General features: G+C 45.6%; 55 protein-coding genes (1 of these 55 only partly in view). 30 read left to right on the forward strand and 25 right to left on the reverse strand.

What is annotated here, in order from left to right:
• Both NXS09_RS04810 and trmA read left to right on the forward strand, forming a co-directional pair.
• Positions 1 to 204: the 3' portion of a molybdopterin molybdotransferase MoeA gene (locus NXS09_RS04810; RefSeq protein ID WP_259291429.1), read on the forward strand. It extends 990 nt beyond the left edge of the window; the window shows 204 of its 1194 coding nt (coding positions 991–1194); its start codon lies off the left edge, out of view; its stop codon occupies positions 202 to 204.
• 164 nt (positions 205 to 368) lie between these two features.
• On the forward strand, positions 369 to 1460 hold the full coding sequence (gene trmA / locus NXS09_RS04815; RefSeq protein WP_259291430.1) for a tRNA (uridine(54)-C5)-methyltransferase TrmA: 1092 nt from the start codon (positions 369 to 371) through the stop codon (positions 1458 to 1460).
• An 87-nt stretch (positions 1461 to 1547) separates the two neighbouring features.
• Here trmA and NXS09_RS04820 read toward each other — a convergent pair whose 3' ends face one another.
• Entirely contained in the window at positions 1548 to 5381 is a 3834-nt protein-coding gene (locus tag NXS09_RS04820; protein WP_259291431.1) for a DUF3683 domain-containing protein, read from the reverse strand.
• A 420-nt stretch (positions 5382 to 5801) separates the two neighbouring features.
• Between NXS09_RS04820 and NXS09_RS04825 the strand changes: the two genes are divergently transcribed.
• From NXS09_RS04825 to NXS09_RS04875, 11 genes are all read left to right on the forward strand, one after another.
• Positions 5802 to 6512 (forward strand): uroporphyrinogen-III synthase, encoded by a 711-nt coding sequence (locus tag NXS09_RS04825; protein WP_259291432.1) that lies wholly within the window; start codon positions 5802 to 5804, stop codon positions 6510 to 6512.
• Between the two features lie 290 nt (positions 6513 to 6802).
• Positions 6803 to 8158: a uroporphyrinogen-III C-methyltransferase gene (locus NXS09_RS04830; RefSeq protein ID WP_259291640.1), complete on the forward strand. Its 1356-nt coding sequence runs from the start codon at positions 6803 to 6805 to the stop codon at positions 8156 to 8158.
• Positions 8155 to 9381 carry a heme biosynthesis HemY N-terminal domain-containing protein gene (locus NXS09_RS04835; protein WP_259291433.1) on the forward strand — a complete coding sequence of 409 codons (1227 nt, stop codon included), beginning with the start codon at positions 8155 to 8157 and terminating at the stop codon, positions 9379 to 9381. The genes NXS09_RS04830 and NXS09_RS04835 overlap by 4 nt, the downstream gene beginning before the upstream one ends.
• A gap of 92 nt (positions 9382 to 9473) precedes the next feature.
• On the forward strand, positions 9474 to 10541 hold the full coding sequence (gene hemE / locus NXS09_RS04840) for a uroporphyrinogen decarboxylase (RefSeq protein ID WP_259291434.1): 1068 nt from the start codon (positions 9474 to 9476) through the stop codon (positions 10539 to 10541).
• 207 nt (positions 10542 to 10748) lie between these two features.
• Entirely contained in the window at positions 10749 to 11753 is a 1005-nt protein-coding gene (ilvE, locus tag NXS09_RS04845; protein WP_259291435.1) for a branched-chain-amino-acid transaminase, read from the forward strand.
• A gap of 295 nt (positions 11754 to 12048) precedes the next feature.
• Complete coding sequence (gene cls / locus NXS09_RS04850) at positions 12049 to 13530, forward strand: cardiolipin synthase (RefSeq protein ID WP_434803007.1); 1482 nt, start codon at positions 12049 to 12051, stop codon at positions 13528 to 13530.
• 472 nt (positions 13531 to 14002) lie between these two features.
• Positions 14003 to 16282 (forward strand): class 1a ribonucleoside-diphosphate reductase subunit alpha, encoded by a 2280-nt coding sequence (nrdA, locus tag NXS09_RS04855; RefSeq protein WP_259291436.1) that lies wholly within the window; start codon positions 14003 to 14005, stop codon positions 16280 to 16282.
• A 35-nt stretch (positions 16283 to 16317) separates the two neighbouring features.
• A complete protein-coding gene (locus tag NXS09_RS04860; RefSeq protein ID WP_259291437.1) occupies positions 16318 to 17238 on the forward strand; it encodes an Abi family protein in 921 nt (306 codons plus the stop codon).
• Between the two features lie 240 nt (positions 17239 to 17478).
• On the forward strand, positions 17479 to 18612 hold the full coding sequence (gene nrdB / locus NXS09_RS04865) for a class Ia ribonucleoside-diphosphate reductase subunit beta (RefSeq protein ID WP_259291642.1): 1134 nt from the start codon (positions 17479 to 17481) through the stop codon (positions 18610 to 18612).
• Positions 18613 to 18804: 192 nt separating this feature from the next.
• On the forward strand, positions 18805 to 19116 hold the full coding sequence (yfaE, locus tag NXS09_RS04870) for a class I ribonucleotide reductase maintenance protein YfaE (RefSeq protein ID WP_259291438.1): 312 nt from the start codon (positions 18805 to 18807) through the stop codon (positions 19114 to 19116).
• 229 nt (positions 19117 to 19345) lie between these two features.
• Entirely contained in the window at positions 19346 to 20650 is a 1305-nt protein-coding gene (locus NXS09_RS04875) for an alpha/beta hydrolase family protein (RefSeq protein ID WP_259291439.1), read from the forward strand.
• A gap of 304 nt (positions 20651 to 20954) precedes the next feature.
• Here NXS09_RS04875 and NXS09_RS04880 read toward each other — a convergent pair whose 3' ends face one another.
• Complete coding sequence (locus NXS09_RS04880; protein ID WP_259291440.1) at positions 20955 to 21587, reverse strand: 7-carboxy-7-deazaguanine synthase QueE; 633 nt, start codon at positions 21585 to 21587, stop codon at positions 20955 to 20957.
• 293 nt (positions 21588 to 21880) lie between these two features.
• On the opposite strand from NXS09_RS04880, the gene NXS09_RS04885 reads away from it, so the two are divergent.
• The 3 genes from NXS09_RS04885 to NXS09_RS04895 all read left to right on the forward strand — a co-directional run bounded on the left by NXS09_RS04885 (position 21881) and on the right by NXS09_RS04895 (position 24714).
• Entirely contained in the window at positions 21881 to 22882 is a 1002-nt protein-coding gene (locus NXS09_RS04885; RefSeq protein ID WP_259291441.1) for an ABC transporter substrate-binding protein, read from the forward strand.
• Between the two features lie 135 nt (positions 22883 to 23017).
• Entirely contained in the window at positions 23018 to 23923 is a 906-nt protein-coding gene (locus tag NXS09_RS04890) for an ABC transporter permease (protein WP_259291442.1), read from the forward strand.
• On the forward strand, positions 23920 to 24714 hold the full coding sequence (locus tag NXS09_RS04895) for an ABC transporter ATP-binding protein (RefSeq protein ID WP_259291443.1): 795 nt from the start codon (positions 23920 to 23922) through the stop codon (positions 24712 to 24714). Before NXS09_RS04890 ends, NXS09_RS04895 begins: the two co-directional genes overlap by 4 nt.
• 120 nt (positions 24715 to 24834) lie before the next feature.
• Here the strand turns inward: NXS09_RS04895 and NXS09_RS04900 are convergent, their stop codons facing one another.
• Both NXS09_RS04900 and NXS09_RS04905 read right to left on the reverse strand, forming a co-directional pair.
• Positions 24835 to 26283 carry a calcium-binding protein gene (locus tag NXS09_RS04900; RefSeq protein WP_259291444.1) on the reverse strand — a complete coding sequence of 483 codons (1449 nt, stop codon included), beginning with the start codon at positions 26281 to 26283 and terminating at the stop codon, positions 24835 to 24837.
• A gap of 556 nt (positions 26284 to 26839) precedes the next feature.
• Positions 26840 to 27646 carry an outer membrane protein assembly factor BamD gene (locus NXS09_RS04905; protein ID WP_259291445.1) on the reverse strand — a complete coding sequence of 269 codons (807 nt, stop codon included), beginning with the start codon at positions 27644 to 27646 and terminating at the stop codon, positions 26840 to 26842.
• On the opposite strand from NXS09_RS04905, the gene rluD reads away from it, so the two are divergent.
• Positions 27645 to 28760, forward strand: a complete 1116-nt coding sequence (gene rluD / locus NXS09_RS04910; protein WP_259291446.1) for a 23S rRNA pseudouridine(1911/1915/1917) synthase RluD — start codon at positions 27645 to 27647, stop codon at positions 28758 to 28760. The two genes, NXS09_RS04905 and rluD, sit on opposite strands and share 2 nt — an antisense overlap.
• Before the next feature lie 23 nt (positions 28761 to 28783).
• Here rluD and crcB read toward each other — a convergent pair whose 3' ends face one another.
• Positions 28784 to 29161 carry a fluoride efflux transporter CrcB gene (gene crcB / locus NXS09_RS04915; RefSeq protein WP_259291447.1) on the reverse strand — a complete coding sequence of 126 codons (378 nt, stop codon included), beginning with the start codon at positions 29159 to 29161 and terminating at the stop codon, positions 28784 to 28786.
• A 56-nt stretch (positions 29162 to 29217) separates the two neighbouring features.
• Positions 29218 to 29706: a 5-(carboxyamino)imidazole ribonucleotide mutase gene (gene purE / locus NXS09_RS04920; RefSeq protein ID WP_259291448.1), complete on the reverse strand. Its 489-nt coding sequence runs from the start codon at positions 29704 to 29706 to the stop codon at positions 29218 to 29220.
• Between the two features lie 67 nt (positions 29707 to 29773).
• Between purE and NXS09_RS04925 the strand changes: the two genes are divergently transcribed.
• A complete protein-coding gene (locus tag NXS09_RS04925; protein WP_259291449.1) occupies positions 29774 to 29956 on the forward strand; it encodes a hypothetical protein in 183 nt (60 codons plus the stop codon).
• On the opposite strand, the gene NXS09_RS04930 is transcribed toward NXS09_RS04925, so the two are convergent.
• The 4 genes from NXS09_RS04930 to NXS09_RS04945 all read right to left on the reverse strand — a co-directional run bounded on the left by NXS09_RS04930 (position 29939) and on the right by NXS09_RS04945 (position 32647).
• Positions 29939 to 30637, reverse strand: a complete 699-nt coding sequence (locus NXS09_RS04930) for a tetratricopeptide repeat protein (protein WP_259291450.1) — start codon at positions 30635 to 30637, stop codon at positions 29939 to 29941. The two genes, NXS09_RS04925 and NXS09_RS04930, sit on opposite strands and share 18 nt — an antisense overlap.
• 14 nt (positions 30638 to 30651) lie before the next feature.
• Positions 30652 to 31320, reverse strand: a complete 669-nt coding sequence (locus NXS09_RS04935; protein ID WP_259291451.1) for a class I SAM-dependent methyltransferase — start codon at positions 31318 to 31320, stop codon at positions 30652 to 30654.
• 27 nt (positions 31321 to 31347) lie between these two features.
• Positions 31348 to 31533, reverse strand: coding sequence for a DUF3460 family protein (locus NXS09_RS04940; RefSeq protein ID WP_259291452.1), 186 nt, complete (start codon positions 31531 to 31533; stop codon positions 31348 to 31350).
• A gap of 124 nt (positions 31534 to 31657) precedes the next feature.
• Positions 31658 to 32647, reverse strand: coding sequence for an asparaginase (locus NXS09_RS04945; RefSeq protein WP_259291453.1), 990 nt, complete (start codon positions 32645 to 32647; stop codon positions 31658 to 31660).
• A gap of 1103 nt (positions 32648 to 33750) precedes the next feature.
• Between NXS09_RS04945 and NXS09_RS04950 the strand changes: the two genes are divergently transcribed.
• The 3 genes from NXS09_RS04950 (at position 33751) to NXS09_RS04960 (ending at position 35526) form a co-directional block, all read left to right on the forward strand.
• Positions 33751 to 34140 carry a hypothetical protein gene (locus NXS09_RS04950; protein WP_259291454.1) on the forward strand — a complete coding sequence of 130 codons (390 nt, stop codon included), beginning with the start codon at positions 33751 to 33753 and terminating at the stop codon, positions 34138 to 34140.
• A gap of 95 nt (positions 34141 to 34235) precedes the next feature.
• Complete coding sequence (locus NXS09_RS04955) at positions 34236 to 34592, forward strand: hypothetical protein (RefSeq protein ID WP_259291455.1); 357 nt, start codon at positions 34236 to 34238, stop codon at positions 34590 to 34592.
• Positions 34593 to 34632: 40 nt separating this feature from the next.
• A complete protein-coding gene (locus NXS09_RS04960; RefSeq protein ID WP_259291456.1) occupies positions 34633 to 35526 on the forward strand; it encodes a hypothetical protein in 894 nt (297 codons plus the stop codon).
• A 229-nt stretch (positions 35527 to 35755) separates the two neighbouring features.
• Here the strand turns inward: NXS09_RS04960 and NXS09_RS04965 are convergent, their stop codons facing one another.
• A complete protein-coding gene (locus tag NXS09_RS04965; RefSeq protein ID WP_259291457.1) occupies positions 35756 to 36001 on the reverse strand; it encodes a DUF2789 domain-containing protein in 246 nt (81 codons plus the stop codon).
• Positions 36002 to 36598: 597 nt separating this feature from the next.
• Between NXS09_RS04965 and NXS09_RS04970 the strand changes: the two genes are divergently transcribed.
• Together NXS09_RS04970 and NXS09_RS04975 are read left to right on the forward strand one after the other, a co-directional pair.
• Entirely contained in the window at positions 36599 to 37123 is a 525-nt protein-coding gene (locus NXS09_RS04970) for a hypothetical protein (RefSeq protein ID WP_259291458.1), read from the forward strand.
• Positions 37124 to 37188: 65 nt separating this feature from the next.
• On the forward strand, positions 37189 to 38376 hold the full coding sequence (locus NXS09_RS04975; protein WP_259291459.1) for an acetylornithine/succinyldiaminopimelate transaminase: 1188 nt from the start codon (positions 37189 to 37191) through the stop codon (positions 38374 to 38376).
• A 57-nt stretch (positions 38377 to 38433) separates the two neighbouring features.
• Here the strand turns inward: NXS09_RS04975 and metW are convergent, their stop codons facing one another.
• Together metW and metX are read right to left on the reverse strand one after the other, a co-directional pair.
• Positions 38434 to 39018 (reverse strand): methionine biosynthesis protein MetW, encoded by a 585-nt coding sequence (gene metW, locus NXS09_RS04980; protein ID WP_259291460.1) that lies wholly within the window; start codon positions 39016 to 39018, stop codon positions 38434 to 38436.
• Complete coding sequence (gene metX, locus NXS09_RS04985) at positions 39015 to 40157, reverse strand: homoserine O-succinyltransferase MetX (protein ID WP_259291461.1); 1143 nt, start codon at positions 40155 to 40157, stop codon at positions 39015 to 39017. The genes metW and metX overlap by 4 nt, the downstream gene beginning before the upstream one ends.
• Positions 40158 to 40324: 167 nt before the next feature.
• On the opposite strand from metX, the gene NXS09_RS04990 reads away from it, so the two are divergent.
• On the forward strand, positions 40325 to 40501 hold the full coding sequence (locus NXS09_RS04990; protein ID WP_434803011.1) for a protein MIGRI: 177 nt from the start codon (positions 40325 to 40327) through the stop codon (positions 40499 to 40501).
• Between the two features lie 50 nt (positions 40502 to 40551).
• Here NXS09_RS04990 and NXS09_RS04995 read toward each other — a convergent pair whose 3' ends face one another.
• On the reverse strand, positions 40552 to 40926 hold the full coding sequence (locus NXS09_RS04995) for a winged helix-turn-helix transcriptional regulator (protein WP_259291463.1): 375 nt from the start codon (positions 40924 to 40926) through the stop codon (positions 40552 to 40554).
• 183 nt (positions 40927 to 41109) lie between these two features.
• Between NXS09_RS04995 and NXS09_RS05000 the strand changes: the two genes are divergently transcribed.
• Positions 41110 to 41343 (forward strand): DUF896 domain-containing protein, encoded by a 234-nt coding sequence (locus NXS09_RS05000; protein WP_151051670.1) that lies wholly within the window; start codon positions 41110 to 41112, stop codon positions 41341 to 41343.
• Positions 41344 to 41604: 261 nt separating this feature from the next.
• Here NXS09_RS05000 and NXS09_RS05005 read toward each other — a convergent pair whose 3' ends face one another.
• Positions 41605 to 41952, reverse strand: coding sequence for a hypothetical protein (locus tag NXS09_RS05005; protein WP_259291464.1), 348 nt, complete (start codon positions 41950 to 41952; stop codon positions 41605 to 41607).
• Between the two features lie 301 nt (positions 41953 to 42253).
• Here NXS09_RS05005 and NXS09_RS05010 point away from each other — a divergent pair, with 301 nt between their 5' ends.
• Positions 42254 to 43552, forward strand: coding sequence for a hypothetical protein (locus NXS09_RS05010; protein WP_259291465.1), 1299 nt, complete (start codon positions 42254 to 42256; stop codon positions 43550 to 43552).
• Between the two features lie 69 nt (positions 43553 to 43621).
• On the opposite strand, the gene coaBC is transcribed toward NXS09_RS05010, so the two are convergent.
• The gene (gene coaBC / locus NXS09_RS05015; RefSeq protein ID WP_259291466.1) at positions 43622 to 44806 is read right to left on the reverse strand and encodes a bifunctional phosphopantothenoylcysteine decarboxylase/phosphopantothenate--cysteine ligase CoaBC; all 1185 of its coding nucleotides are present in this window, start codon (positions 44804 to 44806) and stop codon (positions 43622 to 43624) included.
• A gap of 105 nt (positions 44807 to 44911) precedes the next feature.
• Entirely contained in the window at positions 44912 to 45655 is a 744-nt protein-coding gene (gene rph, locus NXS09_RS05020; protein ID WP_259291467.1) for a ribonuclease PH, read from the reverse strand.
• A 100-nt stretch (positions 45656 to 45755) separates the two neighbouring features.
• On the opposite strand from rph, the gene NXS09_RS05025 reads away from it, so the two are divergent.
• A complete protein-coding gene (locus NXS09_RS05025; protein ID WP_259291468.1) occupies positions 45756 to 46631 on the forward strand; it encodes a YicC/YloC family endoribonuclease in 876 nt (291 codons plus the stop codon).
• A 155-nt stretch (positions 46632 to 46786) separates the two neighbouring features.
• Here NXS09_RS05025 and NXS09_RS05030 read toward each other — a convergent pair whose 3' ends face one another.
• The 3 genes from NXS09_RS05030 to gmk all read right to left on the reverse strand — a co-directional run bounded on the left by NXS09_RS05030 (position 46787) and on the right by gmk (position 49878).
• Complete coding sequence (locus tag NXS09_RS05030; protein WP_259291469.1) at positions 46787 to 48940, reverse strand: RelA/SpoT family protein; 2154 nt, start codon at positions 48938 to 48940, stop codon at positions 46787 to 46789.
• A 17-nt stretch (positions 48941 to 48957) separates the two neighbouring features.
• Positions 48958 to 49164 (reverse strand): DNA-directed RNA polymerase subunit omega, encoded by a 207-nt coding sequence (rpoZ, locus tag NXS09_RS05035; RefSeq protein ID WP_151051662.1) that lies wholly within the window; start codon positions 49162 to 49164, stop codon positions 48958 to 48960.
• A gap of 96 nt (positions 49165 to 49260) precedes the next feature.
• Complete coding sequence (gmk, locus tag NXS09_RS05040; protein WP_259291470.1) at positions 49261 to 49878, reverse strand: guanylate kinase; 618 nt, start codon at positions 49876 to 49878, stop codon at positions 49261 to 49263.
• A gap of 126 nt (positions 49879 to 50004) precedes the next feature.
• Between gmk and NXS09_RS05045 the strand changes: the two genes are divergently transcribed.
• Both NXS09_RS05045 and NXS09_RS05050 read left to right on the forward strand, forming a co-directional pair.
• A complete protein-coding gene (locus NXS09_RS05045) occupies positions 50005 to 50580 on the forward strand; it encodes an adenine phosphoribosyltransferase (protein ID WP_259291471.1) in 576 nt (191 codons plus the stop codon).
• Positions 50581 to 50731: 151 nt separating this feature from the next.
• Complete coding sequence (locus NXS09_RS05050; protein WP_259291472.1) at positions 50732 to 52360, forward strand: ABC-F family ATPase; 1629 nt, start codon at positions 50732 to 50734, stop codon at positions 52358 to 52360.
• A 100-nt stretch (positions 52361 to 52460) separates the two neighbouring features.
• Here the strand turns inward: NXS09_RS05050 and NXS09_RS05055 are convergent, their stop codons facing one another.
• From NXS09_RS05055 to NXS09_RS05065, 3 genes are all read right to left on the reverse strand, one after another.
• Entirely contained in the window at positions 52461 to 52874 is a 414-nt protein-coding gene (locus NXS09_RS05055) for an organic hydroperoxide resistance protein (RefSeq protein ID WP_259291473.1), read from the reverse strand.
• 295 nt (positions 52875 to 53169) lie between these two features.
• Entirely contained in the window at positions 53170 to 54318 is a 1149-nt protein-coding gene (locus NXS09_RS05060) for an FAD-dependent monooxygenase (RefSeq protein ID WP_259291474.1), read from the reverse strand.
• Between the two features lie 105 nt (positions 54319 to 54423).
• Positions 54424 to 55266, reverse strand: a complete 843-nt coding sequence (locus NXS09_RS05065) for a 23S rRNA (adenine(2030)-N(6))-methyltransferase RlmJ (RefSeq protein WP_259291475.1) — start codon at positions 55264 to 55266, stop codon at positions 54424 to 54426.
• A 161-nt stretch (positions 55267 to 55427) separates the two neighbouring features.
• Here NXS09_RS05065 and NXS09_RS05070 point away from each other — a divergent pair, with 161 nt between their 5' ends.
• Positions 55428 to 55988 (forward strand): pseudouridine synthase, encoded by a 561-nt coding sequence (locus NXS09_RS05070; protein WP_259291476.1) that lies wholly within the window; start codon positions 55428 to 55430, stop codon positions 55986 to 55988.
• A 28-nt stretch (positions 55989 to 56016) separates the two neighbouring features.
• On the opposite strand, the gene NXS09_RS05075 is transcribed toward NXS09_RS05070, so the two are convergent.
• Positions 56017 to 56643 carry a LysE/ArgO family amino acid transporter gene (locus NXS09_RS05075; protein ID WP_259291477.1) on the reverse strand — a complete coding sequence of 209 codons (627 nt, stop codon included), beginning with the start codon at positions 56641 to 56643 and terminating at the stop codon, positions 56017 to 56019.
• Between the two features lie 109 nt (positions 56644 to 56752).
• Positions 56753 to 57670, reverse strand: a complete 918-nt coding sequence (hemF, locus tag NXS09_RS05080) for an oxygen-dependent coproporphyrinogen oxidase (protein ID WP_259291478.1) — start codon at positions 57668 to 57670, stop codon at positions 56753 to 56755.
• Position 57671 lies beyond the last annotated feature (1 nt).

The raw sequence follows: 57671 nt of genomic DNA on the forward strand, positions 1-57671 counted from the left end.
TCTACCCGCAAGGCCATCAAACGGCGCGAATTCTTGCGCGTAGCAACCGCCATCAATGAAAACGGCAGATTGTCGGCACAATTATTGCCGAATCAGGGCTCCGCCATGTTGGCGACTTGTGTGGCGGCAGATGCCTTATGCGAAGTGCCCGCCGGCACGGTGATTCAAGAGGGGGATGCAGTGAAGCTGTATCTGTTGGCGTAACCCTATTGATGGGGGTGAAGCAGCATTAAGGCCGTCTGAAAAAACAGCCTTGATTGATATCTGAAACGGCTATCTGTCGTATCAAATCGTTTTATAGTGAAACATATCGGCGGCAGCCTGTATAATCTGCCGCTGATTCTTTTTAATTTCAGTTAATTTCCATTATGACTTTATCCGCATACCGGCAGCAGTTAAACGAAAAAGCCGAATATCTGCACATGCTTTTTTCACCGTTAAATATCCCCGAATTGGAAATATTCGAATCCCCCGAAAAGCATTACCGCATGCGTGCTGAGTTTCGTGTTTGGCATGAGGGCGAAGAGATGTTTTATGCCATGTTTGAACGGGGCAAAAAAGCCGGTGGCGGGGCTTTGGTGCGCTGCGACCAATTCGAGCCGGCTTGTACGGCGATTAACGATTTGATGCCGAAGCTGATGGCGGCTGCCGATGTGGTGCCGGTTTTGAAAAACCGTTGGTTTCAGGTGGAATTTCTTGCTACGCTTAGCGGGGAAATGTTGGTGACCATGATTTATCATAAGAAATTGGATGAAGCATGGCGGCAGGAAGCGGAAAAATTGCAAAATGCTTTGGGCATTGCCATTATCGGCCGCAGCAAAGGGCAAAAAATCGTTTTGAAGCAGGATTATGTAACCGAAATGCTGGAGGTGGACGGGAAAAATTTCCGCTACCGCCAATATGAGGGCGGCTTCACTCAGCCTAATGCCGAAATCTGCCGAAAAATGTTGGCATGGGCCTGCTCGGTAGCTGCACCGTTAAACGGCGATATGCTCGAACTGTATTGCGGTAACGGCAATTTCACACTACCTTTAGCGCGTTGTTTCGATAAAGTGCTGGCAACCGAAGTATCGAAAACCTCCGTGCAGGCGGCATTGTGGAATATCGAAGCCAACGGCAGCGATAATGTAAACATCGCCAGATTATCGGCCGAAGAGTTCACCGAAGCCTATGGCGGCGTGAGAACATTCCGCCGCTTGCAGGAACAGGGCATTGTGTTGGCCGACTATCGTTTTTCTACCATTTTTGTTGATCCGCCGCGCGCGGGGATTGATGATGAAACGCTGAAATTGGTGCGGCAGTTTGACAATGTGATTTATATTTCATGTAATCCCGAAACTTTGCGCAGCAATTTGGATGTTTTATCGGAAACCCATCATATACGCCGCATGGCATTGTTTGACCAATTTCCGTTTACCCATCACATTGAAAGCGGTGTGTGGCTGGAAAAGAAAGCCTAAATCTGCTTCATACTTTGATTTGAATAATGATTAAAAACAGGCCGTCTGAAAAGGTTTCAGACGGCCTGTTGTGATATTAAATCATTGTTATAACAATACTTTTTCAATACCGCCGTTATTGGCTTTTTCCACAAACTCGTTTTGCCAGTTGTCGCCGAGAATATGCTTGGCCATTTCAACCACGATATAGTCGGCAGGCAGGCTGTTGTCGTCGGTATAACGGCTCAAGCCTTGTAAACAGGCGGGGCAGGAAGTGAGCATTTTCACCGGTTCGCCTTGCGGCAATTGTTGCAGGTTTTTTTCAATTTCTTCCTGTTTGCGGAATTTCACCTGTGTGGCAATATCCGGCCGTTTCACGGCAAACATACCGGATTCGCCGCAACAACGGTCGCTCAATACCACTTCTTTACCCATCAGTTCGCCCGCCATTTTGGTGGGGTTCATGGTTTTGATGGGGCTGTGGCAGGGGTCGTGGTAAAGATATTGCTGTCCGGTAATGCCGTCGAGTTTAATGTCTTTTTCCAATAAAAACTCGTGAATGTCGATAATGCGGCAGCCGGGGAAAATATCTTCAAAACGGTATTTGGCCAGTTGGTCGTAGCATGTGCCGCAGCTGACGACCACGGTTTTAATATCAAGGTAGTTTAAGGTGTTGGCCAAGCGGTGGAAGAGGACGCGGTTTTCCGTTGTCATCTGTTCGGCTTTGTCTTTATTACCGCCCGCATCCTGCGGATAGCCGCAGCAGAGATAGCCCGGTGGCAAAACGGTTTGTACGCCTGCATGCCAGAGCATGGCCTGCGTGGCCAAGCCGACTTGGCTGAACAGCCGTTCCGAACCGCAACCGGGGAAATAGAAAACGGCTTCGCTGTCTTCGTTTAGTTGCGGATTGCGAATAATCGGCACGGTTTTGTTGTCTTCGATATTCAACAGGGCGCGGGCGGTACGGATAGGCACATCGCGCGGCAGCGGGCGGTTGATAAAGTGCACCACTTGCTCTTTGATGGGTGAACCGCCGGTAGTTGCTTTCGGTGCCTTTTTCTGGCGGCCGGCGCCGATATGCGCTTTTTTACCCCAGCTATAAGCCAGATTTTGAATTTTAAAGCCGGCTTGTACCACGCCTTTGCGCAATATATTGATGGTGCGCGGGTCGGTGGCGTTAAGCAATGCCATGCCGGCGGATACGGCGGGGTTGAATTTGCGTTTGCCGGTTTTGCGCAGATAGTTGCGGATGGCAACGGTAACATCGCCGAAGTCGATATTGACCGGGCAGGGCTTCACGCAGCGGTGGCAGACGGTGCAATGGTCGCCGACATCGTTGAGCTCGTCGAAATGGCGCAGCGATACCCCGCGGCGGGTTTGTTCTTCGTATAAAAACGCTTCCGTTAGCAGGCCGACGCCGAGGATTTTATTGCGCGGGCTATACAATAGATTGGCGCGCGGAACGTGGGTGCTGCACACGGGTTTACATTTACCGCAGCGTAAGCAGTCTTTTACCGATTCGGCAATGGTACCTAAATCGGACTGTTCCATAATCAGCGATTCCACACCGAGCAGCTCGAACGACGGCGTATAGGCATAGCTGAGGTCGAAACCTTTCATCAGTTTATGGCGGTTGAAACGGCCTTCGGGATCGACTTTGGCTTTGTATGCCCAGAAGGGCTGCATTTCTTCGTCGGTTAGAAATTCCAGTTTGGTAATGCCGATGCCGTGTTCGCCGGAAATTACGCCGTTGAGGCCGCGGGCGATTTTCATAATACGCGCCACTGCTTTATGGGCGGTTTGCAGCATGTCGTAATCGTCGGAGTTCACCGGAATATTGGTGTGGACGTTACCGTCGCCGGCGTGCATGTGCAGGGCGACGAATACGCGGCCGCGGACGACTTTGGCATGGATTTTGGCCAAATCTTCCATGATTTTGATGTCGCTTTTGCCGCTGAAAATTTCGGCAAGCGGTTTCATTACGTCGGCTTTAATCGATACGCGCAAACGGAAATCACGGAAAGCAATAAAGCTGCTTTCATCATCTTTCGCTTCCGGCGCGGTATGGATGGCCGAACCGTAGCGTTGTTTGTAAACGCCCAATGGTTCGTCGAGATTGGCCAACAGCCATTCCCAACGCTCTTTAACGGCTTGTACATGCGCCAGGCCATGATTGCCGCGCTCGCCCAAGATTTCTTGGCCGGGCAGATCGGTATCCATTCTGTCTACGGGCAGTTTGCCTTGCAGGTATTGGATTAGGGCGTCACACAAGGCCAGTTTGTTTTTAATTGATAATTCGATATTGATGCGTTCGATGCCGTCTGAATATTCGCCTAAGCGTTCGAGCGGAATCACCACGTCTTCATTGATTTTAAAGGCGTTGGTGTGTTTGGCGATGGCGGCGGTACGGCTGCGGTCGAGCCAGAAGGTTTTACGCGCTTCGGGGGTGACGGCGATAAAGCCTTCGCCGTCGCGCGCCTGCGCCAGTTTCACAATACGTTCCGCCGCTTCGCTAACAGCTTGTTCGTCATCGCTGACAATATCGGAAATCAAGACCATTTTGGGGCGGCCTTTGCCGGCGGCTTTGGTGGCATAGCCGACGGCACGCACATAACGCCAGTCGAGGTGTTCCAAACCGGCCAGTCTTACGCTGTCGTGGCCGAGCAGATAATCGCGGATTTCGACAATAGACGGGGTGGCATTGGCGACGGTACCGAAAAATTCCAAGCACACGGTGCGGGTGTATTTCGGCATGGTGTGCAAAACAAACGCCACGCTGGTAATGATGCCGTCGGTACCTTCTTTTTGTACACCCGGCAGGCCGCTGAGGAATTTGTCGGTAACGTCTTTACCCAAGCCGACTTTGCGGAATTTATGGCCGGGAATTTCGAGGCGTTCGGTTTTAACGATATTGCGGCCGTCTGAATCGAGTGTGTGCACATCGAATATGGCGGTTTCTTCATCGTGGATTTTGCCGAAATTATGGCGTACCCGTTCGATTTTTAACCATTCGCCTTGCGGGTTTACCATTTTCCAGTAGGCCAGATTGTCTAAGGCGGTGCCCCACAATACGGCTTTTTTACCGCCGGCATTCATGGCGACATTACCGCCCACGCATGAGGCATCGGCGGAAGTCGGGTCGACCGCAAAAACCAGTTTGCTGGCGGTAGCGGTTTCTTCCACACGCCGTGTAACCACGCCGGCGCCGCAATGGATAATCGGATGTTCGCCTTCCAAACCGGGCAGGGTAACGTATTGAACGCCTTTGTGCTTATCCAGTTTTTCAGTGTTGATCACCGCGCTCATGGCATCGAGTGGAACGGCGCCGCCGGTATAGCCGGTACCGCCGCCGCGCGGGATAATGGTGAGTTCGAGTTCGATAAGGGCGCGAACCAACGGCGCCACTTCGTCTTCGCTGTCGGGATTGATCACCACAAAAGGATATTCGACGCGCCAGTCGGTAGCATCGGTCACATGGGTTACCCGTGCCAAACCGTCAAACATAATATTGTGTTTTTTGGTGATTTTGCTGAGGCGGCTTAAAATCTGGCTGCGTTTATTGCGGGTATGCTCGAAGTTTTGGTCGAAATCGGTAACAGCCTTCTCGGCGGCTTGCACGAGTCGGGCGACTTGTTCGTTATCGTCGCGGCGTTTTTGGATTTCATTGAGGCGGTGGCGCATTTCTTTCACCAACGCGGCCTGACGGTGGGGATGATCAAGCAGGTCGTCTATCAGATAGGGGTTGCGCATTACTACCCAAATATCGCCCAATACTTCAAACAACATGCGTGCCGAACGGCCTGTTTTGCGTTGCCCGCGTAAGTCCTGCAATACATCCCACGTTTCCGAACCCAATAGGCGGATCACGATTTCACGGTCAGAATAAGAAGTATAGTTATAGGGTATTTCGCGTATGCGTTGCGGCGTGGTGGCAGTGGTCATGGGCGGTTCCGTATAATATTTTTTTAATTTTGTTATGTTGAAGCAATTTCTATTAATTATCAGACTTTTTCAAATGTTCGAACATAAGGATGAATAAAGGGCTAATTTAATGTAATTTCGATTGTTTTTCAATGGGAAATATCATTAAAAGGCATGTGGATATTTCAATATAACCACTATTTTTGTCAACAATCCGTGTGTTTTTTTGTTAACAATCCGTATCATAATACAATGAATCGTGTTATTGGAAACAGGATGTAATCATGAAAAAATTTCAGGATGATTATGATAGATTTTTATGCTTCTCACCCCGTGCCGAATTTTTGTAAGATAAAGGCCGTCTGAAACGGTTGTTTGGCAATAACCAAAGTTTTATAGTAGAAACCGAACCATATTATAAAGAAAGGCCGTCTTAAACTTATGCCCGTTATCTTGATTATGCGTCCGCAAGCCCGTATTGCCGCCGATGCGGCCGAGTGTGAGGCGGCCGGCTGGCAGGCCGTTCCGTTTAGTTTGACGCGTATAGAACCGGAAGAGCAGGCGCTGCACCAATTAAATGAGCGTTTTCAAAAAGCAGACGCAGTTTTTTGGGTGAGTCCGAGTGCCATCGAAATCGCGGCACCTTATATTGAATTTGTTTCAGACGGCCCTGTTCAATTGACCGTCGGCGAGGCCAGCAAACAGGCGTTGGCGGCTTTTTATCGGGGTGAGGTTATTTGTCCGGCAGCAGGAAACGACAGTGAAGCTTTATTGGCTTTAGATATCTGGCAGAAGTTACCACCTGCTGCGAAAGTATTGATTATCTGCGGTCATGGCGGGCGTGATTTTTTAAAAAAGGGGTTGCTGAAACGCGGGTTTGAAGTAGAAACAGCCGAAGTGTATTTCAGACGGCCGATAAGCCCCGATTGGGCGTTGTTCAAAGCAGTCAAACCGCAGGCCGCCTATATTACATCGACAGAAGCCGTGCGTATTTTATTTGACTGCGTGCCCGAGGGAATAGCCGAATCGTTAAGAACCTTGCTATACTTCACCCATCACCCGCGTATTGCCGAGGTTTTGCGTAATGCAGGGGTACATAATATCAAGATGGTGCAACGGTTGGATAAAGAAGTGTTAATGCACTGTATGTAAAAGAAGAATCGAAAAATGAGACGGAGTGAAGCATGAGCGAAAACAAAGCGAATCCCCCCGAAGAAACACCAGATACATCTCAAAGCAGTCAGGATTCATCGAAACAGATGCTGGTTGTTTCTCAAGACGGAACGGTTAGGCCGTCTGAAACCACCGATAGCCAATCCGGTGAAAAAAACAGCTTGAAAAATAATAATGCTAACGCCGACAAGGGCAAAAACAGTTCGCCCGAAGAGAAAACAGGCTTTGCCGCCGCCGCCCCGAATAATCCGGAACCGACAGGAAATCTTATGCCCGAATCAAAAAATCCCCAATCTCTCGTTACCCCCGCCGCCCCCGTTGTGATCAAACAATCGTCCGGCAGGGCCATTTCGGTTGTTGCTTTGGTGATATCCCTCATCGCACTCGGTGCGGGCGGGTTTGTGTTTGTACAAGGTCAGAATCTGTTGAAATCGCAAGAGCTGGATTTCAATAATAAGATAGATAAAGCCGCATTGGGTGAGTCGCAAAATGCTTCGTTGCTGCAAGAAAACCTCACCAAACAGGCGCAAACGCAAGCCGCTTTAGACCAATTGGCCGCCGCACAAAAACAAAATGCCGAAGGCCTTGCTGCAGCCAATCGCGGGTATCAGGAATTATTAAAAGGCCGCGCCGACTGGTTGGTGGATGAAGTTGAAACCATGTTGAATCTGGCCGAGCAACAATTGATACTCACCGGAAACGTACCGGTTGCCATTAATGTGCTGGAAAATATCGAAACCCGCTTGAGCCGTTTCAACCAACCCGAACTGCTGCCGATCAAACAAGCGGTAAGTAATGATTTGGGTGCTTTGAAAAACCGTGAATATATTGATGTTTCCGGTGTGGCCTTGCGTTTGGACCGTTTGGAAACCACTTTGTCCGGCCTGCCGTTAATGGTAGACGGTACGTTGCAACCGGGCAATACCGCCGCCGCACCTGCCACCGCGCCGGCAGCCAATCTGCCTTGGTGGCAGGATGCATGGCAGAAAACGCTGGCAACATTAAAAGGCATGGTGGAAGTGCGTCGTTTGGAAAACAACGATGCCATGCTGATTGCCCCCGATCAAGTGTATTTTATGCGTGAAAACCTACGCCTGCGTCTGCTTGATGCCCGCACGGCTTTATTGAAAAACAATGGCGAAGTTTATCTCAACGATTTAAATATGATTGAAACGGCCGCCAAACAGTATTTCGATACCGAGTCGCCTGCCACACAATCTTGGCTGCAAGAATTGGCGGCATTGAAAGCATTGGATTTACAGGCTGTTTCCGATGATGTTTTGAAAAACAGCCTGAATGCCGTGCGCCATTATCAGGATAGCGTCCGCCCGAACCGTACCGTTGCTCTGCCCGAAGCTGCTTCCGAGCCGGTAACTTCGGCATCCGACTCGGCGGCATCTGCCCCATCTGCCGCTTCCGCAGCTTCCGCACCGGCGGCGCAAGCTTCCGCACCTAACGGCGCACCCGCTACCGCATCCGAACCGACACCCGTAGCACCGACTTCGCCTTCAACCTTGAGGCCGAAAACCGAAGAAGAATCGAATGCTGCCAAGCCGACAACCGTACCCCGTGAAAGCAAACCGGCTTCTTCTCCTGCTGCAACAGTGAAAGGGGAACGTGCATGAAAGCTTTGATTTGGATTATTATTTTATTCGCTGCCGCAGTCGGATTGGCGATGGCTGCCGGCACTTATAGCGGCAATGTGTATGTGGTTGCCGAACAAATGATGTTGCGCATCAACCTGCATGCTTTTGTTGTCGGTTTAATTGTATTGGTGGTGGTGCTGTATTTATTGGTACGTCTGATTGCCGGCATCTTGAATATTCCCGGCCGTATGCAACGTTTCGGTACCGCCCGCAAAGGCCGTAAAGCCACTCATGCTTTGAATAGTGCCGGTTTGGCTTTCTTTGAAGGCAAATTTCAAAAAGCCGAGCAGGAAGCGGCCAAAGTATTGGCCAATAAAGAAGCCGGTGATAACCGTACTTTGGCATTGATGTTGGGTGCGCATGCCGCCGATCAAATGGATGATATCGAACTGCGCGACCGTTATTTAAAAGATATCGAATCATTGCCGGCCAAGCAGCAGCTTTCCCGCCATTTATTGTTGGCAGAATCTGCACTTAGCCGACGCGATTATCCGGTTGCGGAAAACCATCTTAATGCCGCTGCGCAGATTAATGCCAGCCTTACCCGTTTGGTGCGCCTGCAATTGCGTTATGCTTTTGATAAAGGCAATGCCCTTGAGGTTTTGGATAAATCTAACAAATTGGTAAAAGCCGGTGCGATTAACGATTATGAAGCCCAACAATATCAAAACTGGGCTTATCGCCGCCTATTGGATTTGGCTTCCGATCAAAGCGGTTTGAAAACCTGCCTGAAAAAGATTCCCGATAACTTGAAAACAGGTGAATTGTGTGTGGCCATTGCCAAAAAATACGAGCGTTTGGGCTTGTATAGTCAGGCGGTCAAATGGGTGGCCAATTATTATCCGAAAACCCACCAAATCGAATTATTGCAACCTTTTGTTGAAAGTGTGCGCTTTCTGAGTGATCGGGAACAACGTAAAGCCATTGATATGGCAGACGGCTGGTTGAAAATAAATCCGGAAGATCCGCGCCTGTTGATGCACTTGGGGCAGTTGGCCTACGATAAACAGCTATGGGGCAAAGCCCAAGGCTATTTGGAAGCCAGCATTGCGTTACACCCCGAAATATCGGCACGCTTGGCATTGGCAAAAGTGTTTGACGAATCCGGCCAGCCGGATAAAGCCGAAGTGCAGCGTAAGCTGGTGTTGGAAAACGTGGTTGAAGATGATGAAGATTTAGTGCCCTTATTGGAAAACAAATAATCCCAACATCGGTAAACTTTAACCGGACAGGCCGTCTGAAACTGTTTCAGACGGCCTTATATTGATAAACGGACCGAAACCGAAAGCTTAAAATGAATTCACTACAAAATGATACTTTTTTGCGGGCATTATTAAAACAACCTGTCGAATACACACCCATCTGGATGATGCGGCAGGCAGGCCGTTATCTGCCCGAATATAAAGCAACCCGTGCCCAAGCCGGCAGCTTTTTGGAATTATGTAAAAACACGGATTTGGCCACCGAAGTGACCATACAGCCGCTGGATCGTTTTGATTTGGATGCGGCGATTTTATTTTCCGATATTCTGACTGTACCTGATGCGATGGGTTTGGGTTTGTATTTTTCGGAAGGCGAAGGCCCTAAATTCGAGCGTGCGCTACAACATGAGGCGGACATTGCCAAATTGGTCGTGCCCGATATGGCAGAATTGCAATATGTTTTCGATGCTGTTTCTTCTATTCGCCGCGCTTTAAACGGAAGGGTGCCGCTTATCGGCTTTTCAGGCAGCCCGTTTACCTTGGCCTGCTATATGGTGGAAGGCAGTAGCAGTAAAGAGTTTCGCACCATTAAGGGCATGATGTATTCACGCCCCGATTTGCTGCATAAGATTTTAGATACCAATGCGCAGGCGGTAACCGCTTATTTAAATGCCCAAATCGAAGCCGGTGCCCAAGCGGTACAGATTTTTGATACTTGGGGCGGCGTGTTGAGTGATGCGGCTTTTGAAGCATTCAGCCTACGCTATATGAAACAGATTACAGACGGCCTCAAGCGCGAACACGAGGGCCGCCGTGTGCCGGTTATCCTGTTTACCAAAGGCGGCGGTTTATGGCTGGAAAAAATGGCGCAAACCGGTGCGGATGCATTGGGTTTGGATTGGTCGTGCAATATTGGCGAAGCACGCCGTAGGGTGGGGGATAAAGTGGCCTTGCAAGGTAATTTTGATCCGTTTGCCTTATTCGGTACGCCGGAAAGTATACGCAGTGAGGCAGCGCGGATTTTAGCGGCTTATGGTGAGGGTAGCGGGCATGTGTTTAATTTGGGGCACGGCATTAATCAACATACCGATCCGGAACATGCCAAATTATTGGTAGATACCGTACACGAATTATCGCGCCAATATCATTCCGCCCAATAAAATACGTTTATTATGTTCTCTTTATGAAGAAATAATATATTTGGTTTTTTAAGATGAAGGCCGTCTGAAAAATATTCAGACGGCCTTTAGATTTTTAAACATCATATTATGATTCGGTTTATTTTGTTTGTTTGATAGAGAAATGCTTGCAAACTTTGCAGGCAGGGAGTATTTTGATATTTTTTTATTCATCTTGGGATTGTTATTATGGGAAGAGAAGCTCCAGCCGTTTTCGGCAGTGTTTTTCATAAAGATATGCCGGTATTGGTTTTTGAAAATGGCGCATGGCAGAATGTGCGTTGGCAGGATACCAAAGCAATTGAGTTAAGCCCCGGATCACATGCCTTGCATTATGGTAGCGAGTGTTTTGAGGGATTGAAAGCGTTCCGCCAGAAAGACGACAGCATTGTATTGTTCCGCCCTGATGCGAATATTGCCCGTATGCAGCAAAGTGCCCGTTTATTGAATTTGCCTGTTCCGGATGCCGAAGCTTTTCATCGTGCATTGGTTGAGCTGGTGGCGCGTGCGGCCGATGATATTCCCGATGCGCCCGGCTCTTTGTATGTACGCCCGACACTTGTCGGTACCGATCCGGTTATCGGCAAAGCAGGTGTGGGGTCTGATTCTGCCATACTGTATATTTTGGCTTCCCCCGTCGGCGATTATTTTAAAGCCGGTGCGCCGATGAAATTATTGGTGGAAACCGAACATATGCGTTGTGCGCCGCATATGGGCCGTGTGAAATGCGGTGGTAACTATGCTTCCGCCCTGCCTTGGACAGTTAAAGCGCGCAATGATTATGGTGCGCATCAGGTATTGTTCTGCCCGAACGGCGATGTTCAGGAAACCGGTGCTTCCAATTTCGCGCTGATTAACGGTAATGAGATTATTACCAAACCGTTAACCGATGAATTCTTACACGGTGTTACCCGTGATTCGATGTTGAAAATGGCTGCCGATATGGGTTATCAGATTAGTGAACGCAATTTCACGGTTGACGAATTGCGTGATGCGGTTGAAAACAACGGTGCCGAAGCGATTCTTACCGGTACGGCAGCTGTGATTTCTTCGGTAACGGCTTTTGTGATTGACGGGCAGGAAATTGAAGTAAAAAACCAAGAAAAAGGCCTTGCCTTGCGCAAAGCCATTACTGATATCCAATATGGTTTAACTGAAGACCGCTACGGTTGGTTGGTAAAAATTGATGCGTGATTACTGTTTTTGATATTGGGTTATTTGTATAGGCCGTCTGAAAGATTGTTTCAGACGGCCTTTGATTTTTGTAATATTTAATGTGTTTTAAAACGTGTGATTTGGTTGTGAAACCTGATAATTTTACTTTTTTTATTATACAAACGCTGATTTCAGGTACACTTACCGTTAAGCTTTAGAGTATTTCAGATGGCTTAATATCGTATTTTAAAAGTTTGTGTTTTGTTGATGTTGATGCTTTTAAAAATCGGCCGATTGTTTTCGATACTTTTCACCACCTATAAAAATGATGAATATGGATATTCCTTGGGCTCAGCTTTTGATTTACCTGCATACGGCCGTAGTATTGGCTTGTGCGGTGCGGGTATTGTACAAACAACGTAACACAGGGTCGGCTTTTGCCTGGCTGATTGTTTTGTTTGCGTTTCCACTATTGGGCGTGGTGGCTTATCTGATATTGGGCGAGCCGCGCTTAGGCAGTGCCCGCGCCAAACGCTCGGATGAAATGAACCGCTTTTATAGTGACTTTGCAGACCAATATCTGAGTGATATGGGCTGGGATGGTGCCGATAGAATTTCCACGCATTATCTCGGTATCGCCAAAGTGGCTACGGATTCCGTGGGCTTGGATGTCACCAAAAATAATCATATGAACCTGCTGGCTACAACCGATGAAATTGTGTCGGCCATGCTGGCGGATATTGAAGCCGCCCGAAAATCATGTTTGCTGGCGTTTTATATTATTGACCCGCAAGGCAGAATCAAAGAAGTTTTGAATGCCGTTATCCGTGCCGCCAAGCGGGGGGTGGATTGTATTATTTTGGCCGATGCGGTTGGCAGCCATGCTTTTTTTAAAAGCGAATGGGTTGATTTGTTGCGTACCGAAGGCGTGGAAGTACACATCGCGCTGCCGGTGGGCCCGCTGAGAACGCTATTTACCCGCAGTGATTTGAGAAATCACCGTAAGTTATTGCTTATTGATGAGAAAATAGGCTATACCGGCAGCTATAACTTGGTTGATCCCAAGTTTTTCAAACAAAATTCAGGGGTGGGGCAGTGGGTGGATGTGATGATGCGCTGTACCGGCCCGATGGTTTTGGAAATGGCGGCCGTATTCTATGCCGATGTGGCAGTTGAAAACGATGAAAATCTCACCGAAGTACAACAATATCTCAAACGTTATATTAAAGATATTCAAGAAATTGTGCCGGAGTCGTCGCAAACGCAAGATATTGTGGCGCAAGTGATTCCGTCTGCTCCCAGCCAGACCGAGCGTATTATTTACGAAACCATTATCAGCGCTATTCATGCGGCTACGCAAAAACTGGTGATTACCTCGCCTTATTTTGTGCCCGACGAACCTTTATTAATGGCCTTAACAACAGCGGCCAAGCGCGGGGTGGATGTGACGCTGATATTGCCGGCCAAAGTCGATTCGTTGATGGTACGCTATGCATCTCAGGCTTATTATCCGGTTTTATTGCGTGCGGGCGTAAAAATCGCCTTGTTTGAAGGCGGGTTGCTGCATGCCAAAACCATGACGGTGGATGACGGCTATACGCTGTTCGGCACGGTGAATATGGATATGCGCAGCTTTTTCTTAAACTTGGAAATCAGTTTGGCAATTTATGATCAGAAAATGACTGCCGAAGTGAGCGCATTACAACAACAATATCTTGCCCAATGCCGTTATGTCAGCATTAAAAAATGGCAGAAACGCTCGAAGTGGTGGGGGCTGGTGGAAAATACCGTACGCTTGATGAGCCCGTTGTTATAAGTAGCGATTTAAAATGTCGTTATGAATTTGGCTTAGAAAAAGCAAATAAATGGATTTATCGAAGGCCGTCTGAAGTTATTCAGACGGCCTTCGATACGAATGGGTAAGACTGTATCATATACATCTTTATTTAACATAAATTTACATTTTAAAAGGTCGGATAATTTTTGATAGCAGGCCGCGTGTGACACTGCATTGGCGACAGTTTATTTTATGTCGCTCTTTTTGACGATTAGCGGCTTTGCTATTTATGCAAAGTCTTGTTTTATGTCTGCAAACTTTTTCCCTGATAATTTAAAGCAACCAAAGATAAACGTATGGCTTCTTTGTTTGGGCGGTTACCGGATGAAAAAGATTACTTTTTAGCGGTTTTGTCAAGACTGGAAGCGCGATAAAAAATACAGTATATTGTGTTCCGTTGGTCGGGGTACTACCGTATCTTGTGTTTTATGAAATTTTTGGGAAGAAATAGATGAACGCTTCAAGCAACCTACAAGTCACCAAACGCGACGGCCGTTTGGAACCGATAAATCTTGATAAAATCCACCGGGTCATCACTTGGGCAGCGGAAGGTTTGGACAATGTTTCCGTTTCTCAAGTCGAATTAAAATCACACATTCAATTCTATAACGGCATCCGTACCGAAGATATTCATGAAACCATTATTAAAGCGGCCGCCGATTTAATTTCCCAAGATACACCCGACTACCAATATCTGGCCGCCCGTTTGGCTATTTTCCATTTGCGCAAAATTGCATATGGCGAATTTGAACCGCCGCACCTGTTTGACCATGTTTCCAAACTCACCGAATCAGGCAAATACGACAGCCATATTCTGTCTGATTACAACCGCGAAGAATTCGACGAATTAAACGATTATATCGACCACAATCGCGATATGACGTTTTCTTATGCCGCCGTTAAACAATTAGAAGGCAAATATCTGGTTCAAAACCGTGTTACCCATCAGATTTATGAAACCCCGCAGTTTCTATATATTTTGGTGGCCATGTGTCTGTTTGCCAAATATCCCAAAGAAACCCGTCTGAGCTATGTAAAACGCTTCTACGATGCCGTTTCCACTTTCAAAATTTCATTGCCCACCCCGATTATGAGCGGCGTGCGTACACCGACCCGCCAATTCTCAAGCTGCGTGCTGATTGAGTGTGATGATAGTTTGGATTCTATCAACGCCACTACCAGCGCCATTGTGAAATATGTTTCCCAACGTGCCGGTATCGGTATCAATGCCGGCCGTATCCGCGGGCTGGGTAGTGAAATCCGTGGCGGCGAAGCCCAACATACGGGCTGTATTCCCTTTTTCAAAATGTTTCAGGCGGCCGTTAAGTCTTGTTCGCAAGGCGGTGTACGCGGTGGTGCGGCCACACTGTTTTATCCGCTTTGGCATATCGAAGTAGAAAGCCTGTTGGTATTGAAAAACAACCGCGGCGTAGAAGAAAACCGTGTCCGCCATTTGGATTACGGCGTGCAAATCAACCGCCTGCTGTATACCCGTTTGATTAAAGGCGGCAATATTTCCTTATTCTCACCGCATGAAGTGCCCGGCCTATATGATGCGTTTTTTGCCGACCAAGACGAATTTGAGCGTTTGTATACCCAATACGAGCAAGACCCGAATATCCGCAAACGCAGCGTACCGGCAACAGAATTATTTTCCCTGCTGATGCAAGAGCGTGCCGGTACCGGGCGTATTTATATTCAGAATGTCGACCATTCCAATACGCATAGCCCGTTCGACCCCAAAGTCGCCCCTGTCCGCCAATCCAACCTATGCTTGGAAATCGCACTGCCGACCAAACCGTTAAACGATATTAACGATGAAAACGGCGAAATCGCGTTATGTACCTTATCGGCCTTTAACTTGGGTGCATTGGAAAGTTTGGACGAATTGGAAGGCTTGGCCGATTTGGCCGTCCGCGCACTGGATGCCTTATTGGATTATCAGGATTATCCGGTAAAAGCCGCCAAAATTGCCACGATGAACCGCCGCACACTCGGCATCGGGGTGATCAATTATGCCTACTATCTGGCTAAAAACGGCGTGAAATACAGCGATGATTCCGCGATTCCTTTAACCCATCGCACGTTTGAAGCCATTCAGTATTACTTATTGAAAGCATCGGTGGAACTAGCCAAAGAATTCGGTGCCTGCCGGTTATTTAACGAAACCACGTATTCACAAGGCAAACTGCCGATTGATACCTATAAAAAAGATTTGGATACGATTTGTAAAGAGCCGTTGCATCTGGATTGGGAAAGCCTGCGTGCCGATATTGTGAAATACGGCCTGCGCAATTCCACTTTAACCGCCCTGATGCCGTCTGAAACCAGCTCGCAGATTGCCAATGCGACCAACGGCATCGAACCCCCGCGCGGCCTGGTATCGGTTAAAGCATCTAAAGACGGTATTTTGAGACAGGTGGTACCCGAATTCGAACGCCTGAAAGATCAATACGAATTATTGTGGCAGATGCCTTCTAACGACGGCTATTTGAAATTGGTCGGCATTATGCAGAAATTTGTCGATCAGGCCATTTCCGCAAATACCAGCTACGACCCGCAACGTTTTGAGGGCGGCAAAGTACCGATGAAACAGCTTTTAAAAGATTTGCTCACCGCTTATAAATTTGGTTTGAAAACCCTGTATTACCACAATACCCGCGACGGTGCGGATGATACCCAAGCCGATTTCCAAGATGATAACTGCGCCGGTGGGGCTTGTAAGATTTGATGCCTAGCAAACCTACTTCAAAAGGAAAGTGGATTATGCCAAGTAATCAAACCAAAGCCCTTAAGAATTGGAAAACTTATGAGGAGCAGTTGGATATTTTAAAAAGTAGGGGCTTGCAGATTGGAGATGAGAAAAAAGCTTTAGGGTATTTAAGAACCATTGGATATTATCGTTTAAGTGGTTACCTTTATCCATTCCGCCAAATTGATCCGAAAAATTCTAAACGCAGATTAGATGATTTTATCGTTGATAGCCATTTCGAAGATGTTAAGAGCTTATATATGTTCGATAAGAAATTACGGCAATTAGCATTGGATGCTTTGGAAAGAATCGAAATTGCATTGAGGGTCAATATAGCATACACATTGGGGCAATATTCCCCGCTGGCTCATCGAGATCAACAGTATTTTAATTCCGGTTCCAATTGTTTGGCATGGGTTGAAAAATACAATAGATTAATTGAGCGCGAAAGCAAAAATAGCTTCGTTAAACATCATCTAGATCATTATGGAGATCTTCCCATTTGGGTTGCATGTGAAATATGGGATTTTGGTACGATGTCGATGCTTTACAAAGGAATGAAGATTGGCGATAAGAATAAGATTGCCAATATGTACCGACTACAAGATGGTAAACATCTTCAAACGCATTTGCATGCTTTTAACCTTATCCGTAATGTATCCGCGCATCACAGTCGTTTATGGAATAGGGATATTACGATTAAAGCCAGTTTGAAAGGTTTGCGTGATCCTGAATGGCAATCGTTACCTGTAAATCGAGTATTTGTCTATTTTTGTTTGATGAAGCGGATGCTTGATATTATCTGCCCGAATTCAAGTTGGGGGCATCGCTTTTTAGAGGTATTAGGGGAGTTTCCACAGGTTGAAAACCAAGCGGTAACGTTAGAGCAAATGGGAATGACCATTAAACCAAAAGAATGGTTGCTATGGCAATAAAAAAAAGAAAGCCCCCAACCTTGTTGTTCCAACCACATGGGTTGGCAAAGTTGGGGGAGTTGTTGGCATAGAATTATACTGAAGTATCAGACCAAGGCAAGCGGTTTTACATATGTAACCGTTTATGCCACATAAGTTGCACAATACAATTTAAGTTATGGCAATTTATTTTATATTTCAATTTAAAATATAACTAATTAATTTATTTAGAGAACTACCATGTCCTGCGAACACTTAGTCATGTCCTACAGCACATTCAGCAAAGCCAAAAACAATGCGCTGACCGAACCGATGTTTTTCGGTCAGCCGGTGAATGTGGCGCGTTATGATCAGCAAAAATATGAGATTTTTGAAAAGCTGATTGAAAAACAATTGTCGTTTTTCTGGCGGCCGGAAGAGGTTGATGTTTCACGCGACCGTGTCGACTACCAAAACCTGCCCGACCATGAAAAACATATTTTCATCAGTAATCTGAAATACCAAACTTTGCTGGATTCGATTCAAGGGCGTAGCCCGAATGTGGCATTGTTGCCGTTGGTGTCGATTCCCGAATTGGAAACTTGGATTGAAACGTGGTCTTTTTCCGAAACCATCCATTCGCGCAGTTATACCCATATTATCCGCAATATTGTGAATAATCCTTCGATAGTGTTTGATGACATTGTCGAAAATGAACATATTGCCGCGCGGACGGAAGATATTGCCTGCTATTACGATGATTTAATCGAATATACCCAATACTATAATTTATTGGGCGAGGGTAAACATCAGGTTGGCAATAAAACCGTGGTGGTCGACAAACGCGAGTTGAAAAAGAAACTTTATTTGTGCCTGATGTGCGTGAATGTATTGGAAGCGATTCGTTTCTATGTTTCTTTTGCCTGTTCGTTTGCTTTTGCCGAACGCGAATTAATGGAAGGCAATGCCAAAATTATCAAACTGATTGCCCGCGACGAAGCCTTGCATCTAACAGGTACCCAACACATGTTGAATCTCATGCGCAGCGGTGCGGATGATCCGGAAATGGCGGAAATCGCTGCCGAATTGGAGCAGGAATGTTTCGATTTGTTTAAAAAAGCGGCCATGCAGGAAAAAGAATGGGCGGCTTATCTGTTTAAAGACGGTTCGATGATCGGACTGAATAAAGAGATTCTCGGCCAATATGTCGAATATATCACCAATCTGCGCATGATTGCCGTTGGTTTGCAGCCTGCTTTCGATGGCGCCAGCCAAAATCCGATTCCGTGGATTAATGCTTGGTTGTCATCCGATAATGTTCAGGTGGCACCGCAGGAAGTGGAAATCAGTTCTTATCTTATCGGCCAAATTGATGCGGAAGTCAGCGCCGATGATTTGGGTGATTTTGAATTGTAAACATGCGGGATTGAGTGTATAAAACAGGCCGTCTGAAATTATGAATACCCGTTTCAGACGGCCTATTTATTTCTGATTTTTTAACCATAATGATTTTGGCTGAATAGGCCGTCTGAAAGTTATTGGGCTAATAATTAGCAAAAGCAAAATAGTTGAAAGATTTGCCGTGTAAAGCGGTATGGGAAACCGGTTATGCCTTTGATTACAACCCGTCATAAAACTTTTGAACTCCAAGAGGGCGAAACGCTTTTGGAGGGGTTGGAGCGTACCGGGCATGAGGTGGAATACCAATGCCGCAGCGGTTATTGCGGCTCATGCAGGGTGAAACTGTTATCGGGCAAGGTTTCGTATCAAGAATTTCCTTTGGCGTTTATCGGCCCGAATGAAATTCTGCCGTGTTGCTGTACGGTTATCGAACCCATTGAAATCGATAGTGCTATGCGTATGACAGAGCCTGATTTGTTTGATGTGGATTTATTTGATGAACCGATAGAGAACGGATAAATCCACGCTATTCCGATTAATCCATTCTTAATTCAAAATTTATTCAATGCCTGCCTATTTATGTGTTTGTACACTTAATTGCCAATTATTGTCTTTTTCTCAATACATTATGCTTATTGCCATCCCAAAGTATTAATGAATGTTGAGTATATTTTTTATATGAAGGAAAATAATCTTTTTTTAAATATTAAAAAAATCAATCAAAATGTAAATCAAGAAGGAAAATTTTATGGCTGAAAAGAAAAAAGGGATTAATAGCAAAAGAAAAATAATTTTACTGGGGATTTCAGTAATTTTATTGATAGCTATCTCTATAGTATATAGTTTAATAGGATACAAGTTCTTTATGAGAGGAGCGTTTATTGCAGAAACAAATAAAAATATTGCAGAGCGTGGGCATCTAATAAGTGAAACTCATGTTACAACATTGACAAAAGATCAAGTTAATGACTTTTTACCCGAACAGAATAAATTAGAAGGCAATATATCAGATGTTCCTAAATATGATATTGATCTATATAAGATAGTTTATACTTCCGATTACAATGGCAAGGTTGTAAATCTTTCAGGCATGATTATGATTCCAAAGCGTGCAGACAAAATTACACAACTACAATATCACCATGGTTCACTTTATCCATATCCTGCGGAGTCTGGTTGGGGAAGTGAAGATGCTCCCTCTCTTTATGATGGAAAGGCTCCTCATGCACCTAAGTCAAATTATGAAACAAGAATGTACGGAAATATGTTGGCATCTAATGGTTATCTAGTTAGTATGCCTGATTATGCTGGCTATGGAATAGCCTCAAATTTAGAACATCCATATAGCGTAAATCCTGAATTAGCTAAAGAATCTGTAGACATGATCTTGGCAACTCGTGAATTTGCAAAGAAACATAGCATAGATTTAAATGAAAAAGTAGGCTTATACGGATGGTCAGAAGGTGGTGCTGTTTCTACGGCAACACAAAAACTTATCGAAAGTAAATATAACGACAAAATAAAAGTACTGGCCAATGCGGAAATGTCTGGCCCACTCCGGGTGGCTGATACTTTCAAATACGCATTAATATTTATGCCTTTACTTAGCGAAGAAATGAATACTGAAAGTCTGGATTATTTAGCTTGGGTTTATTATGCATACAATAAGTTTAGCAATCATCCTGTAGCAAATGAATTGATTTTCGATATTCCTGTAAAAAATGATTTAGACGTACTTAATAAACGAAAGACAAATATCACAAAAGAAGTGTTTAAGAACTTAGATAAAGAAACCTATCAGCATATGCTAAATCAAGCTTTAAAAAGTGATTTAGTAGTAGGTTGGAAACCTAAGGCTCCTATTTTTGTACATCATGGTGATAATGATGAATTAGTACCATATGATAATAATGCAGAAGTTGCTGTAAATACTTACAATAAGAATGGTGGCAAAGCCACTTTAGTAAAATATCCAGGTCATACACATATATCACTAGGTGCACTTTATATTAAAAATATAATAGATGAATTTAATAGCTTAGAAAGTAAATAAAGTATTTAAACCAACATAGATTAGTCTATGTTGGTTTTTTTCTAGACAATGGCTCAGATTCTGGTGTTTCAAGGTATGAGTAGACAAAAACCATGATTTTAATGTAATCAAAGGAAACCCATAAACACGGCGACGTTTCTAATATTTGTTGGTATGGCAGGCTTTAGTGTATTTTTCAAATGGCCTAAAATATATCGCTTAGACTAAGCCAGATAATCGGCATCACACTAAGAGTAGGTAAGATTACATTTGTTTAAACGGATAAATCCAAGCTATTCCGATTAATTCGTTCTTAATTCAAAATTTATTCAATGCCTGCCCATTTATGTGTTTGTACGCTTAATTGCCAATGCACCGGCGCATGAGGGCGGCTGTTTAAAATACCTATTTGGCGGATGGTGTCATGAATGTTCATGACACCATTTTCTTCGCAGGGTGAAAGATAATAATGCTTGGCGGTAATTTTATTTTCCATTTGTTCGCAAAATGCCAAGATATCGCCATCGACGACAATACGCACTTCATCGGCTTTTTCAATACATTGTTTCTGATATTTGTCGGCATAGCGAGCTTTGGGGCTGGTGGCGACAAAATCAATTTGCAACGGGGCAGGGTTTAAGCCGTTGGTTTCCATGCAGAGTTTATAGCCTTCGGCTTTCAGTGCATTCAGTAGGGTATGAAGATGGGGCTGTATGGTTGGTTCGCCGCCGGTAATAATAATATTGCGGGCGGTATATTGTTTCAGACGGCCTAAGATATCGTTCAGGCTCATCATGGTAAAGGTCAGATAATCGGTATCGCACCAAGGGCAGGCAAGGTTGCATTTGCCCAAGCGGATAAAAATCGCGGGCATGCCGGTGTTATAGCCTTCGCCTTGCAGGCTTTCAAAAATTTCAACAATGCGGTATTGGGGATTTTGGGGGAAGATTTCGGTCATGGTGTGTGGTGTGAAATAATAATAGGACAGCCGTATTTGGCGGCGAATAGGGTGGTGGTTAAGATAACCACTTTTTTTGTAATATTATAATTGATTTAAATTTTAATTATAAAAATAAATTTAAATAAGATTTTAAAAACCAGTTTTGATGCGAAAACTAGAATTTTATACTGATATTGATAGGGCGTAACAACACAATCTTCTAGCCGGAACAATGATTTTTTAAACAAATTAAAATAATATTGCACAATTGCTGTATTTTAACATGCTTATTTTTTAAGAAGGAACGATTCATGAAACACCCCAACACTGCCAAATATGTTTTAGGAACCATTGCTGCTCTGCTTCTCGCCGCTTGTTCGCCGTCGGAAACCCAATCGGAAAACACTGCTGCGGCAGAAGGTAGCAAACGGGTGGCGATTACTGCGATTGTCGAGCATCCGGCTTTGGATTCGGTGCGTGAAGGGGTGATTGAAGAATTAAAAGAGAAAGGTTTTGAAGAAGGTAAAAACCTGACGGTTGACTTTCAAAGTGCGCAAGGCAGTACTGCTAATGCGGCTCAGATTGCCAAAAAGTTTGCCGGCGATAATCCCGATGTGATTGTGGCCATTGCTACGCCGAGTGCCCAATCTGTTGTGGCGACCACTAAAACCATTCCGGTGGTTTATGCGGCGGTAACCGATCCGGTAGAGGCTAAATTGGTGCCGAATATGGATGCATCGAATACCAATGTGACCGGCGTTTCCGATGAATTGCCGCTTGCGCCGCAAATTGAACTCATGAAAAAAATTGTGCCGACGGTGAAAAACGTGGGTTATGTTTACAGCCCCGGCGAAGTGAATTCGACTATTGTATTGGAGCAGCTGAAATCGCAACTGGAGCCGCAAGGCATTAATCTGGTGGCTGCGCCTGCACAACGTTCCTCCGATGTGTTAACAGCCGCCCGCAGCTTAAACGGTAAAGTAGATTTGATTTATACTTCATTGGATAACAATGTTGTATCTTCATATGAATCCATGGCGAAAGCCGCCAGTGAAATGAAAATTCCTCTGATTGCATCTGATACCGATTCGGTAAAACGCGGTGCCGTCGCCGCTTTGGGGGTGAATTATCACGATTTGGGTAAGAAAACAGGCGAGCTGGCCGTGCAAATTTTAAACGGTACGAAAGCCGGTGAAATTCCGTCTGCCCGTATGGAAAATTTGGATTTGTTGCTCAGTAAGAAAAATGCTGCCGCACAAGGCATCGTGCTTCCAGACGCATTGGTGGCGGAAGCCAAAGAAGTTTTTGAATAAACAAACTTTTCTGAATAAACAGCATTGGCCGGCCTTCGGGTTGGCTGATTGCTTTTCAACCGCTTGGCTTTGATTTTTCAGACGGCCTTTGGTTGTAATCTCTATTTCAATAAAATCAATAAATAGAAAGCTAGTATGAGCTTAATTGCTTTTTTCGGCGGCATTGAAGCAGGCCTGATTTATGCGCTGGTAGCGCTAGGCGTGTTGATTTCTTTCCGCATTCTCGATTTTCCCGATTTAACGGCCGACGGCAGTTTCCCTTTAGGTGCCGTGGTGTTTGCCGTATGTGTGGGTTCGGGTATGAACCCTTGGCTGGCCTGTTTGGCCGGTGCGGCAGCCGGTGCGTGTGCGGGCGTGGTAACGGCATGGCTGAATGTTTCGCTTAAAATTTTGCCGCTCTTGGCCAGTATTTTGGTGATGGTGGCCTTGTATTCGGTGAACCTGCGTATTACCGGCGGTACACCCAATCTACCTCTCATTAACGCGCCGAGCGTGTTTTCTTCTTTTGTGGCAGATGATTACAGCAATCAATTTTGGGTACAGCCCTTGATTATTGCCGGTTTTGTGGTTGTTGCAAAATTATTGTTAGACTGGTTTTTCAATACCAAAACCGGTTTGGCGATGCGTGCAACCGGTGTGAATGCGCGTATGGCCAAATCTCAGGGCGTGGCAACCTCTAAGATGATTGTGTTGGGCATGGCGATTTCAAACGGCCTGATTGCTTTGGGCGGGGCATTATTTGCCCAAACAACGGGCGGAGCCGATTTGGCCAGCGGTATCGGTACTATTGTGATCGGTTTGGCGGCGGTGATTATCGGTGAAAACCTTTTAAGCAGTAAGCGCATTGTTTTCATTACTTTATCGGCCATTATCGGCGCGATTGTCTACCGCTTGCTGATTTCGTTTGCATTGGGCAATGCGTTTTTACAAAGTATCGGCGTGCGACCAACCGATTTAAATCTGATTACTGCCATATTGGTTGTGATTGCTTTGCGTTTGCCAATCATAAAACGTGCTTTAAAGAGGAAACAAACATCATGATGCGCGCAGATAATTTAAAGGTAACATTTAATGCGGGCACGCCGATTGAAAATCCCGCCATGCGCGGTATGAGCCTGCATATTCGTGATGGTGAGTTCGTGACGGTTATCGGGAGTAACGGGGCGGGGAAATCCACATTTCTCAATGCTATCAGCGGCGATTTGATAGTGGATAGCGGTAGTGTTCATATCGATGGGAAAGACGTCACCAAATTACCTGCGCATAAACGTGCCCATCTGGTTGCCCGTGTATTCCAAGATCCGTTGGCCGGAACCTGCGAAGCGCTCAGTATTGAAGAGAATATGGCGCTGGCTTATTCGCGCGGTCGCAAACGGGGTTTGGGCTTTGCATTAAATAAAGATAATCGGGAATTATTCCGCGAAAAGCTTTCGGTTTTGAAACTTGGTTTGGAAAACCGTTTATCAGACCGTATCGGTTTGCTTTCAGGCGGCCAACGGCAGGCAGTCAGCTTATTAATGGCCAGTTTGCAGCCCAGCAAAATCCTACTGCTTGATGAACATACGGCAGCACTCGACCCGAAAACTGCGGCTTTTGTTTTGGAACTGACTGATCAAATCATTCAAGAAAACAAGCTAACCGCTATGATGGTGACGCATTCCATGCGCCAAGCGCTTGATCATGGCAGCCGTACCGTTATGCTGCATCAGGGTAAAGTGGTGTTGGATGTATCCGGTGAACAACGCGCCGGTATGGATGTACCCGATTTACTCAATTTATTTGAGCAAACCCGCGGCGAAAAAGTTACCGATGATGCTTTGTTGTTGGATTGATATATTTTTGTTGTTTAAATAAAAGTGTTTAATAGTGTTATCGGTGTATCCGCCCTATAATATAAACAAGCCGTCTGAAAGTTTCAGACGGCTTGTTTTTAAACCCTGGCAATCAAGTGATTATAAAATACCTTGTGTTTGGGTTTGTTGCTGGATTTGATCTTGTGCCGTCGCTGCATAGGCCGTGCTGTCCACACCGTAGCTACCGATGGCTTTATCGATAGCAGCGCTGTCCCAAGTGGTGTCGCTTTCGGTAAACACAAACTCTTCGATGCGGTAGGCACTGTCTTTAAACCAATTGGCTACGGTGATGCTGTCTTCATCGTTGGCATGGATTTGCAAATCGGTGCCGACACGCGAGAAAGTCAGATCGCTGGCTTTAATGCCTTCGCCGAATTGCAACACATCGGTATTGCTTGTGTCTTGATCATAGTCGCAAATCGTATCGTTGCCATAGCAAAGATCAAAGACATAAGTATCGCAACCGGTGCCGCCGTCCAGATAATCATCGCCTTCACCACCGTCTAAGGTATCGTTACCACCTTTGCCGTACAGCGTATCATCGCCATCCAAACCTTGCAGACAGTTGTCACCGCCATTGCCGGTAATAACGTTGTCAAGGCTGTTGCCTGTACCGTCAAGGTTGTTTAGACCCATCAGAATCAGGTTTTCAACGTTATCGGTCAGGGTGTAGTCGATTTCCGTGCGTACGGTATCAATGCCTTCGCCGGCTTTTTCAATCACCTGATCGCCGGGTTGTTGAACATAATAAATATCATTGCCATCGTTGCCGGCCATAATATCATCACCAAAGCCGCCATTCAGATAGTCATTGCCTTGGCCGCCATACAGTTTATCGTCACCATCTTGTCCGTATAAGGTGTCACCACGGTTATCGCCATAAATAATGTCGTTACCATCGCCGCCATATATAACATCAGGGCCGTCTTCCGCATGGATAACATCATTGTTTTCCGTACCGTATAAGGTGTCTTTTTTATCCGTACCGTGAAGGATGCCTTCTTCATCAGCATGACCTCTGGTTATATTGCCCGGGTTGAGGTCTTTGCTGCCAAAATGGTTGTCGGGGTTTTGATCCGAATCTTTGCAATCATTGCAGTCTTGATCTTCATCGTCCTTAGGGTCGGGCTTAGGATCTGGTTTGGGATCGGGTTTAGGATCGGGTTTAGGATCGGGTTTAGGATCGGGTTTAGGATCGGGTTTAGGATCGGGTTTAGGATCGGGTTTAGGATCGGGCTTAGGATCGGGTTTAGGATCGGGTTTAGGATCGGGTTTAGGATCGGGCTTAGGATCGGGCTTAGGATCCGGTTGAGGATCCGGTTTCGGATAAGGTTTTGCGGGTGGGCAGTCCGGAACAAAAACCTTCACCCCGCAATAGATAACCCATGTACCCTTTCCTCCATGATGGCTATTGGATGAGTGGCCACCCCAACCATAATGGTTGTGGTGGTGGCCATGATGATTGCCGTAGCCATAATGACCATAGCCGCCATAACCACCTTTGCCATAACTATGTGATTGACTATGAGAATAATAACCGTAAGTCATAATTTGACACTCCCAAAAGTAAGATTTATTGTGAAATACCATGCCATCGTAATTAACTATTATTCATAAAATGAAAATAGCATAAGTACCTGATGGAATTGGTGTTTTTATTCTAATTTATATCAATTCAAGAGTGATTGTTTTTATTTAAGTGGGATTATTTTAAGCCAAATGGCAATGTGATAATATATGTGAATATTACATTTAGATGATAATGATTTTGAAAAATAACAATAAACAGAATGAAAAAATATGACTTCTAAAAGCAATATTTGATGATGAAAGAAGATGACAGGAGGAAAGATTAAATTCAGAAACATTATAAAAATATGATAGAGATATTAAAAAAGGATTAGCCATTTCATCATAACCATAAGTATTTTAGGCCGTCTGAAATCTTTCAGATGGCCTAAAATATATGAGATAACAGATTATTTATATTCATAAACCCATTTCAAAAGTTATTTAATGGTGAGCCTTATGTAAATAAAAAAACACTGAATTTGCATATAAATTCAGTGTTTGTAGATTTCATTATTTCATAGCCTTTGGATGTTTATTTCCAATAACGCCACCATGGGATACTAGTGTTTTCCCATTTATTTTGCAGATAGGGGCTATTAGGGAAGTTTTGTGCCAAAATCCGGCGGGTATCATCAGCCAACTGAGGTTTATTCAGTTTGCGATAAGAAGCTTCCATAATCGCCAGTGATTCTTCAACAAAGCGGGTATTCTGATAACGCTCGACAATTTTTTGAGCGCGGTTGGCGGCTGCCAGATAAGCACCGCGGTTCATATAGTATCGTGCAATGGCTATTTCATTACCACCCAAAGCATCTACCAGTTTGGTCATGCGTTCGGTTGCATCCGGTGTGTATCGGCTGTTTGGGTAAAGCTCGATTAATTGTGAGAATGCCTGATAGGCATCACGGTTGGCCTTCGGATCGCGATCCGACCAATCTTGAGAAGCCAATTTGTTTAAGAAAGACTGATCTTCATTAAATAAAATCAAACCCTTAAGATATAAGGCATAATCCATATTGGGGTGTTGCGGATGGATACGTTGGAAACGCTGAACGGCAGCGAGTGCTTTTTCCGGCTCGTCGTCTTTATAATAGGCGTAGGCAGTATCAAGTTGGGCTTGTTGGGCATAGCGACCGTTAGGGAAGCGGGATTCCAAAATTTCGTATAACTTGATGGCTCGCGTATAATTGTTACTGTTGAGCTCGTCGTGCGCCTCGGCATACAGTCTTTCAACTGTCCAATCCTGAGTGATTTGCGCGTCTTTATCAATTGTGCCATTGGTGCCGGCGCAGCCGGCCAATGCCAAACCTAATGAGATTACTAAAAGAATTTTTTTCATGCAGAATATTTCCTTTGACAACGAAACCGATTATAACGATGATTTGCCATTTGCGGCAGCCCCAAATGCAGAAACTTGCATTAATTTAACTGTTCCCCTCGATTTGGCGGGTATGCGCTTGGATGCGGCACTGGCCAAATTGCTGCCCGATTATTCGCGCAGCCGTTTAACCGCTTGGATAAAAGAAGGCGCGGTTACGGTAAATGAAAAAACCGCCCAACCGAAAGATAAACTGATAGGCGGTGAATATCTTGCGGTAACGGTGCGTCCGAGTGAAGAAAATTTAGCGTTCACGCCGGAAGCTATGGATTTGGATATCGTTTATGAAGACGATACCGTTATTGTTTTAAACAAACCCGCCGGTTTGGTGGTTCATCCGGCTGCCGGCAATTGGACCGGCACCTTGCTCAACGGCCTATTGGCTCATGCCCCCGAATTAAGCCAGATTCCGCGTGCCGGTATTGTGCATCGTTTGGATAAAGACACCAGCGGTTTAATGGTGGTGGCTAAAACATTACCCGCACAAAATTCTTTGGTGCAACAACTTCAAGAGCGTACGGTTAAACGTATTTATCGTGCGGTTGCCGACGGAATTGTGCCTTTCGACGGTAAAATCGAAACCCTAATCGGCCGTGATCCGCACAACCGCCTGAAAATGGCGGTGGTTAAATTCGGCGGCAAACCGGCGATTACCCATGTGAAAGTGCTGGAACGTTATGCGGCACACAGCTATATCGAATGTACTTTGGAAACTGGGCGTACCCATCAAATCCGTGTTCACATGCGCGAAGCCAATCATCCTTTGGCCGGCGATCCGGTTTACGGAAATCCGCGCCATCCTTGTGCGGATAATATCAAAGAAGCCGTCCGTAATTTAAACCGGCAGGCACTTCATGCTTATCGTTTGAGTTTTATTCATCCGGTTACTCAAGAAACCGTATCATTTGAAGCACCTATTCCGGCCGATATGTATCACTTGTTATCGTTATTGCGCCTTGAAGCCGGTTTGGACTCTTCTTTAAGCCATGAAGACGAATGGCATGAGAAAAATCAACATGACGACGACTGGGACGATGATGATTACGATGTGGAAGTGATTTATGTACGCAATTAGTACAGCGTTGTGTTTAACCTTTCTTAACGGAATAGTTGAACGGTTTCTATGCCGAGAAACGTTAAAAACAATGAACCGAACAGGTGTAGTGAGGCGGTAGCCACTGCCGCCGCCCAGCGTTGTTCCTGCAACATGCCGATAATTTCTAAAGAAAAACCGGAAAAGGTAGTTAGGCTGCCGAGAAATCCGGTAATCAACAGCAGGCGCCAATTCGGGCCGAAATGCGGAAAAGATTCCAGCAGTGAGGCTATCAGCCCGATAAGGTAAGCCCCCGTCCAGTTTGCTACCAAAGTACCGAGTGCCAACCATGCCGATGTGCCGGCAAACCATACGCTGAAAGCATGCCGGAATAGGGCGCCGAATGCGGCACCGACAATAATGGCGAAAAAGTTGGCAGGCATGAATCTATCCTTAAATTGAGGCCGTCTGAAAACGACAGACATTCGACCGATATGGTTTATTCAATTTCAGGCAAATCCATAGCCAGTACGACTTGTTCCTGCTTGAGTCGGAATTCTACTAATTTTCTGGCCAATTCATGGTTTTCATTGGCCAACATGGAAATGGCAAATAAAGCGGCATTGGCAGCTCCGGCTTCGCCGATGGCAAAAGTGGCCACGGGTACGCCTTTGGGCATTTGAACAATGGAAAGCAAAGAATCTTCACCGCTCAGATATTTACTGGGAACGGGTACACCCAATACCGGAACGGTGGTTTTAGCTGCAACCATGCCGGGCAGATGGGCGGCACCGCCCGCACCGGCAATAATGGCTTTTAAGCCGCGCTCGTGGGCGGTTTCGGCATATTCAAACATCAGATTCGGCGTACGGTGGGCGGAAACGACACGGGTTTCAAAAGCCACACCGAATTCTTTTAAAAATTGTGCGGCATGGCGCATCACCGGCCAATCGCTGTTGCTGCCCATAATAATGCCTACTTGTATCATATGTTTTCTTTCTTCCCTGAATTAATAAATGGTTTGATAAGCATGGTAATGGAAATGAGCGGGAATTATGCCGCACTCTTTTCCAATATTCTCTACTTATTCTGAAACTTTTCTAACCATAATGGCTTTAAACGGATTTTGCCATATTTTAAGCGGTATGGTTATCTTTATGTTTTCAGACGGCCTTCATATGAATAACAGGCCGTCTGAAAATAACTTACTTGCCGCAGCGTTAACGCCGTTTTTGTAATCGGGCATATGCGCGTTTTGCCGCAGGGCTGTCGGGATAGCTGTGAATCAGTTTGCGCCAAGTGTCGCGGGCGATGTCTTGCTGTTGCATTTGGTATTGGCAGGAACCGACGCTGAATAGGGCTTCGGCGGCTTGATTGGTACTGCGGAAGCGGACGGCGAAGCGGCGGCCGATATTAATCACCGATTCGCAATTTCCCAAACGTTGATGGCTTTGCATTAACAGATACATACTGTTACGGTCGTTATCGCTACCGCTGCCGCCGCTGTCGGCGCCCTTGAGGAGTTCGGCGGCAGCGGCATAATTACCACTACGGTATTTTTTTAAAGCTTCGCTATATGTATTACTGCTTGGTGGTGCGGACTCTTCGGATGCGCTAGGGCTGTTTGCCGTCATATCGGAAGCGGCGGCAAGAGGTTGTGGCGAACGGGTACTGCGGCTGGATACCGGCCGCCGCTCAAGTTGGCGGATGCGGGTTTCCAGTGTTTCGATATGTTGTTCCAAGCGGGTGATTTCAACGCCTAATTGATGGATTTGCGACTGCATATCCGGTTCCGGATAAGGGATGGCGTTATCGGCCGACACATCTTCAATAGGACGCGGTGCCGTATCGGGTGTGATATTGGCACAGGCATTTAAGATTAATATACCGGTAAGCAGGGCGGGAATACGGATATTCATGATTGTCCTCGCAGTTATTTTTTTAACAGGAGTGTCAGGCCGTCGCCTAAGGGTAGGGTAATCGGAATGATTCGGTTATCATTCGGCAGATTGCGGTTAAACGTTTGTAAAACAGCATGGGCGGGCGGGCTGTCTGAACCTAAAGGCTGCATAACACGGCCGCCAAGTAAAATATTGTCGATAGCGATAATACCGCCGCTGCGTACCAATTGTAGGCAGCGTTCGTAATATTGCGGTGTGGGTGGTTTGTCGGCATCTATAAGTGCGATGTCGTAGGTTTCCGATTGTCCGTTACGGATTAAGTCGTCTAATGTAAGTAGGGCAGGTTGTAGATGTAGGGTGATTTTATCTGCCACACCTGCCGCCTGCCATGTTTCGCGTGCAATATCGGTAAAGGTAACATTAATATCGCAGGCGGTTACGGTACCGTGCGGTGGCAAAGCCAATGCCATAGCGGTGCTGCTATATCCGGTAAATACGCCGATTTCAAGATAGCGCTCGGCACGGATAAGACGTGCCAGCCATGTCAACATTGCCGCCTGTGCCGGTGCGATGGCCATTTTGCCCAAGCGATGGTTTGCCGTGCGGTTGCGCAGTGCGTGTAGCACCGGATGTTCGGGTTCGCCGATATTATTGAGATATTCGGCTAACTGTGGCGGAATGTTGTGTTTATGGGTTGCCATGGCTTAAAAATAGGCCGTCTGAAATAATCAGTCGGGTTGGTAGGCATAAGGCTTCTTAGGCAGCTTGGCAGCCTGATAACCTGCTTCTTCTTCGGGATTGAGTTCGACATCCCATAAAATACCTCGGTTTTTTAAGCGTTGTTTGGCTTCTTCGGGGTGTTTCTCTAAATAATCTTCGAGAAATTGAGTGGCATCGGATTTGTAGTCGTACATGATTGTGTCCTTATTTTTCTTTAGGGTATGGAATACTTCTTTATATTATATAGCAAAAAAACCGAATGATTCTATGAAATAATGCGGTTTTGCCGTTGTTAGTAATATGACATGGCAGAATGTTTTAAAACGGTTGTAAGGCGGCAATCTCGGTTTGTAGTTGTTGGGGTGTCCAGTGATTGCTAACGGCCAGTATCAAAAGGGCGGTGGCGGTTTCCAGATTCATTCTGCCGCCATTCACTGCACCCGCTTGCAACAATGCATTGCTTTGGGCATAAACCCGTGCGGCATTGCCTTTGCCGACCTGACTGATATTTAGTACCGGCCGGCCTGATGCGGTAAATTGTTGCACGGCCTGTATCAATTCGGGATATGACGGCGTGTTGCCGTGGCCATAGCTTTGCAGAATGGCGGCATCGGCCTGATTAGGGTTTAGGCCGTCTGAAAATAGTTGTTTGGAAAGGCCGGGAATAAAGGTGTAGCAAGCAATGCGGACATTCGGGTTCAGTTTGAGCGCTAAACCCTGTTGTTGTTTTTCAGACGGCCTGTGGCGGATATGCTGCCAGCCGTTTTCTGGCAACCAACTGCCGGAAATGCCGAAATGGGGGTTATTAAATCCTTCGGGGTCTTCGGTGCTGATTTTGCTACTGCCGACGGCAGGGAACAATTTGCCGTTAAAGGCAATGGAGACTTGTGGTAAAGCGAGATTTAGGGCGGCGACGGCGGTAGCCAGATTAAAAGGCGCATCGCTATCGGGTGCGCCGTAAGGTTGTTGTGCGCCGGTTAGTACGATGGGTTTTTCCAAACTACGCAGAGTCAGGGCTAAAATATTGGCTGTGTAGGCAAGGGTGTCGGTGCCGTGCAAAATCAAAATGCCGTCATAGTTCGGTATATTTTTTTGCAATAATGCCAACCAACTCTGCCAGTTTTCGGGCGTAACGGCGGAAGAGTCAATCAGCGGATCGCAAACGTGCCAGTCGAACGAGAGGCCGTCTGAATGGTTGGCTAGAATTTTACGGGTAATGGCCGTATCGGGAATCAACCCGTGGCCGCTTTCAATCATACCGATTGTTCCGCCTGTATAGAGGACAAAAATTTTCTTCTGTTTATTCATGAAGGGTTCTGCAAAATGAGTTAAATCAATGATGTCTGATTATGGATGTGTTAGGCCGGATAATCAGAAAGGCATGATAATGTATTTTATCCGCTTGAATAAAGGGTTGCTGATGTTTCAGACGGCCTAAGATTGGGTTGCTTATATTGTGGCATAATTTAATTAGGGAAAAGGGTTCTCAAACACGTTGCCGGTCGCTTAGATTTTGTGTACGGGGCGGCTTTTAATTCGTTAGGTTGGTTGATCATCGTATTACTTATTCCCAATAAGTAAGCCGTTGCGTGAGGAGGTGGTAGGCTGGGCTGCCATTATTGTCTTGATTATGGATAAATAAAAAGCCGACTGAAACATCAGCCGGTTTTTTTATTCTATTTTCATTATATCAAAATGAATAAAATTGCTATTTTATAACCAATATTGAATTTGTTTTAACATAAAATTAAATTTATTTTGATTTTGTGTTTTTTTGTTTCAGGAACTTTGTAAAGTTTATTTCTTATAGTCTTATATTCGTTGTTTAAAAATACTTTTTTATAAAAACATATATATATCATATTGTTATTTATTTATTTTATTAAAATGGTTTATTGATTTTTAATTAAATATTAATTAGTTTATTAAAATAAATGCATAATAAATTGAATTTTTTATTCAAAATGAATATAAATTTATAAAAAAATAATTAAAATAAGTTAAATTATGTATTTTAAAAAAATTATAAAAAATAATTTATACATTCGGAATAGTTGATATGCATAAATTTCAATGTAATAATTGAATAACATAATTGATTTGAATATACATATTTTAAATTTTATATAATTATTCATATGTAAATATAAATTTACATATGAATAAGTTCCTGTTGAAATATTTTCCATGATGATGGATTATTTTTTATCGGTAGCTATAATCAATTTGGATTTACAGAAAAGCATTGTAATTTAAATGAATATTGCTTATTCATTTTTATAGGCAGTTGCTTTTTGTAGATTCATGAAATAATTGTGGATTTTTTATCTTTTTGAATTTTGTCTAAGTTTGGATTTTTTAAAATCTATTTTCTTAAGGCATATTTCAATTTCTTTTTAAGGAATATATTTATGAAAAAAATTGCTACTGCTGCATTGGTATTGGCCGGTTTGGGTTTGACTACTTCTGCTTTCGCTGCCGGTTCGTTCAGACAAGGCGTTGCTGTTAACAGCGACACTAAATTGAGCATTGTTGAAGGTGCTAAAAATACTCAAGGTTTGAACGTAGTAAACGGTTCTGCTGTTAAAGTTAAAGATGCAGTACAAGAAGTTGTCAGCAACAAAGATTTGGAACTGAAACTGTCTCACGCTTCTTACAACACTCAAGGTGCCAACGTAGTAATCGGTAACAAAAATACCGACACTATCCGCCAAGCTGCCTACTTCAACAAAGTTGATTTGTCTATCGAAAAAGGCGGTTACAACACTCAAGGCGTTAACATCGTTAACCTGAACAAATAATCATTATTGATTAATATCGGCGGCGGCAGTTTCGATATTTCGGCTGCTGCTCCGATTTCTAATATTATTTATGGTATGAAAGACAGGGGCTTGTGATGAAAAAAATTTCCGGATTAAGCACTTTGTTATCTTTATTGGTTGTCGCATTTCCATTGGTTGCGCAGGCCGAACACCCGGGTTTCCCGGAAATACCTTATACCCATACGATAACCACACCTGCAACGATGATCTATTCGGCACGGGTAAAAACGCAAGAGCCGAGAACGGATGGTTATTATGTTACTGATCCGTACGGTGAGTCTTTTTATGTTGATAATCTCGTAAAACCGAAATGTGTGTTTTATGGTAATTATATCAATATTGATGATAGTGGTAATTTGATAGGTTCTGAAAAAATAAATATTACGACAAAGGCCTATATTGACCAAGTGAATATTAAAGGTTGTTTTTAGTTTTGAATATAAGGCCAAACAAATTTCTTAGGGAACAATAATGATGAAATTTTCTGCTTTAAAGGTATTGGGTTTGACTATGTTGCTTAGCGGATGCGCTTCAAGTACCGTAGATTATGTGTCTACCCGGGCGACACCCGGTTATACCCAATCTTCTTTAGACCAAGCTTTAGACTGTGTCGGACAGGCACTTGAGCGATTTTCACCTGATTCCCCAAGGGTTTCTTTATTCATTGTTTCCAATGTTGCCGATGGAACGGTTCGACAACAAGCTTTATACAGCCCTTTGTCGGATTCCGGTGTATTCCATCTGCGTACGCGTATTCATGCGCTTTTCCCTTCCACATTGGCTAGGGTAATTAAAGAAGAGCCGTTAATTTTGCAGGCAGTAAACGGACCGATAGGGATTAATGCATTCGGTTTGGTTAACACCGATTATCTTCAAGCCTATCAACAAGGTAACTTGGCATCTATCAACTTTGGCCGTAAACAGGCAGGATTACCAGCCGCTTCTTATCTACAATTGGTACCGATAGAAGCGGCATTTACCCGCAATGATCAGGATGATTTTTTCACCGGGGGGCAAGGTTTTAATGCTTCTCAAAGTAGGGCGCGGATTAGAGGTAACCTGGATTATGGAACCAGTAATTCATCCAAGGTTATCAGCTTGGCAGTGAATGTATCCGATCCTTCTACGAATACCATTGCCTATGCAACTTCTTTTGATTTGAAATATTCCGCCAGCCGTAAGCAATTCAGTTTACAGTTAACGGGTACGGAACCGGGTGTCGGTTATTCGTTTTCTTCAGGTGAGATAGAGAGTGTACAAAGTGCCCAGCAAGTATTGCTTGATGCGGCCAGCTTGTGGATTGCCGATTTGTCTTATCCTGAGTTGCAATTAAATAAAACCTGTTACCGTAGTCAGATTTCTTAAAGCAATTTTTAAAAATTAAATATATAAATACATAAAAAAGCGGATAAAATATCCGCTTTTTTATGTATTTGAATCTGATCTATGCTTTAAATAACTGAGATAACCTATTTCAGGCATATAGAAAAGCAATGTCAGATACACGATGAAACCAAAACGTAGTCAGCTTGTGAAATATTGAATGAAAAATATTCTTTATTTCTTTATTAAAACTCGGTTAATTATTTATCTATTAAGAAATATCGGGATCATGTAATAAAGCGTTTAATTCATCGATAACTTCGATCCAAACGGCATCACGCTCCCATTCTTCCCGTAAAAATGCACGTTGTTTATCCGTCCAAAATTTTGCATCAATCAATCTTTCGGAATTATCAAGTTTGTGCTCTTTGATAAACTTTTCGATAGATGCTTCATCATTCGCAAGCCCTAATTGGCTAAATAAATCTGCTATATTGTAATCTGGTTGGCCTAGCATATTAAAAACTCCTTTTGATAAGTTGTATATGATAAGTATTTAAATATATATCATATGGCTAAAATTAAAAATAGAAACAAATTTGCCAATGAAATATATTTTTCAAGTGTTTTAGTATAAACCCCTATATTAAAAGTTGCCTTGCCAGAGGTGTGTTATTGGAAACAATATAGCCAATTTTAGCTTCTAATGTAAAGTTGTTTTTCTATATCATGGCTATTTTTAATTGTTTTATTCTATGGATAATATGGTTTTTGTATATAAAACAAATTTATATTGCATTTGAATAAATATCGGATATATCTGAAATCAAATCGTATTCCAAACAGTTTTTTGAATGGTATTTATCTTTTCTTTTGTAATAATTTAACTTAAAATGAGTAAATAAAAAGTTTCGGACAATGCTTTTATAATATGATTATTTTGGCATTATTTTGCGAATATTCTTAATATATTATTAAATATTTTAGGCCGTCTGAAAAAATCAATCGGTATTTTTATGAAAAATAGCATGTGACAGAAGCAGGCTGTTTGATGATATCTAAAAGTTAATAAATTGAATGCTTGGTTCAAAAAATAAAAAAGGAGGCTTGCCTTATGACTTTAGCTGCAAATCGGTTAAAAATGCGTAGTCATTTCGGTATTTGTTTATTTTTGGCTGTGTTTACGGTTTATGTTCATGCGGATGGGCAAGGGCGCCAAAACAATGAACCGATGGATAATGCGGCTTCGCAAGTGAATAACCAGTTTGAAAAAAAATCTGATGATCCTAATCGTCTTGTGCAGCCCTCGAAGCAGCCCGCATCTGTGAATAAAATATCAAGATATGATAAAAATGCTTCGATACAGGTGAAAGCAAAGCCGGCCGCACCGAATCCTGCGGTAGCCAAAGATAAAGCCAAAGCTTCCGAGCGTGCTTTCAGAAACAAAGTGCAGGAAAATCCGCCTTTTAAAGATCTGGATAAGCTGAGTGCCGACGAGCGTGAAAAAGTATTGAAAAAATCCCTGCCGATGATAGGGCAATATGGCAATATCGATTCTACCGGATTGGGCAGTTATCCACGTTTGGAGGGGGAGGTTTATCGTTCTGACAAGCCTATCATTTATTATATTGAGCAATAAAGCAGGTTTTTTTAACCTTATTGGAAAAGGCCGTCTGAAACCGAATAGATAAAGGACAACCAACCATGCAAAACCACATCACGCCGAATTTTGTGTTTTCCCCAATGATTCCCGATCATGCCAAGGGTAGCCGTGTTTGGGATAGAGAAGGGCGGGAGTATATCGATTTAGCGGGCGGTATTGCCGTGAATGCGTTGGGGCATTGCCATCCTGCATTAGTCGAAGCCCTAACCGAACAAGCCGGAAAGCTTTGGCATGTTTCCAATATCTATACCACCGAGCCTGCTCAAACATTGGCGGCCAAGCTGGCCGAACATACTTTTGCCGATAAAGTTTTCTTTTGTAACTCAGGGGCGGAGGCCAATGAAGCGGCTTTAAAATTGGCGCGAAAATATGCCCGTGATCATTTCGGCGAAGATAAAAACGAAATCATTGCTTGTGTGAACGCTTTTCACGGGCGTACCTTATTTACCGTATCGGTAGGCGGGCAAGCTAAATACAGCCGCGATTTTGCACCGCTGCCGCCCGCGATTACCCATGTTCCGTTTAATGATGCCGAGGCATTGGCAGCGGCTATCTCTGAAAAAACCTGTGCGGTGATTATCGAGCCGATACAAGGCGAAAGCGGTGTGTTACCGGCGGATAGTGCGTTTTTAGAGGCGGCACGCCGTTTGTGCGATCAACATCAGGCGCTGTTGATTTTTGATGAAGTCCAAACCGGTATGGGGCGGACGGCCAAACTGTTTGCATACGAACACTACGAGGTAACGCCCGATATTCTGACCAGCGCGAAAGCTTTAGGCGGCGGATTCCCTATCGGTGCTATGCTGACAACCGATAAAATCGCCCCCAGTTTCGGCCCGGGAACACACGGTACCACTTTCGGCGGCAATCCTTTGGCTTGTGCCGTCGCTAACCGTGCATTCGATATAATTAACAGCCCGGAAACCTTGCAACATGCCGAACAACAGGGGCGTAAATTGCAAGCAGCTTTAACGGCATTGGGTGAAGAAACCGGCGTTTTCCAAGAAGTGCGCGGTATGGGCTTGCTTATCGGTTGTGTGTTGGCCGAACCCTATCGGGATAAGGCAGGCGAATTGATTCAGACGGCCTTAAATCATGGTTTGATGATTTTGGTGGCCGGAAGCAATGTGATTCGGTTTGCCCCCAGTTTGCTGATTGATGATGAAGACTTGAATGAAGGCATGAAGCGGCTACGCGAAGCGTTATTAAGCTGGCGTACGCAAGCATAAACTTAAAGGCCGTCTGAAAACATTTCAGACGGCCTTTTTAATCATGATTTCAATGGTTTATCCGACACGGTAGAAAGCCAAGCTGCCTAAGATATTCGGCAGTAGGTTGACCTGCTTGCCTGCCGTCATCACGGTGCGTTCCAAAACGCGGATTTGGTTTTTTTCACACAAGCGGTCGAAATCTTGCAGGGTACACCAGTGGATATTGGGGGTGTTATACCACTGATAAGGCATGCGTTCGGATACGGGCATATGGCCGAGTAGGGCGATTTGCAAACGGTTGCGCCAATAACCGAAATTGGGAAACGAAACAATGGCCTGTTTGGCAACGCGGGTGAGATCGCGCAGAATGGTTTCGGTGTTTTGCATAGCCTGTATGGTTTGGCTTAATACCAAAATATCGAAGCTATTATCGTCGAAATCTTGCAAGCCTTGTTCCAAATCGGCCTGAATCACGTTAACACCGCGTTCCATAGCGGCAATCACGCCGTCGGTATCGATTTCCACGCCGTAGCCGCTGCAATTTTTGCGGCTGATTAATGCGGAAAGCAGTTCGCCATCGCCGCAGCCTAAGTCTAAAACACGGCTGCCGGATGGAATCCAATCGTAAATCAGTTGTAAGTCATCGCGCAATTGAGTCATTGGCTGCATTCCTTCGCTACATTATTCATATAGGCGCGTACGGCACGGATATAAGGCTCGTCGGTCATGAGAAAAGCATCGTGGCCGTGGGTGGATTCCACTTCGATATATTGAACGTATTTTCCGGCTCGAACCAAATGTTTCACTAGGGCGCGCGAGCGGGCGGGGGCAAAGCGCCAGTCGGTGCTGAAGCTGGCAATAAAGAATTTTGCCTGTACGGTTTTTAAGGCGGCGTTCAAATCATTGTTAAACTCGGCGGCGGGGGCGAAATAGTCTAAAGCTTTGGTCATGCGCAAATAAGTATTGGCATCAAAGCGGTTGGCAAATTTATCGCCCTGATAACGCAGGTAGGATTCTACTTCAAATTCGACGTCATAGCCGTATTGATAGCCTTCGCTCTGCATGCTTCTACCGAATTTTCTGCTCAAACCCTGTTCGGCCAGATAAGTGATGTGGCCCATCATGCGGGCAATGCGTAGCCCGCGATGGGGAATGGTTTGATAGCGGCGGTAGTGCCCGTCGTGGAAATCGGGGTCGGTAATAATGGCTTGGCGGGCGACATCGTTGAATGCGATGTTTTGCGCCGATAAACGGGTGGATGATGCGATAACCAGCGCATGCCGTACGCGGTCGGGGAAATCAATAGTCCATTGCAAAGCCTGCATGCCGCCCAAGCTGCCGCCGACAACAGCCGCCCATTGGCGGATGCCGAAATAGTCGGCCAATAGTGTTTGGCTTTTTACCCAGTCTTTCACGGTAACAATCGGAAAATCGGCGCCGTATTCTTCACCGGTTTCGGGGTTATGGCTTAACGGCCCGGTACTGCCGTGGCAGCCGCCGAGATTATTGAGGCCGACCACGAAAAAACGTTCGGTATCAATCGGTTTGCCGGGGCCGACCATATTGTCCCACCAGCCGGGGTATTTGTCGTCGGGCGAGTGTCTGCCGGCAACGTGGTGATTGCCGGATAGGGCGTGGCAGATTAAAACGGCATTGGATTTTTCTTGATTGAGTGTGCCATAGGTTTCAACCATTAAATCAAAACGCGGCAATGTTTGCCCGTTTTGCAACGCAAACGGTTGCTCAAACGGGATTTTTTGCGGGCTTACAATCCATGTGTCGGTAGTGTGTGTTGTCATTTCTATGGGCGGAAATGTCGGAAAAAAGTTATTATAGCGGCTTGGCCGAAGCTTGTGCTAACCGTTTTCAAGCGGCTGCGGCTATTTTTTTAATAAAATATATTGGCGCGTGAAGTTCGGTATCGGCTTGATGTGGATGATGGGTTTCAGACGGCCGGAGGGCTGATATTATGGGCCGTATTATACGGATTGTTTTTTTTCTTGCTTTAATCGGCTTGATTGCTCACCGCTTGTTTAGCCGTTCTCAGAAACGGGCTTTGCATGAAGTGATTCAAATCAGCGCATGGGTGTGTGTGGCCGCTGCGGTGTTGGCGATATTGTGGCATTGGTTTATCGGGTTTTGAGTTTTTAAAATCAATAAGGCCGTCTGAAACATTTTTTCAGACGGCTTTGTTTATTCATGTTCGGATTCCGGTTGTGTGTTGGCCAATCTATGTTGCATGCATTCGGCAGCATATTCTTCCCCCCATTTATACATGGTTCGGATAACGGGCATGAGGGTGAGGCCGAGTTTGGTGAGCGAATATTCTACTTTAGGCGGTACTTGCGGATAGACTTCTCGATGCACAATACCGTCTTTTTCCAATTCGCGCAGTTGTAAGGTCAGCATCCTTTGGGTGATGGCGGGCATTAGGCGTTGTAGTTCGTTAAAACGGCGGGTTTCAACACTGAGTTGGTAGAGAATCAATACTTTCCATTTGCCGCCGATAATATCCAGTGTGGAAACAACGGGGCCGCAGGGGTCGCCCGGAGGGGTGGTGGTTTTCATCGTTATGCTTCTTTCTGTTTAATTAACAGTATAAAAAATGTATGTACTTGCTAAAAAGTTAGTATTAAGTATAATACACATAAGCAAACAAAAGTATAGTAAATGTAATAAAAGAACTATTAAATATTTGATAAGGCCGTCTGAAATTTTTATCGGGCATACACACCAAGAAAGGAGCGCACTATGCGTATTGCAGAATTAGACCGTATTAACGAACTGGCTCGGAAAGCCAAAACTTCAGGTTTGAGCGAGGCCGAATTATCTGAGCGTGCGGCTTTGCGCCAAGCTTATATCGGCAAAGTGTGCGGACAATTAACCAATATTTTATCGGTGGTAACCGTTGTCGATGTGGAAGGCAATGATGTAACGCCTGATAAATTGCGTCAGGCACAGGCTGCCGGTATGCAGGTGCATTAAATACCCGTCTGATTTACTATGCCTAAGGTCAATATTTTTCATAAACAGTAAGTTTGGCGGGGTGTACCAATCCGAGTAGAATAAAAGCATGTATGCCGGTTGTGCGTTTTATAAACCGGCATACATGCTTTTTAATTTTTGTATAGAAATAAGGTTTTAAATATACTTTTCTAACACTTTGGTTTCTACTATGTCTTTTTATTCTAATTAAACATAAGAAGGAATCTCTAGAAATCTCACTTATAATAGATTTGATAACGACTAGCTATATTGATCAATGATTTCGTTAGCAATCCTCAGAATTTCATTAGAATATCTTTTATCATAAAGTTGAACTGTATTACTTTTACAAAATCGAATTAATGCTGATTTTGTTTCATCGTTCATCATATACTCTGTAAAATCATAACGTGATCTACTGTATAATTTCATTAATGCTATTTTAGCTAAAATGCTTGTTGGCCCTTTTGCTTTAATTAATGAATTTAATCTTTGCGTATCAAAGGTATTCATTTTTAACCACGTTTCAGACATTATTTCTTGTGATTTTTCTTCTGCTGCACTGATTAAACTTTTTCCAACACTAGATAAAATATCAAAGAATCCCATTTTATTTTATTCTCCTTGATTTATAATCATGATCTGGAATAGTAGAAAAAATATGAAGTAAATATGTATCGGGGAGTTATTATAGCGGCTTGGTTGAAGCTTGTGTTGGTTATTTTATAAAATATATTTATGAGTGAAGTCTTGCCTAGCATCTGTTTGATATGAATAATAGGTTTTAGATATTTTTAGGCAGTAAGTTTGGCGGGGTGTACCAATCCGAGTAGAATAAAAGCATGTATGCCGGTTGTGCGTTTTATAAACCGGCATACATGCTTTTTAATTTTTGATAGGAGTTGTGCAGATGAATACAGTAAGTAATTATCAGGAATTATTGGCCGCCGTAATGCGTGGTGATAACGAGATTGTCATCAGCCGTAATATTCGGGCGTTGGGCTCGATTATGTTGGCTCCTGATATGGTATTGCGCGGAAAAGCACAGGAAAACGGCGAGTTGCCGACGGTTACTTTTTCCAATAGCGACGGTGTAGCAGTCACTAAAAACAACCGCATTGCCGACTTAAATATTCAAACCGATGTGAAACATCGTGCTGTTTATAATGTCTTGCAAGAAAAAGATTTAGGCAAATTCGATTTTAATAACCTGACTTTGGTCGGCCAGTTTTCTTTTATTACCCGTGCGGGCACGCAATCTGCAAAACTGAATATTAATAACTTGGATATTGTGGCCTGCGATGCGCGTCATCATCCAGAACAGCCGCAAAAATACGGCGTCAACGTATATCAGGGCGCGTTAACGGTATATAACTTCAACAGCCAAAAAGACAGTCGAATTGATTTAACCATCGATAATATCCGCATCGGTCGCGAACATGCGCCGGTATTGGGTTCGGGCTTGTTTGTTTCCGGTTTCGGTGATGAAGGCGGTCAAGTGGTGGCAGACCGCATTACCACGCAAGCCGTTTATTCAGACGGCCGCCTGCCTTTCGGCGTGCCGGATATTATTACCGCTGCGGTATTTATTGTTTATGGTGCCAAAGTGAAAGAGCTGGTTCACCATGAAAATATCGTCACATACGGCGTAAACGATATGGTCTTGGATACTTGGGGTCATGTTGATAATTGGCTGTCGGAAAAAAATGTTTTGTCATACGGCCCAAGCGGTATCGGCTTTGTCAACTTCGGCACGGTCGGCAATTTTGTGGTGAAAGGCGAAGTGGCGACCTATGGCATGGGCGCACGCGGCTATAACCAATACGACGGCACGGTCGATAATATTGAATTCGGTAGCATTTCCACTTATGGCGACGGTTCTATCGGCATTCAATTGAGCCGTAAAATCGGTAAATTAACCGTACACGGTGATGTCAAAACCTATGGCAGCGAAGGTGATTCATTGGTGAAAGGCGTGGTTCTGCGTTTAAAACCGTTGGCTTTGTCGATTCAGAATGGTGGCGAAGCCGAACAAATCACTATCGGCGGTAATTTGGAAACCTTGGGCGACGGCGTGAGCGCGTTGGACGTGAAAAAAGGCGGTAAAATTCAAGCCATGCAGGTTGGCGGCGAGATTGTGGCCAAAGGCAAGGGTAGCCAACGGTTAGCGATTGAAGAAGGTGCCGAAGTACCGGCAAATATTAAATAAATATTTGATTAATAATATTTAATTATCGGAAAAAGGCGGATGAATATCCGCCTTTTTTATTTTATTTTTTTACCGAGCCAATAAAACGGATAAACGTTCAACAATCGCCGCCGCCGCCTGATTTTTATCGGTTTCGGGGAACTCGGTTTCGCCTTGTTCGTCAATAATGGTAATCCGGTTAACGGGTTTGCCCATGGCCAATGCCACATCGTTGGCCACCAGCATCGGAATGCCTTTTTTCAGCCGCTTGGCGCGGGCATGTTCCAATACTTTTTCACTTTCGGCAGCAAAACCGACGCAAAAAGGCGCGTGTTCAAGTTTGGCGACCGAAGCGAGTATATCGGGGTTTTCCGTAAGCTCGATAACGGGCGGCGTGCCGGAGCCGTCTTTTTTCAATTTTTGGCTGCTGCTGTTTTTCACTTTATAGTCCGCGACTGCGGCAACCGAAATAAACACATCTTTCCCCGCAATCTCGGCCATGACGGCGCGGTACATTTCCTCGGCGCTCACGGCTTGGGTGGTTGACGCCAAACCTGTCGGCAACGTGGTTTGAATCTGTCCGTAAATCAAGGAAACTTCGGCACCGGCGGCACGGCAGGCACGGGCAAGCGCCATGCCCATTTGGCCGCTGGAAATATTGGTAATGCCGCGCACCGGATCAATCGCTTCGAATGTCGCACCGGCGGTTATCAATATTTTTTTGCCCTGCAAGCGTTTCGGCGCCCATAAGTCGGGCAGCAGTTCGGCCAGCTCCGCCGCTTCGGGCATACGGCCGATGCCGATTTCGCCGCAAGCTTGTTCGCCCGATGCGGGCGTGAAAACGGTGATGCCGTCGTTGCGAAGTCGGGCGATATTGCGCAGATTGGCCGGGTTGTGCCACATTTCCACATTCATGGCCGGGGCAACGGCCAAGGGGCAGGTGCGGGCGGCGGCTAGGTTGGTGAGCAGGTTGTCGGCAATGCCGTTGGCGATTTTGGCCAAAGTGTTGGCACTGGCGGGGGCGATAAGAAAAACATCGGCTTGGCGGGTAAGGTTGATATGCGCCATACCGTTGCCGTCTGCGCCGTGATGCGTTTCGGATAAAACGGGGTTGCCGCTGAGGGCTTGGAAAGTCAGCGGCGAAACGAATTCGGTGGCAGCGCGGCTCATGGCAACGCTCACCTGATGGCCTTGTTTTTTCAATAGGCGTACCAGTTCGCATGATTTATAGGCGGCAATACCGCCGCTGATGCCGAGAAGAATATGCTTGCTCATGGTGTGTAATATCCGAAACTATGATAGGCAGGCCGTCTGAAAACGTTCAGACGGCCTGTCAGTATATAATCAATATAGAAATTTGTTGATATGGCGGGAATATGATTAGGCCGTCTGAACAGCAGTTTGTGCCAGTGCTTTTTGTTGATATTCCATCAATTCGCTTATTCCTTTGCTGCCCAATTCAATCAGCTTGTTAAGTTCTTCAATGCTGAAAGGTGCGCCTTCGGCCGTGCCTTGAATTTCAATTATTTTACCGGAAGCGGTCATCACAATATTAATATCACTATCGCAGCCGGAATCTTCGGGATAATCCAAATCCAATAACGGCACACCGCCGACAACGCCCACGGATACGGCGGCAACGGCTTCGCGAATAGGGTTGTGTACTAACATGCCGGCATCAACCAGTTTGTTAATCGCCATTTGCAATGCCACAAAAGCGCCGGTAATCGATGCGGTACGGGTGCCGCCGTCGGCTTGAATCACATCGCAATCTATCAGAATCTGACGTTCGCCCAATTTATCAAGCTCGACCACTGCGCGTAGCGAGCGGCCGATTAAACGTTGGATTTCCTGCGTGCGGCCGCTTTGTTTGCCTGCGGCTGCTTCACGGCGCATACGCGAAGCAGTGGAAGCGGGCAGCATGCCGTATTCCGCCGTTACCCAACCCTGATCTTTACCGCGCAAAAACGGTGGCAGGCTTTCGTCGATGGAAGCCGTGCAGATAACCTTGGTATTGCCCGCTTCAATCAGGCAGGAGCCGTCGGTATGGGGCAGGAAGTTGGGGGTGATTTTAATGTCGCGCAGTGCATCGGCAGGGCGTGAGGTACGGGTATAAACAGTCATCATAATTCCTTAATCTCTAGTGCCGCGGATTATAACACGCAAAATTGTGGTATATTTTTCAAACTTTCACTCGATAAATTTTAAAACGGAGTAAAACCCCATGACTATTCGAAGCATGACAGGCTTCGCCAATGCGGCCGGCGAATGCGGCGGCAAGCGTATTAACTTGGAAATCCGCGCTGTAAACCACCGCTATCTCGATATACAGTTCCGTATGCCCGATGATTTGCGCCATCTGGAAAGCGCATTGCGGGAAAGTATCGCAGCGCATGCTACGCGCGGTAAATTGGAGTGCCGTATTCAGATTCAAGATATTGCCGGCAGTGCGCAAGGTTTGGATGTGAATCAGGATTTGGTATCGCAATTGGCGGCGCTCAATCAAAAATGGCGCAAAGAACACAAGGAATTAGGCAAATTAACCGTAGCCGATATTTTAAAATTCCCCGGTGTGTTGGTTAGCCAGAATGAAGATGCGGAATTGTTTGCCGAAGCGGTAAAAAAATTATTGGAACAGGCTTTAGTGGATTTCACTGCCGCCCGCGCCCGCGAAGGTGAAAAACTCTCGCAGCATTTGTCTTGGCGTTTGCAGGAAATGGAAAAAATTATCAACAATTTAAGCGGCATTTTTCCAAGTTTGTTGGAAGCGCATATGGAAAAAGTCCGTACCCGTTTACAAGAAGCGGTATCCAATATTGATAATGACCGTTTGCAGCAGGAATTCGCTTTGTTTATTCAAAAATCGGATGTGGATGAAGAATTCAGCCGTTTGCGTACCCATATTGAAGAAGTACGCCGCACATTGATGAATGCAAAAGGCCGTAGTGTCGGCAAGCGTTTGGATTTTCTGATGCAGGAGTTGAACCGTGAAGCCAATACCTTGGGCAGTAAAGCGATTGCGGCGGAATGTACGCAGGCTTCGGTGGATTTAAAAGTATTAATCGAGCAAATGCGCGAACAGGTGCAGAATATCGAGTAATGTTTTCAGACGGCTTAAGCCTATAAAATAAAAGGCGGATATATATCTGCCTTTTATTTTTGGTTGTATGTAGCGGAAATAGCCTATTGGTTTTTCAATTAACAATAAGGCCGTCTGAAAACTTATTTCAGACGGCCTGAATATTACAGCGAGTGCTATACCCTAATCACGCTTTGCACATTCGTAATCGCGTGTATATCTTTGATGATGCTGTTCAATTGATCAACGTCTTTCACTTTAATAAAGAACTTAAATTGGATAAAACCTTCGGTGCCCGGTTTTTTCTGAGGGGTTTCCACCGATTCGATATCGGCACCTGCCGAGGAAATAGCTTGTGCCATTAAAGCCAACAAACCGTGGGCATCGAGCGAGCTGACAATCAGTGTGCTGCGGAATGTTTGATCGGGGATACTTTCCCAATCCGCGTCTAATTGTTGTTCGGGGTCGGTTTTTAACAGGTTCGGACAGTTATCACGGTGGATAACCAAGCCCTGATCTTTAATCAGCACTGCGCGTACTGTATCGCCCGGTAAAGGTTGGCAGCAGGGGGCAAGGTGTACCCGTCCCATTGTTTGGCCGTTAATTTTAATCGGGCTCAGGCGCACTTCTCCGCCGAAATATTCACCGGCCAATTCGGCAATGTGCATGGCAACGGTAATCGGTAGGGTATGCCCCATGCCGACGCTGTATAACACATCTTCAAATGTTTTTTGCTGATTATTTAAATCATTGAGGTATTTTTCTTTCAATGTTTCAGACAGCAAAATATTTTTCGGTAGTAAGCTGGAGAGGGCTTTTTGAAGCAGGTTTTCGCCCAGTGTTACCGCATCTTTGCGGTTCATGTTTTTAATATAGTTGCGGATGGCGCTTCTGGCACGACTGGATGCAACAAAATCCAACCATGCCGGATTGGGCTTGGCATGTTCGGAAGTAATCACTTCGACGGTATCGCCCGTTTTTAATTTGGTTCGCAGCGGCATCATGGTGTTGTTGATGCGTGCGGAAATGGTATGGTGGCCGATATCGGTATGAATAGCATAGGCGAAATCAATCGGAGTAGAGCCTTTGGGCAGCGTTAAAATTTTGCCTTTGGGCGTTAGGATATAGACTTCATTGGGGAATAAATCGACTTTAACGGCTTCGAAAAATTCCATAGCATCGGCACTGCCGGCTTGCAAATCGAGAATATTTTTTAACCAGCGGTTGGTGTGCAATGTTGCCTGATCTACCGTGCTTTCGCCGGATTTATAAATCCAATGTCCGGCAACACCGCCTTCGGCAACGGCATCCATTTCATGAGTGCGTATTTGAACTTCAATCGGCAGCCCGTAAGGGCCGACCAAGGTGGTGTGCAGGCTTTGGTAGCCATTGCTTTTGGGAATGGCGATATAGTCTTTAAAGCGTCCGGGTTTGGGTTTGTACAAACTATGAAGCGCACCGAGTGCGGCATAACAGGCAGGAATGCTGTTCACAATCACTCGGAAACCGTAAATATCCATCACATCGGCAAAACGCAGGTTTTTGGTATGCATTTTTTGATGGATGCTGTATAGGTTTTTTTCACGTCCTTTAATTTTGGCTTCGATATTGGCTTCGACCAAACGTAAACCGAATGCCCGCAATACTTTGCCTACCACATCGCGACGGTTGCGGCGGCTGGCTTTCATGGCTTTTTGCAGGGTTTCGTATCGGCGCGGGTGAAGGTTTTTGAACGATAAATCCTGTAATTCCTGATAGGCATTGTTCAAACCGATACGGTTGGCGATTTGGGCGTAGATTTCCAGTGTTTCTTGTGCGATACGGCGGCGTTTGGCCGGCGCCATCGCGTCGAGTGTGCGCATATTGTGCAGGCGGTCGGCCAGTTTGACGACAATCACGCGTACGTCTTTGGTCATGGCCAAAATCAGTTTGCGAAAGCTCTCGGCCTGATGCTCGGCCTGGCTGTCGTATTCGAGTTTGTCTAATTTGGAAAGGCCGTCGACCATTTCGGCAATGGTGTCGCCGAATTCAGCTGCCATTTCGGCTTTGGTAACGCCTGTGTCTTCCAGTACATCGTGCATCACGCCGGCGCATAAGCCCTGTATGTCCATGTGCCAGATGGCCAGTTGGGCGGCAACGGCTAAAGGGTGGGTGATATAGGGTTCGCCGCTTTTGCGTGTTTGTCCGTCGTGCGCATGAAAAGCATAGGCGCAGGCTTTTTCGAGCAGCTCCTGATCTTGTGGCGTGAGATAGAAAGCTGTTCGGAACAGTAAATCGCGGGCTTGCGCCGTAAGAGGATCATACGGCGCGGTGGGGGCTGGCGTATGCATTCAGACGGCCTTAAAAATTATTTTCCGCGTTTGAGGAATTCGGCACCGATTTCGCCGGCAGCGATTTCGCGAAGGGCGGTCACGGTGGGTTTGTTGTTGCGGATATCGTCAACCAGCGGTGTGGTGCCGTTTTCCAGTTGGCGTGCGCGGCGGGCGGCGGTCAGGGTTAAATCGAAGTGATTCGGGATTTTGCTTACGCAGTCTTCAACGGTAATTCGTGCCATGTTGATGGTTCCTTCAATAAAAAATAATCAGTGTTTTGATGAATTATAAAGTCAGGCTATATTGTCGCTGTTTTTATAAGAATTTTCCAATAGTTTCTAAGGTTGTGCCAATAGATTTTCAATAAAGGCATGTTGTGCCGATTGTTTCAGCCGTTGGGCTTTAATAATCGCCAATAAATCGGCTTCGGCTTCAAGTAAATCATGATTCACGACAACATAATCAAATAAAAATGCTTGTTCGATTTCGCTACGCGCTTTGCTCAGGCGTTTGTTAATCACTTCGGGGCTGTCGGTGCCGCGTCCGGTCAGCCTGTCGGCCAGCACTTGAAACGAGGGCGGCAGAATAAAAATACTGCATGCGTCGGGCAATACGCGGCGTACTTGTTCGGCACCCTGTATGTCGATTTCAAGAATCACATCGTAACCTTGATCACGGAGGCTGTTGATGCTTTCAAAACTGGTACCGTAGTAGTTATCAAAAACTTTGGCATGTTCGAGAAAGGCTTGTTCACGAATAAGGGCTTCAAATCTGGCAGCATCAACAAAATAGTAATGACGGCCGTGTTCTTCACCGGCACGCGGTGCACGGGTGGTATGGGATACGGAAACGCGTATATCGCTGCGGGATTGGAGCAAGCGTGAAACCAAAGTGGTTTTGCCCGTACCCGATGCGGCGGAAATAATAAAAATATTACCTTTGGTAGGGGATGGCATAAAATGATTCCAAATGAGTGAAATTTTATGGTTTATTATGCCATATAGCCCGATAGGGCGACAATGTGCGCTCACTTTTGTTACAATTGAGTGTTTGTATTTCAAAAATTATCCAAGGTGTCGATTATGTTTATCCATCCTGAAGTTATGGGTGTGGCCGCGCTGGCTGAAAAAATCCGTAAAATACCCGATTGGCCTCAAAAAGGTATTTTGTTTCATGATATTACCCCGGTTTTGCAAAGCCCTGAATATTTTAGGCTGCTGGTCGATTTACTGGTTTACCGTTATATGGGTCAGAAAATCGATGTGGTAGCGGGTTTGGATGCGCGTGGTTTTATTATCGGCGCCGCTTTGGCTTACCAGTTGAATGTCGGGTTTGTGCCCATCCGCAAAAAAGGGAAACTGCCTTTTAATACCTTGTCGCAAAGCTATGAATTGGAATATGGCGAGGCAACGGTGGAAATCCATACCGATGCGATTACCAAGGGCGCACGCGTTTTACTGGTTGATGATTTGGTGGCAACAGGCGGCACGATGAAAGCCGGCATTGAATTGGTACGAAAATTGGGCGGCGAAATTATCGAAGCGGCGGCTATTTTAGAGTTTACCGATTTATCCGGCGGGGAAAGTATCCGCGCTCAGGGTGTGCCGTTGTTTACGCTGTATCAAAACGATGGTTCCATGCCTAAAGCCGATAAATAGTTTATTGTTTTCATTAAGCTTTTGAGGCCGTCTGAAAAAGGTTTGGCGATAGACAACCTGTTTTCAGACGGCCTTTATGTTTTCATTGATTAGCGGAAAATATGATATAATTTTGCGCTTTAAATATTTATTCCGTAAAGGGTTTATTGAAATGATTTCTACCAACGGCATTACCATGCAGTTTGGCGCCAAGCCGCTGTTTGAAAATGTATCTGTCAAATTCGGCGAAGGTAACCGCTACGGCCTGATTGGTGCCAATGGTTCGGGCAAGTCTACATTTATGAAAATTTTGGGCGGCGATTTAGAGCCGACCAGCGGCGAAGTAGCCATTGAAAACGGTGTCCGCCTCGGTAAATTGCGCCAAGATCAATTTGCTTATGAAGATATGCGCGTGTTGGATGTGGTGATGATGGGGCATACCGAAATGTGGGCGGCCATGACCGAGCGCGATGCCATCTATGCCAATTTGGAAGCCACGGAAGACGACTATATGCACGCGGCCGAATTGGAAGCTAAGTTTGCCGAATACGACGGCTATACCGCCGAAGCCCGTGCCGGTGAGCTATTGAGCGGCGTCGGCATTGACGAATCGTTGCACAATGCACAAATGAGTGAAGTGGCGCCCGGTTTTAAATTGCGCGTATTGTTGGCGCAGGCTTTGTTTTCCAAACCCGATGTATTGCTGCTTGACGAGCCGACCAATAACTTGGACATCAATACCATCCGCTGGCTTGAAGGCATATTGAATCAATATGATTCGACCATGATTATTATTTCGCACGACCGCCATTTTTTGAACGAGGTCTGCACCCACATGGCCGATGTGGATTACAACAGCATTACCATCTATCCCGGCAACTACGATGATTATATGTTGGCTTCGACACAATCGCGCGAGCGTGCATTAAAAGACAATGCCAAAGCGAAAGAAAAATTGCAGGAGCTGCAAGAGTTTGTCGCCCGTTTCTCGGCCAATAAATCCAAAGCCCGTCAGGCAACCAGCCGTCTGAAACAGGCCGATAAGATTAAATCGGAAATGGTGGAAGTGAAACCTTCTACCCGCCAAAACCCTTATATCCGTTTTGAAACCGATGAAAAAGCCAAGTTGCACCGTCAGGCTGTAGAAGTAGAAGGCTTGAGTAAGCGTTTTGAAAAACAATTGTTCAAAAACATGAGTTTTATTTTAGAAGCGGGCGAACGCTTGGCCATTATCGGCCCGAACGGGGCGGGTAAATCTACCTTATTAAAATTATTGGCAGGGGCGTTTAATCCGGAATACAGCGACGGCATCGAGCCGGATAGCGGTACCATTAAATGGGCGGAAAAAGCCAATGTCGGCTACTATCCGCAAGATCATGAAAATGATTTTGATGTGGATCTCAACCTCACCGAATGGATGCGCCAATGGGGGCAGGAAGGTGACGACGAACAAACCATCCGCGGTACGCTCGGTCGTTTGTTGTTCGGCAGCAATGACGTGGTGAAACAGGTTCAGGTGCTGAGCGGCGGTGAAAAAGGCCGTATGCTTTATGGTAAATTGATTTTGCTGAAACCCAATGTGTTGGTGATGGACGAACCGACCAACCATATGGATATGGAAAGCATCGAATCGCTGAATATGGCTCTGGAAAAATACAAAGGCACTTTGATTTTCGTATCGCACGACCGCCAGTTTGTATCCTCTCTGGCCACTCAGATTATCGAGTTAGACGGTAATGGCGGTTATGAACATTATCTTGGTGATTATGAAAGCTATTTGGCGAAAAAAGGCTTGGTATAAAGCCGTATTTCGATTGAACGCCGAAATAAAAAACCGACATGTTTGAGCATGTCGGTTTTTTATAGATTGCGATGGTATGAAATGCCATCGCAATTGTTTATTATTTCACTTCTGAAGAGATTTCCACATCAATATTGCCGCGGGTGGCTTTTGAATAAGGGCAAATTTGGTGTGCAGTATCCACAGCTTTTTTCACTTCTTCGGCGCTTAAAGTGGTGTTGCTGGCGATAACGTGCAGTTTGGCGGCAATGTTGTAGCCGTGGTTGTCGTCTTGCAATAAATCCACCTCGATTTCCAAAGTAGAATCAAATTGCAGGTTTTGCATTTGTTTGACAACGCCTAATGCACCATCAAAGCATGCGCCGTAGCCCATGGCAAATAGTTGTTCGGGGTTGTTACCTTCTTTGCCTGAACCGGGCATGGCCATATTGATCACCAAATCGCTGTCGCTCAATTTGGCGGTTCCGGCACGACCGCCAACTACGGTTGCTTTTGTAGAATATAATTTTTTCATACGGTATCCTCTTAATAAACCTAATTAATGATGATAAATATTTATAAATAAAATCATCAGGTTGTGAAAAAAATGAAATGTTAGATTGTAGATTTTTATCTTATTAAAGTTAAAGGAATGCTAGCTAAAAATAAGACTCGTTCATTCTAACAAATTTATCCGTTAATAAAGAAATATTTGATATTCAAATGTTGTAATTATTTGCTAATGAATTTTAAATAATCGATTGAACAACCGATTGAGAGGGAAAATGGATGCTTTCAGACGGCCTTGCGAATACAAAGCCGTCTTTTTATCACAATCCCATAGCATGCCGGATTAAGCGGTTTTTCATCCACGGCGCGGCATTGACTAGGTTCAGGCCGGTATTGCGGATGAGCGGTAGTGCAGGCAGTTTTTTTTCGTTGAACAAACGGAATAAACCGTCGCAACCGGTTTGCATGGTGCGTACGGGCGCCAAACGGCTGAGGGTATATTGGCGCAATAGTTGGTAGGCGCCGATATCGGCGGCATCGCGGCTGAGCTCGGCAAAGGCGGCAACATCGCCGAAACCGAGATTGACACCTTGTCCGGCGAGCGGATGAATCGTGTGGGCGGCATCCCCCATCAGGATAATGCGTTGTGCCGATGTCGATTCGGGGCGGCGCAGAATCAGGTTAAAGGCGAATGCGGGTGATAGCGGTTGCAGGTTGCCCAATACGTTTTTGCTTTTTTGGGTGACTTCCGCCGCCAGCGCTTCAGGCGATAGCGAAGTGAGTTTTTCCGGCGTAAACGTACTCCAAACCATAGAAATTTTATGATCGGGCAACGGCAGGCAGGCCAATATTTCGCCGTCTTCAAACCATTGGAAGGCGGTGCCGTTGTGGTCTTTTTCGGTGTGGAAATTGGCGACTACGCCGTGCTGACCATAAGGCGTTTCGTTGACTTGAATGCCGCTTTGTTTGCGTACCCAAGAGTTGGCACCGTCGGCGCCGATAATCAAACGGGCGTTTAGGGTTTCGCCGTTTTCTAGCGTTAGGGAGGCCGTCTGAATATCGGTTTGCAGGGAAACGGCGGCTTCCTGAATCACGGGGATATCAAGGGCGCGGATTTGTTGCCATAAGGCGGCAAGCAGCCAACGGTTTTCGGCGATATAGGTGAGAAACGGCGTATTGGTTTCGGCGGCGCTGAATTCAATTTGTCCGCCGTTGTCGCCGCGCACGTCCATACGCGATACGCCCTGTATGCGGCTTTCAGACGGCCATGCGTCTAGCGATTGTAATAAGGCGCGGTTGGCCGGGCTGATGGCATAAATACGGGCATCCCAACCTTGATTGAGAAAGTCGGGGTCGGTTTGGGGCGGGCGTATTTCTATCAGAGCCACATCGCGGCCTTGTTTTTTCAGGGCAACGGCGGCAGCCGCGCCGACCAATCCGCCGCCGATAATCAGGATTTCATGTGTCATATAAGGTATTCCCGTGGGTTCGCTTCGGATTATAACGCAAACGGTTGCCTGCGATGGCAAATGCTTATGTATAAACCGTATTCAGACAGCCTTAACCGCTTTGTTTTATTCGCGATAATCCAAAACAAAACGTGCCTGATCGTCTTGGGCGAGAAGTTTGGTTAATGCGGGTAGGGTGTCTTGCAATTGTTGCGCCAGTATATAAGGCGGATTCAATATAAACATGCCGCTGCCGTGCATGCCGAAGCCGTCTGAACGGGGGGCGTGTACATGTAGTTCGGTGTGCAGATAATGTTCGGGCGATAGTTTTTTTAGTTGTTCGGGCAGTTTCCGGCTTTCTTCGCGGCTTAGGCACGGATACCACAACAGATAACAGCCTGAAGCAAAGCGTTTTTGGGCGGCTTTTAGGGTGTTGATGACTCTGGCGTAGTCTTGTTTTTCTTCATAAGGCGGGTCGATTAACACCACGGCGCGGCGGGTCGGCGGCGGCAATAGTGCGATTAAACCCTGATAGCCGTCGGATTGGCTAATCAGCCCGCGCTTACCTAAACGGGCTTCCTGCATATTGTGTTGTAAATGTTGGTAGTCGGTCGGGTGTAGTTCGAATAGGCGCAGTTTGTCGCTAGGGCGGGTCATGGCTTGCGCCAACCACGGTGAACCGCAATAAAGATTTGATTGCGGCAATATGCTTTTCAGACGGCCTTTGAAACTATTGAGCGGTTCCGGCAGGGATTCGGCCTGTATCAGTAGTGAAAACCCGCGTTTGTATTCACCGACTTTTTGCGCTTCGCCGCCGCTTAAATCGTATAAACCGGCGCCGCTATGGGTGTCGATATACCAATAAGGTTTGTCTTTGCGGTTGAAATAATCGAGGGTGAGGTAAAGTACAAAGTGTTTGAGCATATCGGCATGGTTGCCGGCATGAAAGGCGTGGCGGTAGCTGAGCATAAATAAAGGCCGTCTGAAACGATAAAAACCGTTTATTTTAAGCCAAGAGCGGTTGCGGCGGTAGAGGGCATGGCGGCAATAAGCTTTCAGACGGCCTATATGGTGTGAAAACCATACCGTGTTCCGTATAATGTTTCGGTTTCCGATAGAAGATAAAACCGATGAGCCATTTGATTGTATTGAATAAGCCGGACGGTGTGATATGCCAGTTTTCACCGCATGAGAAATACGAAAGTTTAAAAGATTATATTGATGTTGCGGATTTTTATCCGGCCGGCCGCTTGGATACCGATAGCGAGGGTTTGCTGCTGCTGACCGACGACGGCCGTTTACAGGCAAGGATTGCGCATCCGAAGCACGGCAAGAAAAAAACCTATTGGGCGCAGGTGGAGGGGGTGGCGGACGAAGCGAAACTTAATCTGCTGCGTTCCCGTATGGACTTGGGCGATTTTGTGACTCAAGCGGCTAAGGTGAGGGTTTTAGATGCTGCCGAAACGGATCGCTTATGGCCGCGGCGCACGCCTATCCGAGTGCGCAAAACCGTGCCTGATTTTTGGGTGGAAATCATGATTAGCGAGGGGAAAAACCGCCAAGTACGCAGAATGACGGCTAAAGCCGGCTATCCCTGTTTGCGTTTGGTGCGGGTAGCGGTAGGCCGTCTGAATATTTTTGATTTGGGGCTGGCATCGGGCGAATGGCGGTTTTCAGATGATTTGCCTTGATAACCGGATTTTTAACCATAAAAACGGTCTAGCCGAATAGGGCAAAGGTTTGTTTGAATAAGCCGAATGCCAGATAAAACATCATCACTGCAATAGCAGTATCCAATATCTGCCAAACGCGCTCACGCTGAAACAGCGGCAACAACAGGCGCGCTCCGTAGCCGAGACTGAAAAACCATACGCCGGAAGCCAGCAATGCGCCGATAAGAAACAGAAATTTATCGTGTTGATTTAAATGATTCGCATAACTGCCGATAAGCACGACGGTATCGATATAAACATGAGGGTTGAGCAGGGTGATGGCTAAGGTAGCGGCTATGCTTTTTATGATAGATGAGGGTTGGCTCTGCCCCGCCTGAATCGACATATGCCCGCCGCCCTGCCATGCCCGCTTTAGGTTCATGAGGCCGTAAACCAACAGAAAAATGCCGCCGGCCAAGGCCAATAAAGCGGATATTTTAGGGCTATCGGAAAGTAGGGCGGAAACGCCGAATACGCCGCAACTAATCAGCAAGACATCGCACAACCAGCAAGTCAACACAATGGCGCCGATATGTTGTTTTAGCAAACCTTTTTTCAAGACAAACGCATTCTGCGCGCCGATGGCAATAATCAGGCCGCTGGAAATCATCAGTCCGTTGAAAAAAGGGTTCATATCAATACGCCTTGTCGGTAAATAAAATCGATTATGGTTTGAAACGGGTATGCTGTTTTAGTGTTTGTGCATACCCGTTTTAAACGTTTCAGACGGCCTTTAATAAGGTTTAGCGATTTTGCCCGGCTTGCTCGGCCAGCCAGTCGCGTGGTTTTAAAAAGTCGTTTAAACGCGCTTCGGGCGAATCGGGTTCGGGCTGATAACTGTATTCAAACCGTACCAACGGCGGCATTGACATCAAAATACTTTCCGTGCGCCCGCCGCTTTGCAGGCCGAATAACGTGCCTCTGTCCCAAACCAAGTTGAATTCGACATAACGCCCACGGCGGTAGAGTTGGAATTGGCGCTGGCGTTCGCCGAAAATAATATTTTTGCGTTTGGCAACGATAGGGATATAAGCCTGTATATAGCCTTCGCCGACGGCTTTGATAAAGTTCAGGCAGGTATCGAAATCCCAACGGTTTAAATCATCGAAAAACAAACCGCCGACGCCGCGTGTTTCGCCACGGTGTTTTAAATAGAAATATTCATCGCACCATTGTTTGTATTGCGGATAAACATCATCGCCGAAAGGTTGGCATAAGTTGGCAGCGGTTTGATGCCAATGCAGAATATCTTCTTCAAAAGGGTAAAACGGGGTGAGGTCGAAACCGCCGCCGAACCACCACACCGCTTCACCGCCTTCGGGATAGGCAATGAAAAAGCGTACATTGGCATGGCTGGTGGGAATATAGGGGTTTTTCGGATGGATAACCAACGAAACACCCATGGCTTCAAAGGGGGCGCCGGCCAATTCGGGGCGGTGTGCGGTTGCCGAAGCGGGCATGGCATCGCCTTTAACGTGTGAAAAATTAACACCGGCCTGTTCAAAAACGGCACCGTTTTTCAAAACGCGGCTTTCGCCAATGCCCAATTTGCTTTGCCATTGGTCGGCGATAAATTTTGCACCGCCGTCTTGGTTTTCCAAGGCGCTGCAAATTTGATCTTGTAATGTTTTCAATACGCTTAAAACGGCTTCTGTATGCATA

The organism is Neisseria montereyensis (assembly GCF_024834045.1).
GTDB lineage: Bacteria > Pseudomonadota > Gammaproteobacteria > Burkholderiales > Neisseriaceae > Neisseria > Neisseria montereyensis.

Excerpts from the sequence above, each read along its gene's own strand:
- trmA (WP_259291430.1), top strand. The coding sequence starts at position 369 with ATGACTTTATCCGCATACCGGCAGCAGTTAAACGAAAAAGCCGAATAT.
- NXS09_RS04820 (WP_259291431.1), bottom strand. The coding sequence starts at position 5,381 with ATGACCACTGCCACCACGCCGCAACGCATACGCGAAATACCCTATAAC.
- NXS09_RS04825 (WP_259291432.1), top strand. The coding sequence starts at position 5,802 with ATGCCCGTTATCTTGATTATGCGTCCGCAAGCCCGTATTGCCGCCGAT.
- NXS09_RS04830 (WP_259291640.1), top strand. The coding sequence starts at position 6,803 with ATGCCCGAATCAAAAAATCCCCAATCTCTCGTTACCCCCGCCGCCCCC.
- NXS09_RS04835 (WP_259291433.1), top strand. The coding sequence starts at position 8,155 with ATGAAAGCTTTGATTTGGATTATTATTTTATTCGCTGCCGCAGTCGGA.
- hemE (WP_259291434.1), top strand. The coding sequence starts at position 9,474 with ATGAATTCACTACAAAATGATACTTTTTTGCGGGCATTATTAAAACAA.
- ilvE (WP_259291435.1), top strand. The coding sequence starts at position 10,749 with ATGGGAAGAGAAGCTCCAGCCGTTTTCGGCAGTGTTTTTCATAAAGAT.
- cls (WP_434803007.1), top strand. The coding sequence starts at position 12,049 with ATGGATATTCCTTGGGCTCAGCTTTTGATTTACCTGCATACGGCCGTA.
- nrdA (WP_259291436.1), top strand. The coding sequence starts at position 14,003 with ATGAACGCTTCAAGCAACCTACAAGTCACCAAACGCGACGGCCGTTTG.
- NXS09_RS04860 (WP_259291437.1), top strand. The coding sequence starts at position 16,318 with ATGCCAAGTAATCAAACCAAAGCCCTTAAGAATTGGAAAACTTATGAG.
- nrdB (WP_259291642.1), top strand. The coding sequence starts at position 17,479 with ATGTCCTACAGCACATTCAGCAAAGCCAAAAACAATGCGCTGACCGAA.
- yfaE (WP_259291438.1), top strand. The coding sequence starts at position 18,805 with ATGCCTTTGATTACAACCCGTCATAAAACTTTTGAACTCCAAGAGGGC.
- NXS09_RS04875 (WP_259291439.1), top strand. The coding sequence starts at position 19,346 with ATGGCTGAAAAGAAAAAAGGGATTAATAGCAAAAGAAAAATAATTTTA.
- NXS09_RS04880 (WP_259291440.1), bottom strand. The coding sequence starts at position 21,587 with ATGACCGAAATCTTCCCCCAAAATCCCCAATACCGCATTGTTGAAATT.
- NXS09_RS04885 (WP_259291441.1), top strand. The coding sequence starts at position 21,881 with ATGAAACACCCCAACACTGCCAAATATGTTTTAGGAACCATTGCTGCT.
- NXS09_RS04890 (WP_259291442.1), top strand. The coding sequence starts at position 23,018 with ATGAGCTTAATTGCTTTTTTCGGCGGCATTGAAGCAGGCCTGATTTAT.
- NXS09_RS04895 (WP_259291443.1), top strand. The coding sequence starts at position 23,920 with ATGATGCGCGCAGATAATTTAAAGGTAACATTTAATGCGGGCACGCCG.
- NXS09_RS04900 (WP_259291444.1), bottom strand. The coding sequence starts at position 26,283 with ATGACTTACGGTTATTATTCTCATAGTCAATCACATAGTTATGGCAAA.
- rluD (WP_259291446.1), top strand. The coding sequence starts at position 27,645 with ATGCAGAATATTTCCTTTGACAACGAAACCGATTATAACGATGATTTG.
- NXS09_RS04905 (WP_259291445.1), bottom strand. The coding sequence starts at position 27,646 with ATGAAAAAAATTCTTTTAGTAATCTCATTAGGTTTGGCATTGGCCGGC.
- crcB (WP_259291447.1), bottom strand. The coding sequence starts at position 29,161 with ATGCCTGCCAACTTTTTCGCCATTATTGTCGGTGCCGCATTCGGCGCC.
- purE (WP_259291448.1), bottom strand. The coding sequence starts at position 29,706 with ATGATACAAGTAGGCATTATTATGGGCAGCAACAGCGATTGGCCGGTG.
- NXS09_RS04925 (WP_259291449.1), top strand. The coding sequence starts at position 29,774 with ATGCCGCACTCTTTTCCAATATTCTCTACTTATTCTGAAACTTTTCTA.
- NXS09_RS04930 (WP_259291450.1), bottom strand. The coding sequence starts at position 30,637 with ATGAATATCCGTATTCCCGCCCTGCTTACCGGTATATTAATCTTAAAT.
- NXS09_RS04935 (WP_259291451.1), bottom strand. The coding sequence starts at position 31,320 with ATGGCAACCCATAAACACAACATTCCGCCACAGTTAGCCGAATATCTC.
- NXS09_RS04940 (WP_259291452.1), bottom strand. The coding sequence starts at position 31,533 with ATGTACGACTACAAATCCGATGCCACTCAATTTCTCGAAGATTATTTA.
- NXS09_RS04945 (WP_259291453.1), bottom strand. The coding sequence starts at position 32,647 with ATGAATAAACAGAAGAAAATTTTTGTCCTCTATACAGGCGGAACAATC.
- NXS09_RS04950 (WP_259291454.1), top strand. The coding sequence starts at position 33,751 with ATGAAAAAAATTGCTACTGCTGCATTGGTATTGGCCGGTTTGGGTTTG.
- NXS09_RS04955 (WP_259291455.1), top strand. The coding sequence starts at position 34,236 with ATGAAAAAAATTTCCGGATTAAGCACTTTGTTATCTTTATTGGTTGTC.
- NXS09_RS04960 (WP_259291456.1), top strand. The coding sequence starts at position 34,633 with ATGATGAAATTTTCTGCTTTAAAGGTATTGGGTTTGACTATGTTGCTT.
- NXS09_RS04965 (WP_259291457.1), bottom strand. The coding sequence starts at position 36,001 with ATGCTAGGCCAACCAGATTACAATATAGCAGATTTATTTAGCCAATTA.
- NXS09_RS04970 (WP_259291458.1), top strand. The coding sequence starts at position 36,599 with ATGACTTTAGCTGCAAATCGGTTAAAAATGCGTAGTCATTTCGGTATT.
- NXS09_RS04975 (WP_259291459.1), top strand. The coding sequence starts at position 37,189 with ATGCAAAACCACATCACGCCGAATTTTGTGTTTTCCCCAATGATTCCC.
- metW (WP_259291460.1), bottom strand. The coding sequence starts at position 39,018 with ATGACTCAATTGCGCGATGACTTACAACTGATTTACGATTGGATTCCA.
- metX (WP_259291461.1), bottom strand. The coding sequence starts at position 40,157 with ATGACAACACACACTACCGACACATGGATTGTAAGCCCGCAAAAAATC.
- NXS09_RS04995 (WP_259291463.1), bottom strand. The coding sequence starts at position 40,926 with ATGAAAACCACCACCCCTCCGGGCGACCCCTGCGGCCCCGTTGTTTCC.
- NXS09_RS05000 (WP_151051670.1), top strand. The coding sequence starts at position 41,110 with ATGCGTATTGCAGAATTAGACCGTATTAACGAACTGGCTCGGAAAGCC.
- NXS09_RS05005 (WP_259291464.1), bottom strand. The coding sequence starts at position 41,952 with ATGGGATTCTTTGATATTTTATCTAGTGTTGGAAAAAGTTTAATCAGT.
- NXS09_RS05010 (WP_259291465.1), top strand. The coding sequence starts at position 42,254 with ATGAATACAGTAAGTAATTATCAGGAATTATTGGCCGCCGTAATGCGT.
- coaBC (WP_259291466.1), bottom strand. The coding sequence starts at position 44,806 with ATGAGCAAGCATATTCTTCTCGGCATCAGCGGCGGTATTGCCGCCTAT.
- rph (WP_259291467.1), bottom strand. The coding sequence starts at position 45,655 with ATGACTGTTTATACCCGTACCTCACGCCCTGCCGATGCACTGCGCGAC.
- NXS09_RS05025 (WP_259291468.1), top strand. The coding sequence starts at position 45,756 with ATGACTATTCGAAGCATGACAGGCTTCGCCAATGCGGCCGGCGAATGC.
- NXS09_RS05030 (WP_259291469.1), bottom strand. The coding sequence starts at position 48,940 with ATGCATACGCCAGCCCCCACCGCGCCGTATGATCCTCTTACGGCGCAA.
- rpoZ (WP_151051662.1), bottom strand. The coding sequence starts at position 49,164 with ATGGCACGAATTACCGTTGAAGACTGCGTAAGCAAAATCCCGAATCAC.
- gmk (WP_259291470.1), bottom strand. The coding sequence starts at position 49,878 with ATGCCATCCCCTACCAAAGGTAATATTTTTATTATTTCCGCCGCATCG.
- NXS09_RS05045 (WP_259291471.1), top strand. The coding sequence starts at position 50,005 with ATGTTTATCCATCCTGAAGTTATGGGTGTGGCCGCGCTGGCTGAAAAA.
- NXS09_RS05050 (WP_259291472.1), top strand. The coding sequence starts at position 50,732 with ATGATTTCTACCAACGGCATTACCATGCAGTTTGGCGCCAAGCCGCTG.
- NXS09_RS05055 (WP_259291473.1), bottom strand. The coding sequence starts at position 52,874 with ATGAAAAAATTATATTCTACAAAAGCAACCGTAGTTGGCGGTCGTGCC.
- NXS09_RS05060 (WP_259291474.1), bottom strand. The coding sequence starts at position 54,318 with ATGACACATGAAATCCTGATTATCGGCGGCGGATTGGTCGGCGCGGCT.
- NXS09_RS05065 (WP_259291475.1), bottom strand. The coding sequence starts at position 55,266 with ATGCTCAGCTACCGCCACGCCTTTCATGCCGGCAACCATGCCGATATG.
- NXS09_RS05070 (WP_259291476.1), top strand. The coding sequence starts at position 55,428 with ATGAGCCATTTGATTGTATTGAATAAGCCGGACGGTGTGATATGCCAG.
- NXS09_RS05075 (WP_259291477.1), bottom strand. The coding sequence starts at position 56,643 with ATGAACCCTTTTTTCAACGGACTGATGATTTCCAGCGGCCTGATTATT.
- hemF (WP_259291478.1), bottom strand. The coding sequence starts at position 57,670 with ATGCATACAGAAGCCGTTTTAAGCGTATTGAAAACATTACAAGATCAA.